The 55063-nt window shown below is 71.3% G+C and carries 57 protein-coding genes, 3 tRNA genes and 2 pseudogenes (2 of these 62 only partly in view); 28 read left to right on the forward strand and 34 right to left on the reverse strand.

What is annotated here, in order from left to right; all coding sequences use genetic code 11:
• Window positions 1-9, reverse strand: the start of a protein-coding gene (locus tag ABZV06_RS02360) for a DUF418 domain-containing protein (protein ID WP_355617892.1). It extends 1059 nt beyond the left edge of the window; 9 of the gene's 1068 nt are visible here — the first part of the coding sequence; its start codon is at window positions 7-9; its stop codon lies beyond the left edge, outside the window.
• Window positions 10-566: 557 nt separating this feature from the next.
• Here ABZV06_RS02360 and ABZV06_RS02365 point away from each other — a divergent pair.
• Window positions 567-845, forward strand: a pseudogene (locus ABZV06_RS02365) (histidine kinase); the annotation flags it as partial.
• 210 nt (window positions 846-1055) lie between these two features.
• Window positions 1056-1921 (forward strand): annotated as a pseudogene (locus ABZV06_RS02370) (response regulator); the annotation flags it as partial.
• A 46-nt stretch (window positions 1922-1967) separates the two neighbouring features.
• Here ABZV06_RS02370 and ABZV06_RS02375 read toward each other — a convergent pair.
• The 3 genes from ABZV06_RS02375 to ABZV06_RS02385 all read right to left on the reverse strand — a co-directional run bounded on the left by ABZV06_RS02375 (window position 1968) and on the right by ABZV06_RS02385 (window position 5389).
• Complete coding sequence (locus ABZV06_RS02375) at window positions 1968-3530, reverse strand: AMP-binding protein (RefSeq protein WP_355617997.1); 1563 nt, start codon at window positions 3528-3530, stop codon at window positions 1968-1970.
• Window positions 3531-3720: 190 nt separating this feature from the next.
• A complete protein-coding gene (locus tag ABZV06_RS02380; protein WP_355245548.1) occupies window positions 3721-4935 on the reverse strand; it encodes an acyl-CoA dehydrogenase family protein in 1215 nt (404 codons plus the stop codon).
• A gap of 1 nt (window position 4936) precedes the next feature.
• On the reverse strand, window positions 4937-5389 hold the full coding sequence (locus tag ABZV06_RS02385; RefSeq protein WP_355245551.1) for an SCP2 sterol-binding domain-containing protein: 453 nt from the start codon (window positions 5387-5389) through the stop codon (window positions 4937-4939).
• A gap of 68 nt (window positions 5390-5457) precedes the next feature.
• Between ABZV06_RS02385 and ABZV06_RS02390 the strand changes: the two genes are divergently transcribed.
• Window positions 5458-6096, forward strand: a complete 639-nt coding sequence (locus tag ABZV06_RS02390; protein WP_355048432.1) for a TetR/AcrR family transcriptional regulator — start codon at window positions 5458-5460, stop codon at window positions 6094-6096.
• Here the strand turns inward: ABZV06_RS02390 and ABZV06_RS02395 are convergent.
• Window positions 6071-6733: a DedA family protein gene (locus tag ABZV06_RS02395; protein ID WP_355245554.1), complete on the reverse strand. Its 663-nt coding sequence runs from the start codon at window positions 6731-6733 to the stop codon at window positions 6071-6073. The genes ABZV06_RS02390 and ABZV06_RS02395 overlap by 26 nt on opposite strands.
• Window positions 6734-6903: 170 nt before the next feature.
• Here ABZV06_RS02395 and ABZV06_RS02400 point away from each other — a divergent pair, with 170 nt between their 5' ends.
• On the forward strand, window positions 6904-8055 hold the full coding sequence (locus ABZV06_RS02400) for a histidine kinase (RefSeq protein WP_355617895.1): 1152 nt from the start codon (window positions 6904-6906) through the stop codon (window positions 8053-8055).
• A complete protein-coding gene (locus ABZV06_RS02405; protein WP_355617897.1) occupies window positions 8052-8693 on the forward strand; it encodes a response regulator transcription factor in 642 nt (213 codons plus the stop codon). Before ABZV06_RS02400 ends, ABZV06_RS02405 begins: the two co-directional genes overlap by 4 nt.
• A 22-nt stretch (window positions 8694-8715) precedes the next feature.
• Here ABZV06_RS02405 and ABZV06_RS02410 read toward each other — a convergent pair whose 3' ends face one another.
• The 7 genes from ABZV06_RS02410 to ABZV06_RS02440 form a co-directional block, all read right to left on the reverse strand.
• The gene (locus ABZV06_RS02410; protein ID WP_355245563.1) at window positions 8716-9336 is read right to left on the reverse strand and encodes a DedA family protein; all 621 of its coding nucleotides are present in this window, start codon (window positions 9334-9336) and stop codon (window positions 8716-8718) included.
• A gap of 55 nt (window positions 9337-9391) precedes the next feature.
• Window positions 9392-10654: an adenylosuccinate synthetase gene (locus ABZV06_RS02415; RefSeq protein WP_355617900.1), complete on the reverse strand. Its 1263-nt coding sequence runs from the start codon at window positions 10652-10654 to the stop codon at window positions 9392-9394.
• Window positions 10651-11610, reverse strand: a complete 960-nt coding sequence (locus ABZV06_RS02420) for a hypothetical protein (protein WP_355617903.1) — start codon at window positions 11608-11610, stop codon at window positions 10651-10653. The genes ABZV06_RS02415 and ABZV06_RS02420 overlap by 4 nt, the downstream gene beginning before the upstream one ends.
• A gap of 10 nt (window positions 11611-11620) precedes the next feature.
• Complete coding sequence (locus ABZV06_RS02425) at window positions 11621-12586, reverse strand: serine/threonine protein kinase (protein WP_355617906.1); 966 nt, start codon at window positions 12584-12586, stop codon at window positions 11621-11623.
• Window positions 12583-13335 (reverse strand): NUDIX domain-containing protein, encoded by a 753-nt coding sequence (locus ABZV06_RS02430; RefSeq protein WP_355617909.1) that lies wholly within the window; start codon window positions 13333-13335, stop codon window positions 12583-12585. Before ABZV06_RS02430 ends, ABZV06_RS02425 begins: the two co-directional genes overlap by 4 nt.
• Window positions 13336-13427: 92 nt before the next feature.
• Window positions 13428-14489, reverse strand: coding sequence for a MaoC/PaaZ C-terminal domain-containing protein (locus tag ABZV06_RS02435; protein WP_355617912.1), 1062 nt, complete (start codon window positions 14487-14489; stop codon window positions 13428-13430).
• Window positions 14489-15841, reverse strand: coding sequence for a 3-oxoacyl-ACP reductase (locus ABZV06_RS02440; RefSeq protein ID WP_355617915.1), 1353 nt, complete (start codon window positions 15839-15841; stop codon window positions 14489-14491). The genes ABZV06_RS02435 and ABZV06_RS02440 overlap by 1 nt, the downstream gene beginning before the upstream one ends.
• 55 nt (window positions 15842-15896) lie before the next feature.
• On the opposite strand from ABZV06_RS02440, the gene ABZV06_RS02445 reads away from it, so the two are divergent.
• Window positions 15897-17189, forward strand: coding sequence for an acetyl-CoA C-acetyltransferase (locus tag ABZV06_RS02445; protein ID WP_355617918.1), 1293 nt, complete (start codon window positions 15897-15899; stop codon window positions 17187-17189).
• Between the two features lie 73 nt (window positions 17190-17262).
• Here ABZV06_RS02445 and ABZV06_RS02450 read toward each other — a convergent pair whose 3' ends face one another.
• Entirely contained in the window at window positions 17263-17721 is a 459-nt protein-coding gene (locus ABZV06_RS02450) for a hypothetical protein (protein WP_355617920.1), read from the reverse strand.
• A gap of 288 nt (window positions 17722-18009) precedes the next feature.
• Between ABZV06_RS02450 and ABZV06_RS02455 the strand changes: the two genes are divergently transcribed.
• The 3 genes from ABZV06_RS02455 to purB all read left to right on the forward strand — a co-directional run bounded on the left by ABZV06_RS02455 (window position 18010) and on the right by purB (window position 20888).
• Window positions 18010-18552, forward strand: a complete 543-nt coding sequence (locus ABZV06_RS02455) for a UTRA domain-containing protein (protein WP_355617923.1) — start codon at window positions 18010-18012, stop codon at window positions 18550-18552.
• Between the two features lie 10 nt (window positions 18553-18562).
• Window positions 18563-19288, forward strand: a complete 726-nt coding sequence (locus ABZV06_RS02460) for a GntR family transcriptional regulator (RefSeq protein WP_355617926.1) — start codon at window positions 18563-18565, stop codon at window positions 19286-19288.
• Between the two features lie 175 nt (window positions 19289-19463).
• On the forward strand, window positions 19464-20888 hold the full coding sequence (purB, locus tag ABZV06_RS02465) for an adenylosuccinate lyase (RefSeq protein ID WP_355617929.1): 1425 nt from the start codon (window positions 19464-19466) through the stop codon (window positions 20886-20888).
• 117 nt (window positions 20889-21005) lie between these two features.
• Here the strand turns inward: purB and ABZV06_RS02470 are convergent, their stop codons facing one another.
• Together ABZV06_RS02470 and ABZV06_RS02475 are read right to left on the reverse strand one after the other, a co-directional pair.
• The gene (locus ABZV06_RS02470; protein ID WP_355245607.1) at window positions 21006-21569 is read right to left on the reverse strand and encodes a YbjQ family protein; all 564 of its coding nucleotides are present in this window, start codon (window positions 21567-21569) and stop codon (window positions 21006-21008) included.
• Window positions 21570-21592: 23 nt separating this feature from the next.
• Entirely contained in the window at window positions 21593-22276 is a 684-nt protein-coding gene (locus tag ABZV06_RS02475) for a trypsin-like serine protease (protein ID WP_355617932.1), read from the reverse strand.
• Between the two features lie 356 nt (window positions 22277-22632).
• On the opposite strand from ABZV06_RS02475, the gene purS reads away from it, so the two are divergent.
• The 4 genes from purS to ABZV06_RS02495 are packed head-to-tail and all read left to right on the forward strand — an operon-like array spanning window position 22633 to window position 27106.
• The gene (gene purS, locus ABZV06_RS02480; protein WP_007454310.1) at window positions 22633-22896 is read left to right on the forward strand and encodes a phosphoribosylformylglycinamidine synthase subunit PurS; all 264 of its coding nucleotides are present in this window, start codon (window positions 22633-22635) and stop codon (window positions 22894-22896) included.
• Window positions 22893-23576, forward strand: a complete 684-nt coding sequence (gene purQ, locus ABZV06_RS02485; protein WP_355245598.1) for a phosphoribosylformylglycinamidine synthase subunit PurQ — start codon at window positions 22893-22895, stop codon at window positions 23574-23576. The genes purS and purQ overlap by 4 nt, the downstream gene beginning before the upstream one ends.
• Before the next feature lie 46 nt (window positions 23577-23622).
• Window positions 23623-26346 (forward strand): phosphoribosylformylglycinamidine synthase subunit PurL, encoded by a 2724-nt coding sequence (gene purL, locus ABZV06_RS02490; protein ID WP_355617935.1) that lies wholly within the window; start codon window positions 23623-23625, stop codon window positions 26344-26346.
• 4 nt (window positions 26347-26350) lie between these two features.
• Complete coding sequence (locus tag ABZV06_RS02495; RefSeq protein ID WP_355618000.1) at window positions 26351-27106, forward strand: 2-phosphosulfolactate phosphatase; 756 nt, start codon at window positions 26351-26353, stop codon at window positions 27104-27106.
• Between the two features lie 225 nt (window positions 27107-27331).
• Here ABZV06_RS02495 and ABZV06_RS02500 read toward each other — a convergent pair whose 3' ends face one another.
• Window positions 27332-29161, reverse strand: a complete 1830-nt coding sequence (locus tag ABZV06_RS02500; RefSeq protein WP_355617938.1) for a carboxypeptidase regulatory-like domain-containing protein — start codon at window positions 29159-29161, stop codon at window positions 27332-27334.
• A 428-nt stretch (window positions 29162-29589) separates the two neighbouring features.
• On the opposite strand from ABZV06_RS02500, the gene ABZV06_RS02505 reads away from it, so the two are divergent.
• The 5 genes from ABZV06_RS02505 to amcA all read left to right on the forward strand — a co-directional run bounded on the left by ABZV06_RS02505 (window position 29590) and on the right by amcA (window position 34302).
• A complete protein-coding gene (locus tag ABZV06_RS02505) occupies window positions 29590-29943 on the forward strand; it encodes a sterol carrier family protein (RefSeq protein ID WP_355246573.1) in 354 nt (117 codons plus the stop codon).
• Between the two features lie 168 nt (window positions 29944-30111).
• The gene (gene purF, locus ABZV06_RS02510) at window positions 30112-31650 is read left to right on the forward strand and encodes an amidophosphoribosyltransferase (RefSeq protein ID WP_355246570.1); all 1539 of its coding nucleotides are present in this window, start codon (window positions 30112-30114) and stop codon (window positions 31648-31650) included.
• A gap of 62 nt (window positions 31651-31712) precedes the next feature.
• A complete protein-coding gene (gene purM, locus ABZV06_RS02515; protein WP_355246567.1) occupies window positions 31713-32867 on the forward strand; it encodes a phosphoribosylformylglycinamidine cyclo-ligase in 1155 nt (384 codons plus the stop codon).
• A 126-nt stretch (window positions 32868-32993) separates the two neighbouring features.
• Window positions 32994-34097, forward strand: coding sequence for a cyclophane-forming radical SAM peptide maturase AmcB (amcB, locus tag ABZV06_RS02520; protein ID WP_355618003.1), 1104 nt, complete (start codon window positions 32994-32996; stop codon window positions 34095-34097).
• Entirely contained in the window at window positions 34066-34302 is a 237-nt protein-coding gene (amcA, locus tag ABZV06_RS02525; RefSeq protein ID WP_355617941.1) for a multiple cyclophane-containing RiPP AmcA, read from the forward strand. Before amcB ends, amcA begins: the two co-directional genes overlap by 32 nt.
• Before the next feature lie 141 nt (window positions 34303-34443).
• Here the strand turns inward: amcA and ABZV06_RS02530 are convergent, their stop codons facing one another.
• Together ABZV06_RS02530 and ABZV06_RS02535 are read right to left on the reverse strand one after the other, a co-directional pair.
• Window positions 34444-34659, reverse strand: a complete 216-nt coding sequence (locus tag ABZV06_RS02530; protein WP_007454329.1) for a DUF3073 domain-containing protein — start codon at window positions 34657-34659, stop codon at window positions 34444-34446.
• Window positions 34660-34961: 302 nt separating this feature from the next.
• On the reverse strand, window positions 34962-36044 hold the full coding sequence (locus ABZV06_RS02535; protein ID WP_355246560.1) for a Glu/Leu/Phe/Val dehydrogenase: 1083 nt from the start codon (window positions 36042-36044) through the stop codon (window positions 34962-34964).
• Between the two features lie 193 nt (window positions 36045-36237).
• On the opposite strand from ABZV06_RS02535, the gene ABZV06_RS02540 reads away from it, so the two are divergent.
• Together ABZV06_RS02540 and ABZV06_RS02545 are read left to right on the forward strand one after the other, a co-directional pair.
• Window positions 36238-37077 (forward strand): hypothetical protein, encoded by an 840-nt coding sequence (locus ABZV06_RS02540; protein ID WP_355617944.1) that lies wholly within the window; start codon window positions 36238-36240, stop codon window positions 37075-37077.
• Between the two features lie 251 nt (window positions 37078-37328).
• The gene (locus tag ABZV06_RS02545) at window positions 37329-37538 is read left to right on the forward strand and encodes a BldC family transcriptional regulator (protein ID WP_007073996.1); all 210 of its coding nucleotides are present in this window, start codon (window positions 37329-37331) and stop codon (window positions 37536-37538) included.
• Window positions 37539-37644: 106 nt separating this feature from the next.
• Here the strand turns inward: ABZV06_RS02545 and ABZV06_RS02550 are convergent, their stop codons facing one another.
• Complete coding sequence (locus ABZV06_RS02550) at window positions 37645-38040, reverse strand: PPOX class F420-dependent oxidoreductase (RefSeq protein WP_355246554.1); 396 nt, start codon at window positions 38038-38040, stop codon at window positions 37645-37647.
• Window positions 38041-38093: 53 nt separating this feature from the next.
• Here ABZV06_RS02550 and ABZV06_RS02555 point away from each other — a divergent pair, with 53 nt between their 5' ends.
• Window positions 38094-38873 carry a class I SAM-dependent methyltransferase gene (locus tag ABZV06_RS02555; RefSeq protein WP_355246551.1) on the forward strand — a complete coding sequence of 260 codons (780 nt, stop codon included), beginning with the start codon at window positions 38094-38096 and terminating at the stop codon, window positions 38871-38873.
• A 45-nt stretch (window positions 38874-38918) separates the two neighbouring features.
• Here ABZV06_RS02555 and ABZV06_RS02560 read toward each other — a convergent pair whose 3' ends face one another.
• Window positions 38919-39209: a hypothetical protein gene (locus ABZV06_RS02560; protein WP_355246548.1), complete on the reverse strand. Its 291-nt coding sequence runs from the start codon at window positions 39207-39209 to the stop codon at window positions 38919-38921.
• Between the two features lie 181 nt (window positions 39210-39390).
• Between ABZV06_RS02560 and ABZV06_RS02565 the strand changes: the two genes are divergently transcribed.
• Together ABZV06_RS02565 and ABZV06_RS02570 are read left to right on the forward strand one after the other, a co-directional pair.
• Window positions 39391-40248 (forward strand): 3-hydroxyacyl-CoA dehydrogenase family protein, encoded by an 858-nt coding sequence (locus tag ABZV06_RS02565; protein WP_355617947.1) that lies wholly within the window; start codon window positions 39391-39393, stop codon window positions 40246-40248.
• Entirely contained in the window at window positions 40245-40988 is a 744-nt protein-coding gene (locus ABZV06_RS02570; protein WP_355246542.1) for an enoyl-CoA hydratase/isomerase family protein, read from the forward strand. The genes ABZV06_RS02565 and ABZV06_RS02570 overlap by 4 nt, the downstream gene beginning before the upstream one ends.
• Before the next feature lie 97 nt (window positions 40989-41085).
• Here ABZV06_RS02570 and ABZV06_RS02575 read toward each other — a convergent pair whose 3' ends face one another.
• Window positions 41086-42429, reverse strand: coding sequence for an ABC transporter substrate-binding protein (locus ABZV06_RS02575; RefSeq protein WP_355246539.1), 1344 nt, complete (start codon window positions 42427-42429; stop codon window positions 41086-41088).
• Window positions 42430-42583: 154 nt separating this feature from the next.
• Here ABZV06_RS02575 and ABZV06_RS02580 point away from each other — a divergent pair, with 154 nt between their 5' ends.
• Both ABZV06_RS02580 and ABZV06_RS02585 read left to right on the forward strand, forming a co-directional pair.
• The gene (locus tag ABZV06_RS02580; RefSeq protein WP_355617950.1) at window positions 42584-42973 is read left to right on the forward strand and encodes a hypothetical protein; all 390 of its coding nucleotides are present in this window, start codon (window positions 42584-42586) and stop codon (window positions 42971-42973) included.
• Window positions 42974-43060: 87 nt separating this feature from the next.
• Window positions 43061-43765, forward strand: a complete 705-nt coding sequence (locus ABZV06_RS02585; protein ID WP_355617953.1) for a DUF2786 domain-containing protein — start codon at window positions 43061-43063, stop codon at window positions 43763-43765.
• Window positions 43766-43782: 17 nt separating this feature from the next.
• On the opposite strand, the gene ABZV06_RS02590 is transcribed toward ABZV06_RS02585, so the two are convergent.
• Complete coding sequence (locus ABZV06_RS02590; protein ID WP_355246530.1) at window positions 43783-44304, reverse strand: SRPBCC family protein; 522 nt, start codon at window positions 44302-44304, stop codon at window positions 43783-43785.
• A 166-nt stretch (window positions 44305-44470) separates the two neighbouring features.
• On the opposite strand from ABZV06_RS02590, the gene ABZV06_RS02595 reads away from it, so the two are divergent.
• Window positions 44471-45502: a hypothetical protein gene (locus ABZV06_RS02595; RefSeq protein WP_355617956.1), complete on the forward strand. Its 1032-nt coding sequence runs from the start codon at window positions 44471-44473 to the stop codon at window positions 45500-45502.
• Between the two features lie 76 nt (window positions 45503-45578).
• Here the strand turns inward: ABZV06_RS02595 and ABZV06_RS02600 are convergent, their stop codons facing one another.
• Entirely contained in the window at window positions 45579-45890 is a 312-nt protein-coding gene (locus tag ABZV06_RS02600) for a hypothetical protein (protein WP_355617959.1), read from the reverse strand.
• Complete coding sequence (locus ABZV06_RS02605) at window positions 45890-46084, reverse strand: hypothetical protein (RefSeq protein ID WP_355617962.1); 195 nt, start codon at window positions 46082-46084, stop codon at window positions 45890-45892. Before ABZV06_RS02605 ends, ABZV06_RS02600 begins: the two co-directional genes overlap by 1 nt.
• A gap of 241 nt (window positions 46085-46325) precedes the next feature.
• Here ABZV06_RS02605 and ABZV06_RS02610 point away from each other — a divergent pair, with 241 nt between their 5' ends.
• Window positions 46326-47099: a GntR family transcriptional regulator gene (locus tag ABZV06_RS02610; RefSeq protein WP_355617965.1), complete on the forward strand. Its 774-nt coding sequence runs from the start codon at window positions 46326-46328 to the stop codon at window positions 47097-47099.
• Window positions 47100-47133: 34 nt separating this feature from the next.
• Entirely contained in the window at window positions 47134-47991 is an 858-nt protein-coding gene (locus ABZV06_RS02615; protein ID WP_355617967.1) for a DMT family transporter, read from the forward strand.
• A 310-nt stretch (window positions 47992-48301) separates the two neighbouring features.
• On the opposite strand, the gene ABZV06_RS02620 is transcribed toward ABZV06_RS02615, so the two are convergent.
• The 10 genes from ABZV06_RS02620 to ABZV06_RS02665 all read right to left on the reverse strand — a co-directional run.
• Complete coding sequence (locus ABZV06_RS02620) at window positions 48302-49000, reverse strand: cation transporter (RefSeq protein WP_355617970.1); 699 nt, start codon at window positions 48998-49000, stop codon at window positions 48302-48304.
• Complete coding sequence (locus tag ABZV06_RS02625) at window positions 48997-49356, reverse strand: metalloregulator ArsR/SmtB family transcription factor (RefSeq protein WP_355617972.1); 360 nt, start codon at window positions 49354-49356, stop codon at window positions 48997-48999. The genes ABZV06_RS02620 and ABZV06_RS02625 overlap by 4 nt, the downstream gene beginning before the upstream one ends.
• A gap of 197 nt (window positions 49357-49553) precedes the next feature.
• Window positions 49554-49627, reverse strand: a tRNA-Phe gene (locus tag ABZV06_RS02630).
• A gap of 99 nt (window positions 49628-49726) precedes the next feature.
• Window positions 49727-49800: transfer RNA gene (locus tag ABZV06_RS02635), tRNA-Asp, on the reverse strand.
• A gap of 31 nt (window positions 49801-49831) precedes the next feature.
• Window positions 49832-49904, reverse strand: a tRNA-Glu gene (locus ABZV06_RS02640).
• A 154-nt stretch (window positions 49905-50058) separates the two neighbouring features.
• Window positions 50059-50853: a polysaccharide deacetylase family protein gene (locus ABZV06_RS02645; protein WP_355246524.1), complete on the reverse strand. Its 795-nt coding sequence runs from the start codon at window positions 50851-50853 to the stop codon at window positions 50059-50061.
• 75 nt (window positions 50854-50928) lie between these two features.
• Window positions 50929-51873 (reverse strand): MerR family transcriptional regulator, encoded by a 945-nt coding sequence (locus ABZV06_RS02650; RefSeq protein ID WP_355246521.1) that lies wholly within the window; start codon window positions 51871-51873, stop codon window positions 50929-50931.
• Entirely contained in the window at window positions 51863-52483 is a 621-nt protein-coding gene (gene idi, locus ABZV06_RS02655) for an isopentenyl-diphosphate Delta-isomerase (RefSeq protein ID WP_355246518.1), read from the reverse strand. The genes ABZV06_RS02650 and idi overlap by 11 nt, the downstream gene beginning before the upstream one ends.
• The gene (crtI, locus tag ABZV06_RS02660) at window positions 52480-53961 is read right to left on the reverse strand and encodes a phytoene desaturase family protein (protein ID WP_355246516.1); all 1482 of its coding nucleotides are present in this window, start codon (window positions 53959-53961) and stop codon (window positions 52480-52482) included. Before crtI ends, idi begins: the two co-directional genes overlap by 4 nt.
• 28 nt (window positions 53962-53989) lie before the next feature.
• Window positions 53990-55063: the 3' portion of a polyprenyl synthetase family protein gene (locus tag ABZV06_RS02665; protein ID WP_355246514.1), read on the reverse strand. Its footprint extends 69 nt past the window's final position; 1074 of the gene's 1143 nt are visible here — the last part of the coding sequence; its start codon lies beyond the right edge, outside the window — the gene reads right to left on this strand; its stop codon occupies window positions 53990-53992.

The raw sequence follows: 55063 nt of genomic DNA on the forward strand, positions 1-55063 counted from the left end.
TTCGGTCATGGGTCGATCCCACCGTGGGGTCGCCGAGTGTCGTCAGCGGAGAAAGTCGTGACCGCCACCTCCTTTCGTCGTATGCCGGTCGTGGTTTCGTCGGCTTCCCGCACGCGTGGCAGGCTGTTTTCCGGGCACCCGGTTACCCTGCTGCCATGGGCCGAGGCCGGGTGTTCCGGGTCACCGTGGACGTGCTGCTCGCGCTCGTGGCGACGGCGGCCGGCGGTGGGCTGGAACTGGCGGATCCGGACGTCGACACCAAGCTGGTCCCCGCACCTACCTGGGCCTACGTGGCCGCGCAGGTGGCCGCCGCGGTGATGCTGCTGGTTCGTCGGCAACGCCCGTACACCGCAGCGCTGACCATCGCCGGGATCAGTCTCTTCGCGCCGGCCTGGGCCGCCGTCCTCGTTCCGTATGCGGTGACGGCGTACGGACGGGGTCGGCGGTGGCGACAGTGGACGGTGATCGGGCTGCTGACGGTGGCGTTCCTGGTGGGGGCGAGCGCCTGGTCGATCGCCGATCCGTTCACAGCGCCGACTGTCATCCTCGCCACGGCGGTCCTGGGGATGTACGTCCGGGCCCGGCGGAGCCTGCTGGCGGAGTTGACCGACCGGGCGGAGCGGGCCGAGCGGGAGCGCTTGCTCCTGGCCGATCAGGCGCGCGTCGAGGAACGCGTGCGGCTCGCCGCCGAGATGCACGACGTGGTCACCCACCGGATCAACCTCATGGTGTTGCAGGCGGGCGCGCTTCGGGTCACCACCACCGATCCGACGGCCCGGGCGGCGGCCGAGGAACTGCGGGCGAACGGCTGCCAGGCGTTGACGGAGCTGCGCGACCTGGTGGGGGTGCTGCGGGGCGAGGACGGACACCCACGGGTTGATCCGGTCCCGGACGACACACCCGAGCTGGTCCGGTTGGTCGATGATTCCCGTGCGGTCGGTCTACCGGTGCGGCTCTCCGAAGTGGGCGACCCGCAGGGGCTCGCTTCGACGGTGCGGAGGACGCTGTTCCGGCTGATCCAGGAGTCGCTGACGAACGTGCACAAGCACGCGCCGGGTGCCGCCGCCACCGTGTCGATCGAGTACGGCACGCAGAAGGTGCTCGTCACGGTGTCGAACACCCCGGCGGGTCGCTCACCCGACGCTGCCCTGGCTGCCGCCGGTGGTGGCACCGGCCTGGCCGGGTTGCGGCACCGCGTCGAGGTGCTTGGCGGGACGTTCGCGGCCGGACCGACGACGCCGGGTGGCTTCGCCGTCCACGCGATGCTGCCGGTGCGGTCGTGATCCGGGTGCTCGTCGTGGACGACGAGCGGATGGTCTGTGCCCACCTGCGCACGATCCTCGGGTCCGCGCCGGACCTGACGGTCGTCGGCGAGGCGTACGACGGGGCGGACGCTGTGGAGGCTGCGGTGCGACTACGGCCCGACGTGGTGCTGATGGACCTGCGGATGCCGGGCGTCGACGGGATCAGGGCCACCGAGCGGATCATGACCCTGCCGTCGCCGCCACGGGTCCTGGCTCTCACCACGTTCGACCTGGACGACTACGTGACCGGCGCGCTCCGGGCCGGGGCGGCCGGTTTCCTGCTCAAGTCGACGTCGCCCGACGACCTGCTCGCCCTGGTGCGGGTGGCGGCCGCAGGGCACACGGTGCTTTCCGCGGTGGCGGCTGATCGTCTCGTCGCGCAGGCGGTGCCGAGCCAGCGTGCCCGTGACCTGCTTCTGTCGCTCACCGAGCGGGAGGTGGAGGTGCTGGAGAGCCTCGGGGCCGGCCGGTCGAACCAGCAGATCGCCCGCCGCCTGCACCTGTCCGAGGCCACCGTCAAGGGCTACGTCTCCCGGCTTCTGGTCAAGCTCGGTTGCGCCAACCGGACCCAGGCGGCGTTGCTGGCGCAGGAGGCGGGTCTGGGCCCCCGTCGGTGAGGCCGGTCGCCGGGCCGCCCGGGTCGGGTCACGACTCCTGGCCGACTCAGCCGTAGTAGCGGCGCAATTCGCGCGCGAGCACCTTGCCGGTGGCGTTGCGGGGCAGGTACTTCACGAAGACCACGTCCCGGGGTACGGAGAAGCGGGCCAGGTAGTGCCGGACGTACTCGCGGACCGCCTCGGGGTCGAGCGTCTCGCCGGGGTGCAGGGCGAGGAACGCGGCCAGGCGCTGGCCGTACTCGGGGTCGGGTACGCCGATCACGGCGGCCTCGCGTACCTGCGGTAGCTGGGCGAGCAGGTCCTCCACCTCGGATGGGAACACGTTCTCGCCACCGGAGACGATCATGTCGTCGGCGCGGCCGTCGACGAAGAGCAGCCCGTCGGAGTTGAGCCGGCCGAGGTCGCCGGTGTCGAGCAGCCCGTCACGGGTCTCCCGGGTGGCGCCGGAGGTGTAGCCCTCGAAGAGCATCTCGTTGCCGACGAAGATGCGCCCGACCTGCCCTTGCGACACCGGCTGGCCGGCCGTGTCGAGCAGTTCCAGTCGGGTGCCGTGCGGTGGGCGACCGGCGGTGGTGGGCGCCTGGCGCAGGTCTACCGGGCCGGCGATGGACGCCCAGGAGACCTCGGTGGACCCGTACAGGTTGTAGAGGACGTCCCCGTACACGTCCATGAACTTCGGGGCGAGCCCGCCGGGCAGGGCCGATCCGCTGACCGCGACGACCTTGAGTGTCGGACGTGGGTCCGGCGGGGGCACTTCCAGCAGGCGCTGGAGCATCACGGGTACGGCGAAGAGGGCGTCGCAGCGTTGTGCCACCAGGGCGGTGAGCGTGGCGGCCGGGTCGAAGCGGCGGTGCAGCACGATGGTGGCCCGCAGCGCGAAGCACACCTGCAGGGCCGCGAATCCCCAGGTGTGGAAGATCGGGGCGGCGATGAGCACCCGGTCCTTCGCGTGCAGGGGGATGCGGTCGATGATGGACACGAGTGGCCCGAAACCGCTGGGTGTGGGGCGGCGGGCGCCCTTGGGAGCGCCGGTGGTGCCCGAGGTGAGCACGATGATGCGCCCGTCGTGCTCCGGCGGGTGCAGCTCGCCCGGCAGGGCCCCGGCGACCAACTCCTCGCGGGCGCGCTCGTCGAGGCGGGGAAGCTCGGCGGGGAGACCGACGACCCGTTCGGCGAACTCGTCGTCGTGCACCAGCAGCCGTAGCCGTTGTTCCTCGGCGACGGTCGCCAACTGTGCGGCGGAGAGACCCGTGTTGACCAGGACCGCGTCGACGCCGAGCAGGGTCGCCGCGACGATCGTCTCGATCAGTCCGTGGTGGTTGCGGCAGAGCACGCCGATCCTGTCGCCGGGCTGTACGCCGAGGCCGGACCGCATCGACCGGGCCATCCGCTCGGCCCGGTCGAGGAGAGCCTGGTAGGTCAGCTCGACGCCGTCCTCGTCGATGACCGCCGCTCGACCGGGGTCGCGGGCGGCAGCCTGGCGCAGTTCGCCGGCGAGGCTCCATCCCCAGGTACGCAGCGCGTTGAACTGCGAGGCCATCCGGACCGGACGGCCCGGGGTGAGCAGACCGCGACGGGTCAGCGTGGTGACGACGAACGGCAGGTCCATGCCGCAGACCTCCTCGGGGTGGCACGCGGACAGCCCCATCCGTCGGGGCGTCTTCCTTGATCATGCACCCGGCGCTTTGGAGGGCCCAGCCGACGTCGGCGTGGGGTGACGTAGGCGGCACGGATAGGCAGAAGCGGTGGTCCGGGCCGGGTCGGGGACACCCGGGCCCGGACGACCGTCGGCCGGAGGGTCAGCGGATCTGCACGCCGGAGATCGCTCGTGAGATCACCAGGCGCTGGATCTCGGACGTACCCTCGAAAATGGTGTAGATCTTGGCGTCGCGGTACCAGCGTTCCACCGGGTGGTCGCGCAGGAAGCCTGCCCCGCCGAGCAGTTGCACGGCCTTCTCGGTGACGGACACCGCGACCTCGCCGGCCTTGAGCTTGGACATCGAGCCCTCGCCGGCGGTGAACGGCCGGTTGTTGCGGCCCATCCACGAAGCCCGCCAGACCAGCAGCCGGGCCGCGTCGATCTCCATTCGCATGTCGGCAAGCGCGAACGCGACCGCCTGGTTCTCGATGATCGGCCGGCCGAACTGCACCCGGTCCTTGGCGTAGTCCAGGGCGTACTCGTAGGCGGCCCGGGCCACGCCGAGCGCCTGTGCGCCGACGGTGGGTCGGGACAGCTCGAAGGTACGCATGGCGGCCTGTCCGGTGGCCCGTTGCCCGGAGCGGGCGCGGGCCAGCCGCTCGTCGAGGGCGTCCTTGCCGCCGAGCAGGCAGCGGCCGGGCACACGTACCTCGTCGAGGAAGACGTCGGCGGTGTGCGACGCGCGCAGGCCGAGCTTGCGGAGCTTGCGGGTCGCGGCCAGACCGGGGGTGCCCGGCGGTACGACGAACGCCGCCTGGCCGCGCGAGCCGAGCGTGGGGTCGACGGAGGCGGTGACCACGTGCACTCCGGCGATACCGCCGTTGGTCGCGTACGCCTTCTGGCCGGTGAGCACCCACTCGTCGCCGGCCTCGTCGTAGACGGCGCGGGTGCGCATCGCGCTGACGTCGGAACCGGCCTCGGGTTCGCTGCTGCAGAACGCGGCGACGGCGGGCGAGTCGACGTCGCCGAAGCACTGCGGCACCCACTCGACCATCTGGTCCGGGGTGCCGGTGCCGTAGATGCTGGCGACGGCGAGCGAGGTGCCGAAGATGCTCATGCCGATGCCGGCGTCACCCCAGAAGAGCTCCTCGCTGGCGATGGGCAGGGACAGCCCGGTCGGATCGGCCCAGCAGGTGGCGAGGAACTCGAAGCCGTAGAGGCCGACCTTGGCGGCCTCCTGGATCACCGGCCACGGGGTGTCCTCGCGCTCGTCCCACTCGGCGGCGGCCGGGCGCACGACCTCGGCGGCGAAGCCGTGCACCCAGTCGCGTAGATCCCGCTGTTCCTCGTTCAGGTCGAGCGAGAACTCGGCCATGTCAGGCCTTGGGGATGTCGAACAGGTTGGCGATGTTGGCGGCGAGGCCCAGGTCGCCCTTGGCCTTCAGCTTGCCGGTCATGAACATCATGACCGGGTTGGCGCCACCGGAGACGATCTTCAGGAACTCGACCGGACCCATGGTGAGGCTCAGCTTCGGGTCGTGCTGCGGGGTCTCGTTCACCTCGCACTTGCCGTCGGCGACGACCACCTCGTAGGTGTCGCTGCCGCCGTCCGGACGGCCGGTGATGATCCAGTGGATGACCGCGTTGGTGGAGCCGGCCCGGTCCGCGCGGAACAGCGACGGCATCCGGCCGAACACCTCACCGAGGACCTTGCCGCGCAGGTCACCCGACATCACCTGGGCGATCTTGTCGTCCGGGGTGGACTTGACCAGCTGGGCGAACTCCTTGGGCCCGACGTTGGCGAAGTTGGCCGGGTCGAAGTCAGTCATGAGACGCGCCTTCCGGAAGATTTGGCTACTCGTGCGTAACCCTACGCACGAGTAGGTATGCTCGCAAGGTGTCCACGCCTCCCGCGTTCAAGCGCCTGCCGCGCGCCGTACGCGAGCAGCAGATGCTCGACGCGGCCGTGAAGGTCTTCTCCCGGCGCGGCTTCCACGCCGCCAGCATGGACGAGATCGCGGAGGACGCCGGCATCTCCAAACCGATGGTGTACGCGTACCTCGGCACCAAGGAGGAGCTGTTCGTCGCGTGCCTGCACCGGGAGGGCACCCGGATGATGCAGGCCATCGCCGGCGCAGCCGCCCCCGATCTGCCGGCCGACGAGCGGCTGTGGCGTGGGCTGAAAGCGTTCTTCGGCTTCGTCGGCGCGCACCGCGACGGCTGGGCGGTGCTCTACCGGCAGGCCCGTGGCGAGCAGCCGTTCGCGGGTGAACTGGCCACCATGCGCGCCCGGCTGGTCGAGGTGGTCGCCGGGATGCTCGACCACGCGCTGCGTGAAGAGGGCCGCGAGATCGCGCCCACCGACCTGGAGGTCGTCGCGTACGCCCTGGTCGGCGCGACGGAGTCGCTGGCCGACTGGCTCGCGGACCACCCGGAGGCCGACCCCGAGAAGACGGCCACCCGGATGATGAACGTGGCCTGGCTCGGCGCCGCCCAGCTCCTGCACGGCGTCACCTGGCGTCCGCCGGTCGACTGACGGGCTCGGCGGGGACGGCGTCGGTGCCCGGCCCGCCGGCCCCCGCCGCGCGGCGCCCGCGAAGCCAGCGAACCACCTCGACGACCACCGTCACCGACAGGGCGAGGCCCAGCCCGAGCAGGAGGCCGCGCAGGGGATCCTGCTCGAACGCCAGCCCGCCGACGTAGCCGACCAGCCCCGAGTAGAGGCCCCAGGAGCCGGCGGCGATCGCGTCGAAGGCCAGGAACCGTCGCCGGGGGAAATGCACCGCACCCATCGTGAGGGTGACCGCGGTCCGGCCGCCCGGCACGTACCGGGCCACGGTGAGAATCAGGCCACCGCGCGTCGCGATCCCTCGACGGGCCCAGTCGACGGCGGTTCGGCGTCGGCCGTCGGGTGGCAGCCGGTCGAGCAGCCGCGCACCGCCGCCTCGGCCGATGGCGTACGAGACGTGGTCACCGACGAGTGCCCCGGCGGCTGCCACGAGGATGACCGCAGGCAGGTACGGCGCTCCCGAGGCGGCGAACACCCCGGCCGTGATCACCGCCGTTTCGCTCGGCACCACGGGAAAGAAGCCGTCGAGCGCCGCGATCGCGAAGAGCGCCAGGTACACCCAGGGCGAGGACATCGTGTCGTGCAGCAGCTCCAGCAGATCCATGGTCCCGATGCTGGTGCGCGTGGCGGCTCCCGCCATCGGCCAGTGGTCAACCGGGCGGCACTACTTAGGTAGTGACCGGCCCGGAGGGTGGATGGGGGTCTTCCCCCACCGCACCCCGGTCTGACCGTGCGAGGCGACCACCGTCGCGCGTGGAGCCCTACGCTCGCTGCGTGGCCTCCAGCACCGTCGCCCCACGGCGGGTCGTCCAGCGGTACGGGGTGCTGCTGCTCGCCGTCGTGGTCGCTGTCGCCGTCTGGGCCAGCGCGAGCGGTGACATCGGTGTCCGCTCGCCACTGCCGGGCCCGGTCGTGCTGGTGGTAGCGGTCTCGTCAGGTTGGGCCGCCAGCACGATCCGGACCCGCCGCTGGCCCGTTTTCCTGGCTGCGGCGCTGGGCTGGCTGGTGCTCGCCGCCGCGGCGGCCGGGGTGGTCGCCTCGTACCAGGCGGGTCTGCGGCTGCGGGGCGGACGACTCGCCGGCTACCTCGCCGGTGCCGCCGTGGTGCTCGCCGGTGGGGTCCTGGTCGGGGTGCAGGTCGGCGGCGTACGCCGGATCACCACCGCCACCACCGGCAACGTGCTGCTGCTCGCCGCCTGTCTGGTCGGACTCCCGTTGGTCCTCGGCCTCTGGGTGCGGGCACGCCGGGACACGCTCGCCGCTCTGCGGGACCGGGCCGAACGGCTGGAACGCGAGCGGGAGGCGCACGCCGACCGGGTACGTGCCGAGGAGCGGACCAGGATCGCCCGGGAGATGCACGACGTGGTGGCGCATCGGGTCTCGTTGATGGTGGTGCACGCCGGTGCCCTGGAGGTGACCGCCGCGAACCCGGCGACCGCCGAGGCCGCCGCGTTGATCCGCACGACCGGCCGGCAGGCGCTCACCGACCTGCGTGAGGTGCTGGGTGTGCTCCGTCAGGCCGAGGCGGCCGTGGTGCCGGAGCGGGGGCTCGACGCGCTGGACGAGTTGATCGGGGAATCGCGTACCGCAGGTCTGCGCGTGTCCCGGCAGGACGAGGGCGTGCCGACCGCGCTACCGGCGACGTTGGGGCGCACCGCGTACCGGGTGGTCCGCGAGGCGTTGACGAACGTACGCAAGCACGCGGCCGACGCGGAGACGGTCGTCCGCCTGCGCTACCTCCCCGACGGGCTGGAGGTGGTGGTGCGCAACGGTCCGTCGACGGGTGGGTCGGCGTTGCCCGGCGCGGGGCAGGGGCTGCTCGGGCTCCGCGAGCGGGTGGAGCTGCTCGGCGGCCGGCTGGAGGCGACGCCCGTGGACGGTGGTTACCTCGTCCGGGCCCTGATCCCGCTGGCGGGTGTGGCGTGATACGGGTGCTGGTGGTCGACGACGAGCAGCTCATCCGTGCCGGGCTGCGGCTGATCCTGGAGGCGGCCGAGGACATCACAGTGGTCGGCGAGGCCGCGGACGGCACCGGCGCGCTGGAGCAGGCCCACCGGTTACGCCCGGACGTGGTGCTGCTCGACGTACGGATGCCGGGCGTCGACGGGCTGACGGTCGCGCCGGGCCTGGTTGCCGCCGGCCCGAAGGTGATCATGTTGACCACCTTCGACCTGGACGAGTACGTGCACCGCGCGCTGCGGGCCGGTGCTGTCGGCTTCCTGCTCAAGGACACCCCGCCCCGCGAGCTGGCCGCGGCCGTCCGGACGGTGGCAGCCGGGCACGCGATGCTCGCCCCGACGGTGACCCGGCGGCTGATCAGCTCGTTCGCCGATCGTGGTCCGGCCCGACGGGACGCGGCTCGCCAGCGGCTCGAACCGCTCACCGGACGGGAGTTGGAGATCGTGCGGGAGGTGGCGCGCGGGCACGGCAACGCGGAGATCGCCCGGCGGCTGACGATGAGCGAGGCCACCGTGAAGGCACATGTCAGCCGGGCGTTCGCGAAACTGCACGTGGGCAACCGGGTGCAGTTGGCGATCCTGGTGCACGACGCCGACCTGCTGTGACGTGACCCGGGCCGTACGGCGATCAGCGGCCGGAGGCGGCCCGTCGGTGCGCGTGGCGGCGCAGCCAGCGGAGCCCTTCCAGGCCGAAGGTGATGACCAGTGAGACGCCCACACCGACCAGCACGCCCTTCACGGGGTCCCGCTCGAAGGCCAGGCCGCCGAAGTAGCCGAGCAGCCCGCAGTACACCGCCCAGGTGAACGCCCCGATGCTGTCGTACAGCAGGAACGCGCGGCGGGGATAGCCCACCGCGCCCATGGTGAGGGTGACGGCGGTCCGGCCTCCCGGCACGTACCGGCTGGTGGTCAGGATCATCCCGCCCCGGCGGTCCACCGCGCGCCGGGCCCACTCGGAGCTGGCCCGCCGACGGCTGCCGTCGGGGAGCCGGGCCAGCCGGCTCGCGCCGCCGCCGCGCCCGATGGCGTACGAGATGTGGTCACCGACCAGCGCGCCGACGCCGGCGCTGGCGATCACGAGGGTCAGGCTGGGGTGACCGCCACTGGCGGACAGCACCCCGGCGGTGATCACGGCTGCCTCGCCGGGCACCGCCGGGAAGAACGCGTCGACTGCGGTGAGCCCGAAGATCAACAGGTACACCCACGGTGAGGTGACCGTCCCACGGAGGAGGTCGAGCAGGGCGTCCATCCCCCCATGCTCGCCGGGTACGACCGGCCCGGTGGCCGAGTCGCCGGAAGACGCCTCAGCCCGCGCTGAACAGTGCCGCTGGGTGGAGCAGCGGACCGTGCGCCCTCTTGTCGTCGGCGGTGGGCCCGTGCGAGGTCAGCACCACAGGCGTGTCCAGCTCCGCGCCGACCGCCTCGGCCCAGTCGGCCGGCGGGTCGTCGTACACCGGACGGGACCGTAGGAGGCGGGCGGTGAGCGCGGCCTGCCGGTCCAGGTCGCCGGGTGGGCCGGGGGTGAGCCGGTCACCGGTGTCGTAGCGGCGGCAGATCCGCAGGTCGGGGCCGGCGAGGTCGAGGTGGGTCAGCGCCAGGCCGTCGACACCGCCGGCCGCCGCGAGGGCGTACCGGTGGGCGACCGCGTCGAAGTGGCCGAACCGGAACCGGCCCTGCCACGGGTTCGTCGGGTTGTGCCTGTCGGCGAAGGGCAGAGCCGGGTCCTCGGTCACCAGTGGGCCGGGCCCGTGCCGGGTGGTGACCACGCGCAGCACACCGATCCGGGTCACCTCGCCGGTCAGGCCCGCCTCGGCGAGCAGGCTGTCGACGTTGGCGAACGTGGTGGTGCTCCAGGTGGTGTACGGGTGGAAGCCGTGCCACTCGTCCAGCAACACCCCCTGTGCGCCCTCGAAGACGCAGGTCCCGGTGCGCAGCGCCGCTGCGAGCCAGCTTCGGTCGACGATGGCGACCCGGTCGGCGAACCCGGTGAACGCGGGTAGGCAGTCCTCGACGGGCGGCGCGTCCAGCGGGCCGAGTTCGGCGGTCAGTCGGTCCCGCAGGACGCTCAACCGGCGGCGCAGCAGGGCTGGATGTCGGCAGTCGGCGACCCGGGGCGCGTCGTCGGGGTGGGCGAGCCCGTACGCGACGGTCTCGCCCACCCCCAACCCGCAGGAGCCGTGCCGGTCGGCGCCCCGGGCGATCTCCCGGGCCCGGTTGGCGGCCCGGTGGTACGGGGTGGCGAGCAGCGCCTCGGAGTCGACGGTCAGTCGGTCCAGCGCGTCGGGCACCCCGATCGTGGCGAGATGGTCGGCCTCGGCGGCCAGGGCGAGCGGGTCCACCACCACGTGCCGGGACAGGTACGTCCCGACACCGGGATGGAACGTGCCCGCGCCGAACTGTGCGAACGTGTGGTGCCGCCCGTCGCGCAGCACGACGTTGTGTGCCGCCTGCGCGCCCCCGTTGAAGCGGACCACCGTGTGCACGGGCCGGGTGGCGCAGAGCCAGTCCACGACGGTGCCCTTGCCCGCGTCGCCGTAGCCGAGGTCGACCACCGCCACGTGGTTCACAGCCGGGTCACCCCGCTGGCCGTGTCGGTGAACGCCGGCAGCGTCGACACCTCGGCCCGCCGTCCCCGGCCGAGCCGGGCCAGCGCCTTCGACACGGTCCCGGTGGCGCCGGAGCCGGCGTGGTCCAGGTGGCGCAGGCCCTCGTCCAGGTCGATCGCCTGCTCACCGAGGCCGATGGTGAGCGCGATGGTCTCGCAGACCGCGTCCAGGTCGTCGAGCACGACGGCGTTCTGCCCGAGCAGGTCGCGCCAGAAGTCCAACACCTTCGCGTTGCCGGCGTAGTGGCTGCCGGCGGGGAGCAGGTAGTACGTGTCCCACCGCCGGGTCACCTCGTCGACGACCTGCCGCAGGGGTACGTCCTCACCCAGGTCGTCGCCGATCAGGCCGGCCACCTCCCGGGCATTGACCCGTGGGTACGCCAGTTCGTCGCCGATGATGAACAGGTAGCCGCGTCGGCCGCGCTTGTCCCAGTTGTCGGTGGCGGTGTGCCGGGCCATGAAGTACATGGCCAGCTCGTACGACTCGGTCATCTGCCCGCCGCCGCCGCCTTCGAGGACGATCCGGCCGAGGTCGTCGTCCATCCGGTTGTCCGACTCGAACTGGCCCACCTGCAACGGCACCCGGTCGCAGGTGGCGTCGCCGATCGCGCCGAACATGATCTGCGGGTCGCTGGCGTAGCCCTGCCGTTGCAGCAGCCCGAGGAGCTGCGGCAGCTTGGTCTGCAGGACACGCGGCACCGTACGCATCGAGCCGGTCACGTCGAAGAGCACCGCGATGGGCGTCGACTGCGGGTGCTCGGCGGAGTCGCGGCTCTCCCGGGTCGCGCCGCGCGGGTCGAGCGAAGCGTGCACGGTGCGCGCACCGCTGTCGCTGTAGGAGAACGCGCTGCGGCCGGTCCTGCGTCGGTAACGGTCGGCGGCGTCGTACACGTCGGTGGACCAGGTTCCACTGCCCATGACAGCTCCTCTAGAGGGTGAAGGGTCGGAAGGTGCGTGGGCCGTAGAGCCGGTCCAGCACCTGGTCGAGTTCGCGCAGCAGACGCCAGGCGTCGTCGGGTCGGGCGTGCAGGGATCGCTGCTGGCAGCCCTGCGCGAAGGTGTCCAGCTCGCGGGGTGCGCGTGGGCCCATCAGCCAGCTCATGCACCGGCTGGCCATCGCGATGTCGGTGCCCGGACCGCAGGGCCGCCTGCGCGGCACCTCCTCCGGATACCAGTCCTCGTTGCCCGGCACGAGCGCCGGGATCGTGCGGCCCGTCGGGGTCGAGAAGCACCAGTCGACGAGCACCACGCCGTGGGCGTCCGGCTCGATCAGCACGTGCCGCGGCAGGACCGCGCCGTGCACGATGCCGGCCCGGTGGGCCAGGCCGAGTGCCACCAGCAGCCGCCGCCACATCCAGGCCGCGTCCCGGGCGTCCAACCCGTCGGGGTACGCGCGCCGAACCTCGTCGAGGTCGTGCAGGCCGGGCGCGGTGGCCAGCACGGTGATCCGCCGTTCCGCACCGGTCGCGGCGTCGCGGTGCCGGAACTCGTCGACGAGTCGGGGCACGTACGGCAGGTAGCGCGGGTCGCCGCGCTCGGCGATGGTGTGCAGGGCGTGCGCCTCGCGGGCCATCAGGTCGTTGTCGGTGGGTTGCCGGGGGAGCTTGAGCAGCCGATCGTCACCCACGTCGTAGAGATCGGCCAGGTCGCCCGAGTGAGCCGGCGCACCGAGCCGGTAGTCGCCGAAAACTGTCGTCCGCCGGGCCTGCCACCGGGTCGTGACGTGGACGAACGCGTCGAGGGCTTCGGCGCGTACCCCCGGGTCTGTCGGCAGCCGGTCGGGGTGCAGGGCCGCGACCAGCTCGCGGTAGCGGCGGCCCGGCTGGTCGGTGCCGAACAGGTCGGCGTCGGTGCGGGCGGCCGTGACCAGGTCGATTGCCTCGGCGGTCCTCACCGCACCGTCTCCTCGCGGGCGGGTCGCAGCAGCGCCGGGTGCAGCAGTCGGGCGTCGCCGGCCCGGTAGAGCCGTGCGCGGGGTCCACCCCGGGTGCCGCCGCGCTCGGTGCTCGCGCCGGTGCTCTCCACGAAGCCCGGCACGGAGAGCACCTTGCGGTGGAAGTTGCCGGCGTGCAGCGGGTGACCCCAGACCGTCTCGTAGACGGCCCGCAGCTCGCTGATCGTGAACTCGGCGGCGAGGAAGCGCGTGGCGAGCGGCGTGTACTCCAGCTTGGAGCGGGCACGCTCCAGCGCGTCGTCGATGACCCGGCCGTGGTCGAAGGCGAGCTGCCGGCTGCTCAGCGCGGTCACCGGCAGCCAGATCGCCTCGTCGGCGTCCGTGCCGGCCGCCGGTTCCGGCAGGTCGGGGGCGAACGCGAGGTGAGCGATCGAGACGACGCGCATCCGCGGGTCACGGTCGGGAGCGCCGTAGCTGCCCAACTGCTCCAGGTGTACGCGCCGAAGCCCCTCGCCGCCGAGCCCGGTCTCCTCGGCCAGCTCCCGTCGGGCACCGGTAATCAGGTCCTCGTCGGGGCGGACGAAGCCGCCGGGCAGCGCCCAGTGCCCCGCGAAGGGTGCCTCACCGCGTCGGATCAGCAGCAGGTGCAGCGCGTCGTCGCGGATGGTCAGCGCCACCACGTCGACGGTCACGGCGACCGACGGGTAGGCCCGCGGGTCGTACGCGGCCAGGAAATCCTGCTCGTTCATCGCGTCTCTCTCACCTTGAGAACATCTCGCTGTGAGAACAACTTAACGCAGAAGTGCGCCCCTGCCAACCCCCTCGGATCGGCAGGGGCGCGTCAGCGCACGAGACCCACCAGGTGCGGCCGGCCCTGCGAGTCGTGCAGGGCGAACCCGTCGTCCGGCAGGACGGCGAAGTTCACCGTGCTCGGCAGCGGTACGGGCAGCTTGAAGGCCACCTCGACGGTGTGGGCGTCCGGCAGTCGCGTCTGCATCGCCGCGAGGCAGCGCGCCTTGCTCCACATACCGTGCGCGATCGGCCGGCGGAAGCCGAACAGTCGCGCACCGAGCCGGGAGGTGTGGATCGGATTGTGGTCCCCGGAGACCCGCGCGTACTCGGTGCCCACGCGGGGTTCGACACGCCACCGGGCCGTGGCCGTGGGCGCGCCCGGACGCTCGCCCCGCTCGCGCCCGCCCGGTGTGCGTTCCCGACCCAGGTACGTCGAGACGCCGCGCCAGACTTCCTCCCCGTCGACCGACCCGACCAGCACCACGTCGACCTGCCGCCCCCGGTCGTGCGGACGCAGGTCCTGCGCGTACGTCGTGAAGTCGAGGACCTCGTCGGCGGTGATCGGGCGGTGCGTGGTGATCCGGTTGCCGACGTGCACCACACCGGTCAGCGCGATGGGGAAGCCGGGTGCGGTCATCAGCCGCAGAGCCAGCGGAAAGCCCAGCACGTGCGGGTACGTCGCGGGCAGCCGGTCGGTGAGCCGGAACCCGCAGACCCGGTCGTAGTCGGCCAGGTGTGCCCGGTCGGTCCGCACCCCGGCCACGGCGTACTCGACCGCCGGGAGGTCGTTCCCGCGCCGCCCGCCACCAAGCCCGGGCAGCGCGCCGAGCGCGGCCCGCCGGTACAGCGCGCCGGACGCGGGCATCCGGGGCAGCTCGACGCGGGTCCGGCTGCCCGTGCCGGCCCGACCGTCCCCGCCGAGGTCGGTTGTCACCTCGGCCGCCGACGCGGTCAGGTCGTGGGTCTGCTCGACGCGCAGGTCGGCGCCGGCGGCTCCCGGCCGGCGGATCGCGTCCAGCGTCTCCCGCGACAGGATCTCGGTGGGGCCCTCGATCAGCTCGTGGACCGACAGGTCCTCCGGTTCCCTCGCGGGCTCTCTCCTCCTGGCCATCACGCCCCCAGCAGGCTCTGGCCGCAGACTCGGACGACGTTGCCGCTGACCGCGCCGCTGGCCGGCCAGGCCAGCCAGCCGATCGTCTCGGCCACGTCCTCCGGCAGCCCGCCCTGGGCCAGGCTGTTCATCCGCCGGCCCGCCTCGCGCACCACAAGCGGGATGCGCGCGGTCAGCCGGGTCTCGATGAAGCCGGGGGCGACCGCGTTGACGCTGATCCCCCGCCCACGCAGGGCCGGGGCGAGCGAGTCGACCAGCCCGATCACGCCGGCCTTGCTGGTGGCGTAGTTGGTCTGCCCCCGGTTGCCGGCGATTCCGGCGATCGAGGAGACCGCGACGATGCGCCCGCCGGTCGGGATGAGCCCCCGCCCCAGCAGCATGTCGTTGATCCGTTCCTGACTGGAGAGGTTGACGTCAATGACCTGGTCCCAGTGGTCGGCGTCCATCCGGCCGAGTGTCTTGTCCCGGGTGATGCCGGCGTTGTGCACCACCACGTCGACCCGGCCGTGTCGGCTGGCCAGGTGGTCCGCGAGCCGGGTCGGTGCGTCCGGTGCGGTCAGGTCGAGCTGCACGGCCGTACCGCCGATGTCGTTCGCCACCGCGGCCAGCGCGTCGCCGGCGGCCGGGATGTCCAGCGCCACCACCTGTGCGCCGTCGCGGGCGAGCACCCGGGCCAGCGCCGCGCCGATACCCCGGGCGGCGCCGGTGACCAGCGCGACCTGCCCGTCCAGGGGGCGTTCCCAGTCGGCCGGGACGGTCGCCTCGCCTGAGCCGATCCGGATCACCTGGCCCGAGACGTACGCGGACCGCCCGGACAGGAGGAATCGGAGCGTCGACTCAAGGCTGGTGAGGACGCCGCCCTCGACACGGGTCGCGTAGACGAGTTGGGCCGTGGTGCCCCGGCCGAACTCCTTGCCGATGCTGCGCACCAGCCCCTCCAGGGCACGCTGAGCGGTCGCCTCGCGGGGCATCGGGCACTCCTCAGGTGGAGTGCCCAGCACGATCACCCGACCGCCGGGCAGCACGGCCCGGGCCTGCGGGTGGAAGAAGTCGTAGAGCTGGCGCAGATCGGTGGAGTCGATGATCCCGGTGGCGTCGTACACCAGGGCTCCGAAGCGGTCCGGTGCTCCGGCGGTGGTGGTGTCGCGCACCTCGACCCCGGCGGCGGTGAGGATCCTGGCGACCGGCTCGGCGAGCAGGCCGCCGGTGGCCACACCGAGCAGAGCCGGCCCGGGCAGCAGCGGGTCGCCGGGGTGGTGCCGGCGCAGTCGGGGCGGGTCGGGCAGCCCGAGGCGCTTGACCAGCGTGCGGCCGGCGGCCGATTGGACGAAGCTCGCGTACCTGTCGGTCATGGGCGTAGCCTACTGGCGAGTAGGGTTCGAGCAACACTTGTCGAGGAGGCGGATCGTGCAGAGCATCCGGAGGGTCGCGGTCATCGGGGGCAACCGCATCCCCTTCGCCCGTTCCAACTCCCGCTACGTGGACGCGTCAAACGCGGACCTGCTCGGCGCGGCGCTGGACGGTCTGATCGCCCGCTACGGGCTGGCCGGGCAGCGGGTCGGCGAGGTGGTCGCCGGTGCCGTACTCAAGCACTCCCGCGACTTCAACCTCACCCGCGAGGTGGTGCTCGGGTCCCGGCTCGACCCGCACACCCCGGCGTACGACATCCAGCAGGCCTGCGGCACCGGCCTGGAGGCCGCGATCCTCGTCGCCAACAAGATCGCCCTCGGCCAGCTCGACGTGGGCATCGCCGGCGGTGCCGACACCACCTCCGACGCGCCCCTCGCCGTCAACGAGGAGATGCGGCGCACGCTGCTCAAACTCAACTCGGCCCGCACGGTCGGCCAGCGGCTGAAGATCGCCGCGAAACTGCGCCCGCTCCAGCCGTTCAAGCCGGACATCCCCCGCAACGCCGAACCGCGTACCGGCCTGTCCATGGGGGACCACGCCGCCCGCACCGCCCTGCACTGGCAGATCGACAGGCGCTCCCAGGACGAGTTGGCGCTGCGCTCGCACCAGCGGCTCGCCGCCGCGTACGACAGGGGTTTCTTCGACGACCTGATGACGCCGTACCTGGGGCTCACCCGCGATGCGAACCTCCGGCCCGACACGAGCGTGGAGAAGCTCGGCGCGCTCAAGCCGGTCTTCGGCACCCGCGGCCCGGACGCCGAGCAGGCCACCATGACCGCCGGCAACTCCTCGCCGCTCACCGACGGTGCGTCGACCGTGCTGCTGGCCAGCGAGGAGTGGGCGAACGCGCACAATCTGCCGGTGCTGGCCTGGTTCAGCTGGTCCGAGACGGCTGCCGTCGACTTCGTGCACGGTGACGAGGGCCTGCTGATGGCACCCGCGTACGCGGTGCCCCGGATGCTGGCCCGCGCCGGGCTGACGTTGCAGGACTTCGACTACTACGAGATCCACGAGGCGTTCGCCTCGCAGGTGCTGGCCACCCTCGCCGCGTGGGAGTCGCCGGAGTTCTGCAAGGACCGGCTGGGCCTGGACGCCCCGCTGGGCGCGATCGACACCGACCGGCTCAACGTGAACGGCTCGTCGCTGGCTGCCGGGCACCCCTTCGCCGCGACCGGTGGGCGGATCGTCGCCACGCTGGCCAAGCTGCTCGCCGCCAAGGGCAGCGGACGCGGGCTGATCTCCATCTGCGCGGCCGGCGGCCAGGGCGTGACGGCCATTTTGGAGCGTTGACCGAGGGTCCGCCGCGATGTCCCAATGTCTCTTATTAGTAGACACTGGGACATCCCGCCCCGTTCGTGCTCGGTCACGATCGGCGGGGCCGTGTCCAACCGAGAAACCGGGCGTGCAGCCTCTTGGCGGAGAGGTCCGGCAGGTCGACTGCCGCCTCCGCCAGGTGTAGACCGAGGTAGAACGTCATCGACAACCGGTCGTGCGCGTACTCGATGAGCAGTCGGCGTCGGCGGTTCGGGCACGGCCATTCCTGTCCGCAGCCGGCGCAGTTCCAGGTCGGCCGGATGGGGACGTGCGGCTTAGGAATCCCTGGCTCCGCCGGCCGCCCGGCGTGTCGTACATGTAGGGCAGCCAGGCGCACCAGCACCCGGCGTTGACGCGGACCGCCAGGCGTGCCCAACTCGATGCCGCGCAGGTGGAGCCAGATGCCGTCACTGTGCCGTTCGCGTCGGCCCACCTCGATCACCCGCAGGACCAGCCGACCCAGCCCGTAGCAGTAGTGCTGCTCGGCGACGGTGATGACATCACCCACCCGGACGACGGGCGGCCGACAGGGGGTCACGACGCGATCCGGTACGCCAGCGGAGCGGCAAACGGCGCATCGAGCAGGCGATACCAGTCGAACGTCATCTCACGCTCCTGTCGGCACGAGTGGAACGCAGCAGGTCCCTACGACCGCAGGGAAGTGCGGTCGGCGGATTGGTCGGCTGTGACGTAACCTTACTGCCGTATGCGAAAGGCATCAAGGACTGAAGGTGGGATCGTTGGCATCTACTGTGGGTGCGAGAGAGATGGCTCGGATGCGGCGAAGGAGCGGAGCTTGAGTGACCTCGAATGGATCAGTGTCTCCACTCCCTACGTGACGCCACGGAGGCCCGGCGAGGCCGAAGCCTGGGGAGCGGAGGCCGCGCAGAACGGCGGAGTGGGTACGCAGCGCCTGCTCGACGTCAGCGAGATCGTTCCGGCAGCCGAGTTGGCCTATGCGCTGCACCTGGACGCCGATGCGCCGGTGATCCAACGCCGTCGAATGATGTTGCTGGACGGGCAGCCGGTGGAGTTGGCGACATCCCTCTACCCGGCGACCATCGCTCGCGACACTGGCCTTGCAGAATTGCGCAAGATTCGCGGCGGGGCAGTCACTCTGCTCGCCGAGTTGGGATACCGGCCACGACGGGTGAGCGAGGACGTCTACACGCGGAGGGCGACCGAGGTGGAACGGTCGTTACTGCAACTACGTGAGGACGACTGGGTCCTCGGGCTGACTCGCGTGCTCAGTACCGATGACGGCTTGCCAGTCGAGCTGAGCGTCATGACCATGACCCCCGGAGGTCGTCGCCTTCGGTACGAATCGTCGATGGCATAGGGAGGCCGTTGTGGCTCGCAGGAGCGACGATCGGCCGCGGCATGAGCAAATCGCTGCCGACATCCGAGCGCGAATCATGTCCGGCGAGCTGCCGTCCGGGTCGCAGTTGCCGTCGACAGCTCAGTTGATCGACCAGTATTCGGTGGCGAACGCGACCGTGCAGCGGGCACTGACCTCCCTCAAGGCAGAGGGTTATCTCCACAGCCGGGTAGGCAAGGGGGTCTACGTCCGGGACCGCCAACCGCTGGTCATAGCGGTCGACGCATACGTCCCGCCCGCACGTGGTGGGTACACCTACCACCTGCTCGACGTGGCCGAGGTACGACCGCCCACCGATGTGGCGCTCGCTCTCGGTATCGCGGACGACGAGCCCGCCATCCTCCGTCATCGCCTGCTCTCGCACGACGGCGAGCCGGTGGAGGTGTCGTGGTCGTACTACCCGGTCGCGATCGGCCGAGGCACCGCAATCTCGTCGCGCAAGAAGCTCGTTGGCGGAATCCCTCGGGCACTCGCCGACCTGGGGCACACACAGCGAGACCTCGTCGACCGGCTGTCCGTCCGTATGCCGACCACCCAAGAGGTGGAGATCCTGGCGTTGCCGCCGCAGGTTCCGGTGATCCGGCAGTTCCGGGTGATCCGCTCGCACGGGGATCCGGTCGAGGTGTCAGTCCTGATCAAGGGCGGTCACCTGCACGAGCTGGAATACCACCAGGAGATCCAGCCGGACAGCGCATAGCCCGCGCAGCGCGACCGCCATTTCGGAGCGCTGGACGCTGATCGGTTCAGCACGCTCGCGGCGGCGGACCTGGACCGGTGATCATCTACGAGCTGCCCTGACCTGGGGCGCGCGGACTCCCGCCCGAGCCGGCCCGGTCCCGGCAGGCTCGGGCGGGTGACGGACAATGAGGTACGTGACGACGATCCCGAACGTGCTCGCCAACCGGTACGCCTCGCCCGAGTTGGTCGCCCTCTGGTCGCCCGAGGAGAAGGTCCGGATGGAGCGGCGGCTGTGGCTCGCCGTGCTCCGTGCGCAGCGTGACCTGGGCTTGGCCGTCCCGGACGGTGTGGTCGAGGCGTACGAGCGCGTGCTCGACCACGTCGACCTCGCGTCGATCGCCGAGCGGGAGCGGGTCACCCGGCACGACGTGAAGGCCCGCATCGAGGAGTTCAGCGCGCTGGCCGGGCACGAGCACGTGCACAAGGGGATGACGTCGCGGGATCTCACCGAGAACGTCGAGCAGCTTCAGGTGCGCGCCTCGTTGGAGCTGATCCGGGACCGGGTGGTGGCCACCCTGGCGCGGCTGGCGTGGCTCGCGTACGAGCACTCCGAGCTGGTCATGACCGGCCGCTCGCATAACGTGGCGGCGCAGGCGACCACCCTGGGCAAGCGCTTCGCGTCGGCGGCGGAGGAGCTGCTCATCGCGTACGAGCGGCTGGAGGAGCTGATCGCCCGCTACCCGCTGCGCGGCATCAAGGGGCCGGTCGGCACGGCAGCCGACCAGCTCGACCTCTTCGACGGTGACGCCGACAAGGTGGCCGAGCTGGAGCGACGCGTCGCCGAGCACCTGGGCTTCGCGCGGGTGCTGGACAGCGTCGGGCAGGTCTACCCGCGCTCGCTGGACTTCGACGTGCTGGCCGCGTTGGCGCAGACCGCCGCCGCGCCGTCGTCGCTGGCCACCACGATCCGGCTGATGGTCGGCCAGGAGCTGGTCACCGAGGGCTTCAAGCCGGGTCAGGTCGGCTCCAGCGCGATGCCGCACAAGATGAACACCCGCTCGTCGGAGCGGGTGAACGGCTTCGCGGTGATCATCCGGGGTTACCTGTCGATGGTCGGCGAGTTGGCCGGCGACCAGTGGAACGAGGGGGACGTGTCCTGCTCGGTGGTCCGTCGGGTGGCCCTGCCGGACGCGTTCTTCGCCGCCGACGGGCTGTTCCAGACCTTCCTGACGGTGCTCGACGAGTTCGGCGCGTACCCGGCGGTCATCAACCGGGAGCTGGAGCGCTTCCTGCCCTTCCTGGCGACCACCAAGATCCTGGTGGCGGCGGTCCGGCGCGGCGTCGGCCGGGAGGTCGCCCACGAGGTGATCAAGGAGCACGCGGTGGCGGTGGCGCTGGCCATGCGCGAGAAGGGTGCTCCGGAGAACGACCTGTTCGACCGCCTGGCCGACGACGGCCGCCTCGGCCTGTCCCGCGCCGACATCGACACCCTGGTAGCCGACCGCACGGCCTTCGTAGGAGCGGCACGATCCCAGGTGGAGCAGATAACCCGCCGAATCACCAAGGTGGTGGAAACCCACCCCGAAGCAGCCACCTACACCCCACCCCCCATCCTCTAACCCCCGCTCCCTCTCCCCCCTCTCCCGGCTTTCGCCCGTTGATCATGAAGTTATTGCCACGACACGCCGAGGTGTAGGGCAATAACTTCATGATCAACCGGGTCTGGTCGGGTGGGCCTAGTCGCCGGTGGGGGTTTCGGCGGCTGTTCGCAGGGTGGGGGCGCTCGCTGGCTCGGCGATGCCGCCCAGGGACTCCGCGAACGCCGGGTCGGTGGCGGTCTCGGCCGCGACCGCCGGCTGGTCGGCCGGCATGACCTCGGGCATCGTGGGTACGGCGACAACCGCCGTGCCGTACGCGCAGATCTCCATCCACATCTCGCCGCAGTCCCGGCTGTCGAAGCGCATGCCGATCACGGCGTTCGCGCCGAGCCGCAGGGCCTCCTCGCCGAGGCGGGTCACCGAGTCGGTACGCCACCGGGTCAGGTTGTCCGGCGCCATCGGGTCGTACGCGCCACCGCGCAGGTTCTTGACCCCCTCGCGGTACGGGTTGCGCGTCCTGGCCATCGATGACACCACCTCACCGAGAATCTGGCGGATCTCGTAGCCGGGCAGTTGCTCTGTCGTCACGACCAGCACGTTTCCGATGCTGTCAGGAGTGGCGCGACCCGATCGTGTGCAGTGTTCACCTGATCGGATGCTGCAAAACGACGCGGCGCGGACGGCCGGCGCGCCGCCGACCATCCGCACCGCGGGGGCGTTAACCGTCAGACACCGGCCACCGAGGTGATCCAGGCCCGGTTGTACGCGACGCTGCCGTAGTTCTGGATGTTGTAGCCGTCGGCCGTGGAGGCCACGCCGACCTGCTGGCCGTTGTAGAACTGCGGGCCGCCCGAGTCGCCCCGCCAGGCGTTGCCGTTGATCCGGGTGCTGCGGATGGCCTGCCCGCCGTACGCGTCGGTGACGTTGGTGCTGGTCACCTGGACGGTGGCGGTCTTGAGCTGGCTGGATGCGGAGCAGCCGCTGTAGCAGGTCATGCCCCAACCGTAGATCGAGTTGGTCGAGCCGACGGGCGGGTTGCTGCTCGCCAGGGACACCGTCGAGGTGCTGACCGTGCTGGAGAGGCGCATGAGGGCCAGGTCGTTACGGGTGTAGGTGGCGCTGACGGTTCGGGTGACCCCACCCGAGGCGCGGTAGACGCTGCCGACCCGGACGGACATCGTGCCGCTGATGCAGTGGCGGGCGGTGAGCACCCACTGTGCGGCGATCACGCTGCCCGAACAGGTGAACGATCCGTTGCTCAGCACGGCGGCGGCCCAGGGGGCGGACGACACGGTGCCGCCGCCGATGATGGGTTGGGGGCCAGCCGGGGCGGCGGACGCGCCGGACGCGGCGGCGAGGGCGCCGACCAGCGAGGTGCTGATCAGGGCGAGCAGGGGACGAACGCGCATCGGTGGACTCCTTGGAGGGGTGGGGGCCCGGGGTCGCCGGGTGCCCGGTGGCGACGGCGGGAGGTCCCCGTCATCGCTGGCATCGAGCCACGTCGATGTACTCTAGGGCCGACGAGCACCGTTTTCAAGAAGCCGATCGAGATCGTCCAATGTAACGATTCAGCTACCCTCCGCGCTGTGTATCCCCTGGTGAAACGGCCTGTCCCGCGTTGCCGGGCCCTTCTGCCGCCCGTTATGTGGATCACTGCCGGAACTGCGCCCGGCCGGTGCGTCCGCGGCGGAATCTGCCAGGTAGGCTGGCTGCGCTCGCCCGTTGTGGGTCGGCACCCAACTGCGTACACAGTCAGGAGTGCCCAGTGCCTCGCGTCGTCGTCGACGTCATGCTCAAGCCCGAGATCCTCGATCCGCAGGGCCAGGCCGTCGCAAACGCGCTGCCCCGGCTCGGCGTCAGCGACGTCGCCTCAGTTCGGATCGGCAGGCGGATCGAGATCGACTTCACCGGTGAACCGGACCTGGACCGGGCCCGGGAGATCGCCGACAAGTTGCTCGCCAACCCGGTCATCGAGGACTTCACCGTCCGCCTGGTCGAGACCGACGAGACCGCGGACGCCCGCTCGTGACCGCCCGGGTCGGTGTGGTCACCTTCCCCGGCTCGCTCGACGACGGGGACGCGGCCCGCGCCGTCCGGATCGCCGGCGCCGAGCCGGTCCGGCTCTGGCACGGCGACGAGGATCTGCACGGTGTGGACGCTGTCGTCCTGCCCGGCGGGTTCTCCTACGGTGACTACCTGCGCTGCGGCGCCATCGCCCGATTCGCCCCGGTGATGGAGACGATCGTGGACGCCGCCAAGGGCGGACTGCCGGTGCTCGGCATCTGCAACGGCTTCCAGATCCTCTGCGAGGCGCACCTGCTGCCGGGCGCGCTCACCCGCAACCAGCACCTGCACTTCCGCAACCGGGACCAGGTCCTGCGCATCGAGTCGGCCGGCACCGCGTGGACCAACGCGTTCCAGGCTGGCCAGGAGGTGCTCATCCCGGTCAAGAACGGTGAGGGCTGCTACGTCGCGGACACCGCGACGCTGGACCAGCTCGAGGCCGAGGGCCGGGTCGTCGCCCGCTACGTCGGCGGCAACCCGAACGGGTCGCAGCGCGACATCGCCGCGATCACCAACCCCGCCGGCAACGTGGTCGGCATCATGCCGCACCCGGAGCACGCGGTGGAGGCGCTCACCGGCCCCTCACTGGACGGCCTCGGCTTCTTCACCTCGGTCCTCAAGCACCTGGTCGGGGCGCCAGCATGACCGCGAGGAGCGAGTCTGGCGGGCACGAGCGCATCGAGGAGAGGTCATGACCACCCACCCGGACCCGGTACGGGACACTCCGGAGGCGTACTCCGCCCCGGTGCAGCCGACCGAGCCGCCGGCGCAGCCCACCGCTCCGGCGGCCGCTCCCGCGCAGCCGGCGACCGCCGACTGGACCGACGGCGTGGACACCGTGCCGCGCGCCGGTGGCACCCCGGGCGAGTTGCAGCCGTACACCGAGCTGGGCCTGCGTGACGACGAGTACGACCGGATCCGACAGATCCTCGGCCGTCGCCCCACCCAGTCCGAGCTGGCGATGTACTCGATCATGTGGAGCGAGCACTGCTCCTACAAGTCGAGCAAGGTGCACCTGCGCCAGTTCGGCGAGAAGGCCCCGCACAGCGACCGGCTGCTCGCCGGCATCGGTGAGAACGCCGGTGTCGTGCAGGTCTCCGACAAGCTGGCGGTGACCTTCAAGGTCGAGTCGCACAACCACCCGAGCTTCGTCGAGCCGTACCAGGGCGCGGCGACCGGCGTCGGCGGCATCGTCCGGGACATCCTCGCCATGGGCGCCCGCCCGATCGCGGTCATGGACCCGCTGCGCTTCGGCGCGGCGGACCACCCGGACACCGCCCGGGTGCTCACCGGCGTGGTCGCCGGCGTCGGCGGCTACGGCAACTGCCTGGGCCTGCCCAACATCGGTGGCGAGCTGGTCTTCGACCCGTCCTACCAGGGCAACCCGCTGCTCAACGCGCTCTGCCTGGGCGTCCTGCCGGTCGACCGGCTGCAGAACAAGGCCGCCGCCGGCCCCGGCAACGTCGTGGTGCTGATGGGCGCCAAGACCGGCCGGGACGGCATCGGCGGCGTGTCGGTGCTGGCCAGCGCCACCTTCGACGAGGGCAGCGAGGCCCGTCGCCCGGCCGTGCAGGTCGGCGACCCGTTCACCGAGAAGCTGCTGATCGAGGCATGCCTGGAGCTGTACGACGGCCAGCTCGTCGTCGGCATCCAGGACCTGGGCGGCGCCGGCCTGACCTGCGCGCTCACCGAGACCGCCGCCGCGGCCGGCACCGGCATGCGGGTCTGGCTGGAGCGGGTGCCGCTGCGCGAGCCCTCGATGGACCCGCACGAGATCCTGGCCAGCGAGTCGCAGGAGCGGATGCTGCTGGTCGTCGAGCCGGACAAGCTCGACGCGGTGCTCAAGACCTGCGAGAAGTGGGGCGTCCTCGGCACCGCGATCGGTGAGGTCACCGCCCCGGAGCCGGACGGCCGCCCCGGTCGCCTGCTGATCACCTGGCGGGACCACCTCGTCGTCGACGTGCCGCCGGGTTCGCTGGTGGACGACGGGCCGGTCTACGCCCGGCCGATGCGTGAGCCGGCCGACCTCATCCTGCTCCAGGCCGACCGCGCCGAGACGCTGCCCCGCCCGGCCGACCCGGACGCGCTGCGGGAAACCGTGCTGCGCATGATCGCGTCGCCGAACCTGGCCGACAAGACCTGGGTCACCGAGCAGTACGACCGCTACGTGCTGGGCAACACCGTTCTCGCCCAGCCGGAGGACGGCGGCGTGATCCGGATCGACGAGCGGACCGGCCTCGGCGTGGCGCTGTCGGTCGACGGCAACGGCCGGTACACCCGACTGGACCCGTACAACGGCACCAAGCTGGCCCTGGCCGAGGCGTACCGGAACGTGGCGGTGACCGGCGCGAAGCCGATCGCCGTGACCAACTGCCTCAACTTCGGCTCGCCGGAGGACCCGGGCGTCATGTGGCAGTTCGCCGAGGCCGTGCGCGGCCTCGCGGACGGCTGCCTGGAGCTGGGCATCCCGGTGACCGGCGGCAACGTCAGCTTCTACAACCAGACCGGCGCGGCGGCCATCCACCCGACCCCGGTGGTCGGTGTGCTGGGTGTCCTGGACAACGTCGCCGACCGGGTGCCGATGGGCTTCGTGCCGCGCGCCGGTGGCGACCACGACCAGCTCTACCTGCTCGGCGAGACGAACGTGGAGCTGTCCGGCTCGGAGTGGGCCTGGGTGACGCACCAGCACCTCGGCGGCATCCCGCCGCAGGTCGACCTTCTCCGCGAGAAGGCGCTGGCCGAGCTGCTGGCCGAGGCCGCCCGGGTGGGCCACCTCAGCTCGGCACACGACCTCTCCGACGGTGGTCTCGCGCAGAGCCTGGTCGAGTCCTGCCTGCGGCGTGGCGTCGGCGCTCGGATCGCCGTGCCGGAGCAGTTCGCCGAGGGTTCGATGCCCTTCGTCTACCTGTTCAGTGAGTCCGCTACGCGGGCGCTGGTCTCGGTGCCGCGTGGCCACGACAAGGCGTTCGCGGCGCTCTGCGCCGAGCGGGGCGTGCCGTTCGAGCTGATCGGCGTGACCGACCCGTCCGGCGGTGCGCTCGAGGTGCACGGGCAGTTCCGGATCGGTCTGGACGAGCTGCGCGCCGCGCACACCGAGACGCTTCCGCGCCTCTTCGGCGGCACCGCCGCCGAAGAGGTTCCGGCCGCTGACGGTACGTCCCAGCCGGCCGCTGGTGCGACGCCTGAGCCCGCTGTCGCGGAGGTGCCCGCGCCGGCCGCCGGAGTGGCGGGTGCGGTCGAGGCCGTGCCGCTGCCGACTGCCCCGGCCGAGCCGGTGGACGCGTCGGAGGTGCTCTCCGAGCCGATCGCGTCGGCCGGCCCGTCTCCGCAGACCGGAGCTGTCGACCCGGTCGGGTCGGAGCAGCCGTCCGAGTCTGACTCCGGTGCCACCGAGCCGTCGCCTGACGAGCGCTGAGGCGTTGGCGGCGGCCGTCTACGGCCAGCCCGGGTCAGGTGCCAGGTTCGACTGGGGCCTGACCGGGGCGGCCGAACTCGGCCGGGTCTGCGCGGCGCTGGTGGTGGTGGACGTGCTCTCGTTCACCACCGCCGTGGAGGTGGCGGTCGCCCGGGGCATGCGGGTGCATCCCTTCCCGTGGGGCGAGCAGGCCGCCGAGTACGCACTGCGGGTCGGCGCGGTGGCGGCGGTCGGTCGTCGCCGGGTGACAGCGGACCATCCGTGGTCGCTCTCACCGGCCGCGCTGAGCGCCGCGCCGATCGTCGCGGACCTGGTGCTGCCCTCGCCGAACGGTTCGGCCATCAGCGCCGCCGCCAGCGCCACCGGGCTGCCGGTGGTCGCGGCGTGTCTGCGTAACGCCAGCGCCGTCGGGCGTTGGCTGCGCCGCCAGGGGTACGGGACGACTGATGCCCCGATCGGCGTCATCGCCTCGGGCGAGCGGTGGCCGGACGGGTCGCTGCGCCCGTCGGTCGAGGACCAACTCGGCGCGGCAAGCGTGCTGGACGCGTTGTCCGGGGTGCCGGGCGGCCTCTCCGTGGAGGCGGCCATGGCGCTCGCCGCGCTGGCCAGCACTCCGGACGTACCCGCAGCGGTGCGCGGCAGTGTGTCCGGTCGGGAGCTGACCGAAGGCGGTTTCGAAGCCGACGTCGACATCGCCGTCCGGGTGGGCGTCTCCGATGTCGTACCGGTGCTCCGCCAGGGCGTCTTCTCCGCCGCCTGACCACAAGACCCGTCGGCCGGCCCGAGTGCCCGACTCGCCCTACCTCCACCCCCGTTGATCATGAAGTTATTGCCCGCGCAGCCGGCGTGTCGGGGCAATAACTTCATGATCAACGGGGTGGGGTGGGGTGGGGTGGAGGTAGGGCGGGGGTCGGTCAGGTGACAGCGGGACGGCCGCCCGGTTTTCCGGGCGGCCGTCCCGCTGTGTGCGTTGTGGTGGTGCCGGTCAGTCGTCCAGCCAGTCGAGGCGTCGACCGCCGCGCTCAGTGGGCGGGGGAGCGTCCGGCCGGGCCCGGCCACCCTGCTGCTGACCGTAGCCGCCCTGGTCGTAACCCCGGTCGTCGTAGCTGCCGCGTTGCTGCGGGGGCTCCTGGCCGTAGTTGCCGCCCTGGTCGTATCCGCTGGCGGGCTGGCCGTATCCGCCCTGGTCGTAGCCCCGGTCGTCGTAGCTGCCGCGTTGCTGCGGGGGCTCCTGGCCGTAGTTGCCGCCCTGGTCGTATCCGCCGGCGGGCTGGCCGTAGCCGCCCTGGTCGTACGCGCCGGTCTGCTGGCCGTAGCCTCCGCTCGGCTCCGCCCCCCGACCGCCGCCGTACGGCGTGGTCGGATCAGGCTGGCCGTAGCCCGGTGCCTGCTCCGGCTGGCCGTAGCCCGGTGCCTGCTCCGGCTGGCCGTAGCCCGGTGCCTGTTCCGGCTGGCCGTAACCCGGTGCCTGTTCCGGCTGGTACACGCCGGTGGCGTACGGGTCTGCCGGAGCCGGGTACTGCGTGCTGTCGCCGGTGTACCGTCCGGTCGGCTCGTCGAAGCGCTCGCCGTAGCCTGCCGCCCCACCAGCGGGAGCCGGCGGGTAACCCCCGGCGCCGGCCGGCGCGGTGTAGTCACGGCTGCCGTAGCCGCCCCCGGAGGAGGGCGCGGCACCGTAGCCGACGCCCGGGGCCGCGGCACCGCCGTAGCCCGCTCCGGAACCGGGTGCGGCGCCGTAGCCGTCCGCCGCGCCGCCGCCGTAGCCGCCGTCGGGCGTCGCCGACGTGCCGTAGCCACCACCCGAGGCGGGGGCGTTGCCGTAGCCGCCGTAGCCGCCCTGGGCGGGCTCGTCGTCGTAGCCGGAGCCACCCCAAACCTGCTGGTCCGCCGCCCCGTAGGGCTGGGCGGGCGCGCCGTACGGGTCCGGCGGTACGTCGTCGACGACCGGGCGGTGCATCATCGTCGGCGCCTCGCTCAGTGCCGCGCCGCCGACCATGGTCGGGTCGGGCCCGCCGCCGCGGTTGACCACGCGGGTCTTGTCGTCGGCGCCGTGGAAGGCCCCACGGGCCGCCGGTACCGCGCCAGCGGGACCGGCCGCGCCAGCCACCGCCGGCTCATCGTCGTCGCCGCTCTCGCGGCGCTTCATCCACAGCAGGACGATCGTGCCGACGCCGGCCGCGACGAGCAGGCCTCCGAGCAGGATGATCAGGTACGAGCCGAAGCCGCCACCGTCGTCCTCGTTGCTGGCGTTCGCCGGGGCGCCCGGGCTGGCCTCCTCGGAGGGCTGCTCTTCGGCACCCTCCTCGGTCGCCTCCTCGGTGGGGGTGGCATCGGCGGTGGGCGACGGGGTGGCGCTGGGCGTCACCTCGACCTTGACCTCCAGAACGATCCGCTGGCCGGTGACGGTCTGCCCGGCGCTCGCGTTGAAGCTCTTGAAGGCCTTGATGTTCTCCGAGGACGCCCCCAGGTCGATCCGACCCGGGCTGATCGGGGCCTGGCTGCTACCGGTGAACCGGAAGTTGCCGCTGTTGTCAGCGACGGCGTCGTAGCGGTGGCCGCCGGTGTCCTGCAGGACGACGAACGCGTTCGGCACCGGGTCGCCGTCGGCCTTCTTGACCACCTTGCCGGAGACCGACTTCACCGTCTGGTTCTGCTGCGGCGTGGGCGGCGGTGCGGCCTTCGACGTGAGGTTGACCGTCGTCGAACCCTGTCCATTCCCCAGGCCTGCGCTGGCCCTGACGGTGACACGGGCGGACCCGTTCGAGGCGTCGTCCGCCACTTTGAACTTGGCCGTGTAGGTCTTGGCCTCGGTCACGTTTCCCTGCGAGCAACCCTCGATGCACTGAAGCTTGGGGTTGTCGGAGCTGACAGTTACATCGGCAGGAGCTACGGGTTCGTCGAAGCTGAGGGTGTAGCTCACCGTTGTCTCGCCACCCGCCTGGACGGTGCCTGGGGAGGCCGAGACATTTGTGACCTTAGGAGCGGCCATTGCCGGTGTGGCGGGGACGGCGAGCAGAGCGCCTGCAACCAGCGCTACGACCACACCGGCCCGCTGCTTCCAGGCACGTCGGTGTGTTGACACGTCCACCGCCTTCCGGGCTGACTTCCCTAGTACCGGCGGGGCGCCGGGCCGGGGATCATCACGGTACGAATACGCCGTCGGCCACTATGCCTTGTCTCACTGTGCCGGCGCGACCCAGGGCCAGCGTCGGGTGCTTCACCTGTGGGTCGTATCGTCCCGTCGTGTCCTCTCCGCACAGTAAGTCCGCTGCCGTCGACGCGGCGTTGTCGGCGCTTGACGAGGGTCGTACGCCCGAACGGTCGGTACTCCGGGAGGCGGTCCGGTCGTTGTTGGCCGTACTCGCGGAGCGCGCCCCCGGCCGATCGGTGGAGGTGCGCGTCCCACCATACGGTGCGATCCAGTGCGTCCCCGGTCCTCGACACACCAGAGGAACCCCGCCGAACGTGGTCGAGATGTCGCCGCAGACGTGGCTGGAACTCGCCACGGGCCGGCTCGCGTGGGCCGGTGCGGTGGCCGAGGGTCGTGTTCAGGTGAGCGGCGTCCGGGGGGATATCTCGGCCTATCTGCCCCTCTAGCTGCCTCGATGTCCGTGTGATCGCTACTCTCGGCAGCGAAACCGTGACTATCTGTATCGACGTCGACTCGCGTACACTGTCAGACGACGACAGTGGTCCCGGCCGAGGAATGTGGATCCGCCCCGTGATCCCCGCCAGGCCGGTCCAGACCAGCATGAGGGAGCGGTAGTGCCCCGAGGCGACGGCCGGCTGAGCCACGACCTTGATCCCCAACGACCCGGCCCCCAGGACGCCTGCGGCGTCTTCGGCGTCTGGGCCCCTGGCGAAGAGGTCGCCAATCTGACCTATTTCGGCCTCTATGCCCTCCAGCATCGCGGCCAGGAGGCGGCGGGCATCGCGGTCAGCGATGGCTCAGGCGTGGTGGTCTACAAGGACCTCGGCCTGGTGGCCCAGGTCTTCGACGAGCCCACCCTGGCCAGCCTGCGTGGCCACCTGGCGATCGGGCACGCCCGATACTCGACGACCGGTGCGTCCAACTGGGAGAACGCCCAGCCGACCATCCGGTCGACCGATTCCGGCACGACCATCGCGCTGGCCCACAACGGCAACCTGGTCAACACCGCGGAGCTGGAGAAGGAGGTCGCCGAGCGCGGCCTCGTCGCGGACGGCTCGACCAACGACACCTCGCTGGTGACGATGCTGCTGGCCAGCCGCCCCGACCTGTCGGTCGAGGCGGCCGCGCTCGAGGTGCTGCCGCAGCTGCGCGGGGCGTTCAGCTTCGTCTTCATGGACGAGTCGACGCTGTACGCGGCCCGCGACGCGCACGGCGTGCGCCCGCTGGTGCTCGGCCGGCTGGAGCGTGGCTGGGTGGTGGCGAGCGAGACCGCCGCCCTGGACATCGTGGGCGCGAGCGTGGTGCGCGAGGTCGAGCCCGGCGAGCTGATCGCGATCGACGAGGAGGGGCTGCGCTCGACCCGGTTCGCCGCGCCCGAGCCGAAGGGCTGCCTCTTCGAGTACGTCTACATCGCCCGCCCGGACGCGACCATCGCCGGGCGTAACGTGCACGCGGCGCGGGTGCAGATCGGCCGGCAGTTGGCCAAGGAGCACCCGGTCGAGGCCGACCTCGTCATCCCGGTGCCCGAGTCCGGCACCCCGGCCGCTATCGGCTACGCGGAGGCGTCCGGCATCACCTACGGCGCGGGCCTCATGAAGAACCCGTACGTGGGGCGTACCTTCATCCAGCCGTCGCAGACCCTGCGTCAGCTCGGCATCCGACTCAAGCTCAACCCCCTGCGGCAGAACGTCCGCGGCAAGCGCCTGGTCGTCGTGGACGACTCGATCGTGCGCGGCAACACGCAGCGCGCCATCGTCCGGATGCTGCGCGAGGCGGGGGCGCTCGAGGTGCACGTCCGGATCTCCTCCCCACCGGTCAGCTGGCCGTGTTTCTACGGCATCGACTTCGCCACCCGGGCGGAGCTGCTGGCCAACGGGTTGGACAACGACGGCATCCGGCGCTCCATCGGCGCCGACACGCTGGGTTATGTCTCGCTTGCCGGCCTGATCGCAGCGACCGAGCAGCCGAAGACCCGACTGTGTCGGGCGTGTTTCGATGGGGAGTACCCGATCGAGCTTCCGGCTGGCAATCTGATCGGCAAGCACGTGCTGGAAGGTATGGGCCGCCGGGTCGCGACCGCGACGTCGGAGGCCCCGGACAGCTTCGGCCCGCTCGTCGCCACTCCGGGTGGCGTGACCGCTAACCGCCCGTAGCACCAACTGGCGCGGCCCGGCCACCGCCGGTGCGGCACCGAGGACCACAAAAGGGGAGAACCGTGACGCACGTGTCCGAGCGCAGCGGCGCAGGAAGCAGCCCGAACGGCGCTGGCAGCGACCACCAGCCGTGGACGGGCGGTGCCGGCCGTCAGAGGGGCAAACGCTCGGTTTCGTACGCCGACGCCGGGGTCTCCATCGACGCGGGCGACCGCGCGGTGGAGCTGCTGAAGTCCAAGGTTCGCGAGACCCGGCGGCCCGAGGTGCTGGGTGACCTGGGCGGCTTCGCCGGCCTGTTCCGGTTGGACACGAAGAAGTACAAGAACCCCATCCTGGCCTCCTCCACGGACGGTGTCGGCACCAAACTGGTCATCGCCCAGCAGATGGACATCCACGACACGGTCGGCATCGACCTGGTCGCGATGGTCGTCGACGACCTGGTGGCCTGCGGTGCGGAGCCGCTGTTCCTGCTCGACTACATCGCGACGGGCGAGGTCGTCCCGGACAAGGTGGCCGAGATCGGTGCGGGCATCGCCGACGGCTGCCGGTACGCGGGCTGCGCGCTGCTGGGCGGCGAGACCGCCGAGCACCCGGGCGTGCTGCGCCCGGACGAGTACGACATCTCCGCGACCGGTGTCGGTGTGGTCGAGGAGGCCGACATCCTCAGCCCGGACCGCGTCGAGGTGGGTGACGTCGTCATCGCCATGCGCTCCTCCGGCCTGCACTCCAACGGCTACTCGCTGGTCCGGCACGTGCTGCTGGGCGCCGCCCGGATGCGGCTGGACATCGTGATCGACGACTTCGGCCGGCAGCGGACCCTCGGTGAGGAGCTGCTGACCCCGACCAAGATCTACGCCAAGGACTGCCTCAAGCTGATCGCCGAGGCCGAGGTTCGGGCGCTGTCGCACATCACCGGCGGCGGCATCCCGGGCAACCTCGTGCGGGTGCTCCCCGAGCACGTCGACGCGGTGGTCAACCGGTCCACCTGGAAGCCGCAGCCGATCTTCGACCTGATTCAGTCGAAGGGCCGGATCGACGACCAGGACATGGAGTCGACCTTCAACATGGGCGTCGGCATGTTCGCAATCGTCTCGGCCGAGGACGCGGATCGCGCCCTGGCCACGCTGACGGGCCGGGGCGTCGAGGCCTGGCAGGCCGGCGAGATCATCGAGGGCACCGGCAACGTGCAGATGGTGGGTCAGCACACCCGAGGGTGATCACGCTCCGGTGATCGTACGGGTACCTGATCAGGGCTTCACCCGAGTGGCCAGCGCCGCCTAGCCTGAAGGGCTCGGGCTCGGCGGAGGAGGGTGATGGCTGCTGGGGAACTGCCGTTCAGCGGGATGCGCGGTCTTGCCGCGGTCCCGTCGTACGTCGTCATGCAGCCCACCACACTGTGCAACCTCGACTGCGCGTACTGCTACCTGCCGTTCCGGGCCGTCGACCGGCGCATGTCTTTGTCGGTGGCCGAGGCGGTGGCGGCAGCGGTCAACCCGTGGGCGGCGTCGGGTCGCTTCTCGGTGGTGTGGCACGGCGGTGAGCCGCTCGCGACCGGCCGGGAGCACCTCGCGGCTCTGATGGCACCCTTCGGGCCCGAGGTCGAGCATCATGTGCAGACGAATGCCACGCTGATCGACGACGAGTGGTGCGACTTCTTCGCCCGGCACGAGATGCGGGTGAGCGTGAGCGTGGACGGCCCCCGGGAGCGCAACGGCGACCGGGTCAACCGTGGCGGCCAGCCGGCGTACGACAAGATTCTGCGGGGTGTGGCCGCCCTGCGCCGGCACGACCTGCCCTTCTCCGCGCTGGCCGTGGTGTCCCGGCCGACGCCGGGGCTCGCCGCGGAGCTGTACGACTACTTCCTCGAGCTGGGCTGCGACGTGCTGGGCATCAACATCGAGGAGACCGAAGGCGTCAACACCCGCGACAACAGCCACGACCCGGCGGCGGTGACGACGTTCTGGGCCGAGTTGGTGACGGCCTGGCGGCGGGCGCCGCGCATCCACCTTCGCGAGGTCGAGTGGTCGCTCCGGTACGCGGGCGCGGTCCTGGACGGCTCGGTGGACGGTGTGCTGCCCCGCCGGCTGGATCCCATTCCGACCATCGGGCACGACGGTTCGGTGACGGTGCTCTCCCCGGAGCTGGCCGGCTTCACCGACCCGCGCTACGGCGACTTCAGCAGTGGGAACGTGCTGACCACCCCGCTGGCCCAGATCCTGGCCGGTGCGGTGTCGACGCCGTGGGTCGGCGAGTTCCTGGCGGGGGTGGAGGCGTGTCGTGCGTCGTGCCCCTACTTCGGCTTCTGTGGCGGCGGTCATGCCGCCAACCGTTACTTCGAGCTGGGGCGTTTTGACGGTACGGAGACCGAGCACTGCCGCAACAGCAAGATCCGCCTATTGGAGGGAGTGTTGGAGCATGCCCGAGACCACCAGTCACCGGCGGCCTGAGCGCGAAGCGGACGATGCCACGGACAGAGTCACCGAACGCGTGCGGGAGGCCGCCCCCGGGCTTGTCGCGCTGCTACAGGAGGCCGCGGACGCGCGGCGGCTGCGGGCGGAGGTGCCGGGCGGAGACGGCGTCAGCGCGGTCTGCGCGTGGAACCACTTCGAGAACATCCCGACCTTCTACAACTGGAACAACCGGCCGCGCTAGGGCGGCCGTGATCAGGGGCCTGTCGGCGGTCGGAGTGATTCCCGGCCAGGGCAGGCCCCTGATGATCGGCACCGATCTCGCTCCCGAAGGGCACATGCGTGAGCACGCGGGGGTTACCGCGTGCTCAGCTACGTCGAGAGGTCAGCGGGTCGGGCGGACCCAGGGATCCGGGTCGTCGTCCGCATGATTCTCATCATCGTCGTCGACGAACTCTTTTGAGTCGTCGTCGAAGTGGTGCTCAGACTTACCAGCACCCGCCAGTTCGCGCTGCAAGGCGGTGAGGTCGGTGTTCGGGGAGTGGTACTTCAACTCCCGGGCCACCTTTGTCTGCTTGGCCTTAGCACGGCCGCGCCCCATGGCTCGACCCCCTCGCACAGAATGCGGGGCAGCCCGAAGGCGGGCCCCGATGACGTCAGGCATCTCTCGTGGCTCTTACGGTACATGGGGATGCCATCGTTCGGCACCTCGGGTTACCGCCAGCCGGCTCTGCGCGTCGCGGCGATCCGGCCGTCACCCAGTGTACTCGGTAAGGAGCGGAACGGAGAGCGCCCGTGACACCGGGCAAAACATGCCAAACGTGACCCGGACCTCAGCTTACCGAGTCGGGCCCGCGCGGGAGGCCCGGAGGCGGATCCCGGTCGATCCGCCCCCGGAACGGATCAGCGCAGGTGAATGGTGCGCAGTCGCCCGACGTCGGCCATCCGCCGCTCGGCCAACCGGTCCGCGGCGACCGCTGGCGGCACGCCCTCCGCGTCCGCGAGACGCAGGATCTCCCGGGTGGTGTCGTAGATCCGGGTGGCCCGCAGCTTTGCCCGGTCGAAGTTGAAGCCCTCGATCTCGTCGGCCACCTGGATGACCCCGCCGGCGTTGACCACGTAGTCCGGCGCGTAGAGGATGCCCCGGTCGGCCAGCAGCTTCTCGATGCCCGGGTGCGCGAGTTGGTTGTTCGCCGCACCGGTCACCACCTTGGCGCGCAGCGCCGGAACGGTGTCGTCGTTCAGCGCGCCGCCCAGCGCGCACGGGGCGTACACGTCGATGTCGGCCGCGACCAGCGCGGTCGCGTCGTCCACCAGGGTGACCTGCGGGTGGTTGGCGCGTGCCCACGCCAGCGCCTTCGGGTTGACGTCCGTGGCGACCACCTCGGCACCGTCGTCCAGCAGGTGCCCGGTCAGGTACTTGCCGACCTTGCCCAGCCCGGCCACACCGACTCGGCGGCCGCTCAGGCTCGGCGTGCCCCAGACGTGCTCGGCGGCGGCCCGCATCCCCTGGAAGACACCCCACGCGGTCAGGATCGACGAGTCGCCGGCGCCGCCGTGCTCCACGCTGCGGCCGGTCACGTACCGGGTCTCGCGGGCGATGACGTCCATGTCGGGCACGTAGGTGCCGACGTCGCAGGCGGTGTAGTAGCGGCCCGCCAGCGACTCCACGAAGCGACCGTACGCGCGCAGCAGCGCCTCGCTCTTGATCTGCTCCGGGTCACCCCAGATGACGGCCTTGCCACCGCCGAGGTCCAGGCCGGCGAGAGCGTTCTTGTAGGCCATCCCGCGGGACAGGTCGAGCACGTCGGCGAGCGCGTCGTCCTCGCTGGCGTACGGGTAGAAGCGGGTGCCGCCGAGCGCGGGCCCCAGCGCGGTGGAGTAGATCCCGATGATCGCCTTGAGGCCGCTCTGCTTGTCCTGGCAGAAGACGACCTGTTCGTGACCGGTCGATACCGGGTCGTCGGTGCTCGCGAATACGCCCATGGCTGGCTCCTACGGTGGTGTGCGTCCTTGTGGGACGCGGACCTGGTGAACCCCGGCGGGGATGCTGCCGGTGTGATCGAGCCTAGTATCGGCCGCCGTGCGGCCGCCCGACGCGCCGCCGCCGTCCCACGGTGCGGCGCGCGCGGTCCGACCGCTGGCCGCACCGGGGTGCGGTTCGTGGGAGGATCGCGCGGTGCCGTCGCTCTTCGCTTCTTACCTGCGCGTGTACGAGCCGCTGACCGCCTTCGACCGGGACCGGCAGAGTTACTGGCGTCGCTACGTCTCGGAGGGGCGGGCGGTCGCCCCGGTCGAGGGGCCTGGCCGCCAGCGGACGGCGGTGATCGAGGCGTTGGGCGCGGGCTGGACCCGCCTACCCGACCTGCCCGAGGAGGCGTACGTCCTGGAGACGGACGACAGCCTGCTGGTCTGCCCCTGGAACCTGCGGATCCGGGTCGCTGAGGCGGCGCTCAGCGCCCGGGACGGGGTGCCCTCGGTGCTCGCCGACGCGTTCGTGCCGCCGGTGCTCGCCGGGCAGGCCCGGGCGGTCGTGGACGACTGGCGCAGCGGCGCCCGGGTGCTGGAGCACGGGGTGCCCCGGGTGCACGAGCAGATCGCCACGTGGGGCGTACCCCTGCGGTGGTTCGTGCTCTTCGGCCCGACGGAGCGGGACTTCGTCACGCAGCCGGGCCGGCGGACGCTGCGCTACCGGACGGAGATCTCCAAGGCGCGTCGTCGCTCGTCGCGGGCGTTGTCGGTGCTGCGCAAGTCGGTGGGCGAGGCGCCGATCACCGAAGCGGTGGAGGAGGCGGCCCGCTGGCTGGAGGAGTTCCACCCGCGCTCGGTGGTGGAACTGGACTACGGCGGCCTGGTCGACCTGCTCTCCGACGAGACTCTCGCCGCGGACGACTCGCCGGAGCTGGTCGCCGCCGGCCTCGCCGGGCTGTCCCGGGGTGAGGCGGACGAGGCGTCGGCCGCCTACGACAAGCTGGTGGCCCGCTGGCGCGCCGTGCAGCTGCTAGAGCGGTGCAATTAACGCAAATTGCCTCTAGGAGCGCTCCCAAGGCGAGGGTGTCTCGTAGTTGACGCATCACGAACCGTGATCATGAGTCCTAATAAGGTACTTTCTGCCGTGTGAAAGTCGTAAAAATCGGGCATGGTTCATCCGTCCGTCTAGGGACCTTCATCCGTTCGGCCCATGTCGGACATCGGGGACTAGCCGGACCATGGGAGACGCGTCGGCCGGCGGGACCCCGGCCGATGTCTATACATGTGGAGGAGTGACCGATGGCATCGCGAACGCACGAACCAGAGCCGCTGCTCACACCGGCCGAGGTGGCGTCGATGTTCCGTGTCGACCCGAAGACGGTGACCCGGTGGGCGAAGGCGGGCAAGCTCAGCGCCATCCGCACTCTGGGTGGCCACCGTCGATACCGCGAGTCGGAGGTCAGGGCGCTGTTGCAGGGCCAGATCCCGCAGCAGCGGCAGGGCGACTGACCCGATAGAGGTTTCCAGGAAGGGGCGGTGGACTTCGGTCCGCCGCCCCTTTCGCTGTTGCCTCCCCGGCCCGGCCCTGGATAGCGGCGCGTCAGTCGGCAGCGGGTCAGTCGCCGTCGTCGGGCCCGGTCAACGTCACCCGGATGCCGATCGTGCCGCCCTCGCCGCGACGCAGGCGGCTGCCCAGCAGACTCAGTCGACCGATGAGGCGGTACTTGTGTTTGAGCAGGTCGCGGACCCGACCTGTGTCACGACCGCCGTAGAGGGTCGCGTGGGCCGGCACCTGGGCGCCATGCGGTCGACCCCGTACGTCGCAGGGCGCCACGGTCACCTCACCGTTGTGGCGGATCCGCTTGACCTTCCCCGAGTCGGCCCGGGTCCACACGGCCAGCGCGTCTCCGTCGCGGACCGACCAGACCGGGGTCGGCACCGCTCGGCCGTCCTTCCGGAAGGTCGTGAGCAGAATGTACTTCTCGGCCGACAGCCGGTCCAGCATGGTCACGCCGCCAGGATAGGCCGCTGCGGGCCACTGAGCGGCCAGATAGCGTGAACGGCGTGACGGGGGAACCGCTAATCGGTGACGTGGTCGGTGAACTGCTGCGGGACGCGCTCGCCGTGGCGACCGGGGTCGGCCCCCGGCCCATGGTCGGCGGCCGACTGCCCAGGCCGGTCATCGAGATCATCGAACGGGACGACGGTCTGATCAACGGCGCTCCGGCGGCGCACTACCTCGACGGGCCGGCCGACTGGCAGCCGTACGACCACCGGGCCGTCGACCGGGCCCGTGGCGAGACGCTCGACGTCGGCACGGGGGCGGGCCGGATCGCGCTGCTGCTCCAGGAGCGCGGCGTACCCGTCACCGGGCTGGACACGTCGGCGGGTGCGCTCGACGTGAGTCGACGTCGTGGCGTACGACGGCTGGTGCACGGGACGGTGGACACGCACGTCGCCGACGGCCGGAGCTACGACACGTTCCTGCTGCTCGGCAACAACCTCGGGCTGTTCGAGGGGCGCGAGCGGGCACCGGGGTTCCTGGCCGCGCTCGCCGCGTTGGCACGGCCGGGAGCGGAGATCATCGCGCACGGCACCAACCCGTACGGCACCCGCGACCCCGTACACACCGGCTACCACGAGCGCAACCGGCGTCGGGGTCGGCTCGGTGGCCAGCTACGGCTCCGGTTGCGCTATCGGGAGCTGGGCACCGAATGGTTCGACTACCTGGTCTGCTCGCCCGACGAGTTCGCCGAGCTGGTGCACGGCAGTCGCTGGCGGCTGACCGATGTGGACGAGCGCGACGCTCCCTACTACCTGGCCACCCTGCGTTTCGCCGGCTGAGCGACGGCTCCTGCCTCGCATCGAGCGCAGGAGCCGTCGTACGGCTCAGACCTGGACGGTCGGGGGCAGCGGCTCGGGCGGAAGGCCGCCGTCGCCGTCGACCACCTCGTCGGGGGTACCGTCCTCGTCGAGGTCGACCATGGTGATGTCCACCTTGCCGTCACCATCGGTGTCGAACTGGAACAGGTCGGCCTTGCCGTCGCCGTCGGTGTCCACCACCCACACGTCGGTCTTGCCGTCGTTGTTGGTGTCGGCGCGCAGCAGCTCGACCCGCTCGTCGCCCCGGGTCTCCACGGTCTCGGAGTCGGAGGTGACGCTCTCCGGTGCCTGGCTCATCTCGATGCGGTCCTTCCCTTGGGTTGACGGGCCGTACGTACCCGATCCCGCGCTCCCCCACGCATGGGTGGGGTCGGCGTGCTGTCTAGGGTCGCACCATGAGCGAGCGCAACGGGCCGAGCACCCGGGCCGGCGCGGCGGGAACCCCGCGCGCTGCCGGGCCGGCGGACAGGGAGGCGTGGTGAACGATCGTTTCGTGGTCGTCGGTGCGGGCACGATGGGGCTCGGCATCGCGTACGTGGCGGCCGGCACCGGCCACGCCGTCGAGCTGGTCGAGGTGGACGCCGACCGGGGGGCGACCGCGCTGACCCGGCTCGCCGACCTGTGGGAGCGGGCGGTGCAGCGCGGCAAGCTGACCGCCGACGACGCCGCCGCCAACCGGCAGCGGGTGACCCTGCGCCCGAGCCTCGCCGAAGTCGCCCCCGCTCCGGAGGTGATCGTGGAGGCGGTGCCGGAGCGCCTGGACCTGAAGCGGGCGGTGCTGCGCCACGCCGCCGCCCTGGACCCGGCCCTGCTCGGCAGCAACACGTCCAGCATCGCCATCGGTGAGCTGGCCGCAGGCCTGGACGCACCCGAGCGCTTCCTCGGCCTGCACTTCTTCAACCCGGTCTGGGCGATGACGCTGCTGGAGATCGTGGTCGGCCCGGCCACCGCCCAGGAGACCACCACCGCGGCCGTCGCGCTCGCCGGGCGGCTGGGCAAGGACCCCGTCGTCGTACGCGACATGCCCGGCTTCGCCACCTCCCGACTCGGGGTGACCCTCGGGTTGGAGGCGATCCGGATGGTCGCCGACCAGGTGGCCAGCCCGGCCGACATCGACAAGGCGATGGTGCTCGGCTACCGGCACCCGATCGGGCCGCTGGAACTCACCGACCTGGTCGGCCTGGACGTGCGCCTCGACATCGCCCGCACCCTCCAGGCCGCGTACGGGGACCGCTTCGCGCCGCCGGAACTGCTGGTGGAGATGGTGGCCGCCGGGCGGCTGGGCAAGAAGTCCGGGCACGGCTTCTACCGCTGGGAAGCGGGTGTCAAGCAATGAGCGGTCTGCGCATCGAGGAACGGCCGGATCGGCTGGTGGTGACGCTCGCCCGGCCGGAGAAGCGCAACGCCATCGACGCCGACCTGATCGCCGAGCTGCACCAGGTCTGCGCCGAGTTGGAGGCACGGCCCCGGCTGCTGCTCCTGACCGGCGGCGCGGAGGGCATCTTCGCCGGTGGCGCCGACATCGGTCAGCTCCGCGAGCGGGGCCGCACGGACGCGTTGGCCGCGATCAACTCGGCGGCCTTCGCCCGGATCAGGGCACTGCCCATGCCGAGCGTGGCCGCCGTCGACGGGCCGGCGCTGGGCGGTGGCGCGGAGCTGGCGTACGCCTGCGATCTTCGGGTGTGCACGGCCCGTGCGGTCTTCGGTCAGCCGGAGGTGCGCCTGGGCATTCTGGCCGGCGCTGGCGCGACCCACCGACTGCCCGCCCTCGTCGGCGAGGGCAGGGCCAAGGAACTGCTGTTCACCGGCCGCCGGGTGGACGCGGCGGAGGCGCTGCGGATCGGGTTGGTGAACCGGGTGGTGGACGAGCCCGGTGAGCTGCTGACGACGGCGCACGGCCTGTTGGACGACATGGCGCAGGCATCGCCGCTGGCGCTGCGGCTCACCAAGTTGGCCGTCGACGCGCCCGCCGCCGCGCACCCGCAGCTCGACCTGGTGAGTCAGGCGGTGCTCTTCGAGGACGAGGAGAAGCACCGCCGCATGACCGAGTTCCTCGAACGCCGCCGGACCCGCTGACGCGGCGACGAGAACGGCCGCACCGGCAGTGGGGCCGGTGCGGCCGTCGTGGTGCGTGGTGGTTCGCGGGTGGTGCGTCGTGGTTCGCGGGTGGTGCTCAGTGCCGGATCTGCACCCCGGATTCGGCGAGCGCCCGGATCACCTGAGCCGACTCACCGAACCCGATGACGACGACGGCGTCCGCCCCGAATGCCTTGATCTCCTTCGCGCCGCTGCTGAAGTCGATCGGCGGTGCCGTCGCGTCGGCTGGCGGCTCGTACGTGATCAACTTGAGCCGGTCGTCGGCGATACCGGCCTTGGTCAGCTCGTCGCGGACGCTGCCCTGCAGGCCCTCACCGTAGGAGTCCTTGCGGGCCACGATGGCAATCTTCTGCGACCCGTCACGGAGGATCACGTCGGCCAGCGCCCGGCCCTGGAGGCTGTCCGGCGGGGCGGTGCGGAAGAAGCGGCCCTGATCGTCTATGTCGGTCAGGCTGCTGGCGGTGTTGCACGGGGAAAAGAGGATCTTCCCGGCCTTTATCACGTCCGGCAGCACGGCCCGGGAGATGCCCGAGCTACCCGAGCCGATGATCACGCTGACGCCGTCCGTCACGTGCTTGGCCACCGTGCTCTTGGCCACCGCCGGGTTGGTGCCGTCGTCGCCGTCGAGCCAGGTCACTGGCTTGCCCAGCGCGCCGCCGGCGGCGTTGATCTCCCTTATCGCCAGGGCAGCGCCAGCGGCGATCGGCGGGTAGGCGAAAGCGAGGTCACCGGTCTTTGGCAGCAGGCCGCCCAGGATCAGTGGCTTTTTGTCGGTGTCGCCGCTCGGGCGCTGTTTCTTCGGCTTCGGCGGCGTCTCGGTGCTCGCCGCGGACTCATTGCCGGCACCGACGAACTCGGTCTTCCCGTCGTTGATCTGCTCCCCGTCGAAAGTCAGCGTGGCGTAGCTCGCGGTGGCCGGCTCACCCTTGTCGGTGAAGCCGGCGCGGTTCAGCGAGACACCGCGGTACTCGATGTCCTGCCCGTTACGGGCTAGTGCGAGGCAACTCGCCGGGTCTTCGCAGCGCTGACCGTTGTTGGTCACTGCGATGATCTGCTTGGTGATGGCCGCCGGGTCGGTGCTTCCAGCCAGCTGCGCGGCGAGCACGGCGATCACGATCGCGTCGTACGTCTCGGCGGAGTAGATGTAGTCCTTCAGCGCCGGATCGATGGCTCGTAGCCGGTTCTTGAAGTCGTCGGGCAGCGGAACGAGTGGCGTGGTGCCCTTCATTCCGTCAACGAGACTGGCCCGTTCCTTCAACTCCGCAGGAAAGGCGTTGAACATGTTGCCGTCCGTGCCGTAGAGGCGCACCTGTTGGGCGCTGCCCTCGTCGGCCTTGTCATCCCCGCAAGCGCTCGTGGCGAGCAGGATCGTCGCGCAGGCAGCCAGTGTGGCCACCCGCGAGCGGCGTGATACGAGCATGGTCGTCCTTCCTCCGGCGAAGGTCCGCTGCGCACATTAGCGTGCCGAGGCCGAGCGCGGGACCATCGAGGTGGCGTAATGCGTAGGTCGCTCGCGTTGAACACGCAGAGTGACGGAAGATGGGGGCTTGACCCCCCGTCCTACTGTGCGCTGGGTGACGGACCTACCACAGCAGACGTTCGACGACGCGACCGCCGTGCTCCGCTCGGCGCTGGCGGGCGATGGGGACGCGGTGACAGGTGCGTTCGACGCGGTCGTCGACCGGGCCGGCCTGTCCGGGGCGTACGGGGTCGCCTGGTGCCTGGCCGCGACGATGGTCGGTGACGCCGCGCCGAGCACCGGATGTGCGCTGGACTTCCCGGGCATCGAGCAGGCGGACTACGACACTCGCTGGGTGGCCCGCTTCGTGAGCGCCTACGCCAACCGGGACGTACCCACCGGCGAGGCCCTGTTCGGGGCGGCCGCGGCGGACGGGCAGCTCTCCGACTGCCTGCTCACGCTCGCCGGTTCGACCATCGCCACCCTGCGCAGCCGAGCCGCGTGAACTCGGCACCCGCTGTGGGCACCGCGTCCGCGCGGGGCGGTCCTGGCGCGGTCCCAGATCGTCGGACGGGTGTGGTAGCTCTGTGGCATGTCCGAGGCCATGCTCAGCAAGGTGCGCAAGCTGCTCGCCCAGGCCGAGGACCCGGCCTGCACGCCCGCCGAGTCAGCGGCGTTCACCGCCAAGGCGACCGAGTTGATCGCCCGTTACGGCGTCGACAGGGCGCTGCTCGCGGTCCGGGACCCGACCACCGATCCGGTCGGTGACCGCGTCCTCGACATCGTCGCCCCGTACGCCCGGGACAAGGTCGGTCTGCTCGCGGCGGTCGCCGAGCCGCTGCGCTGCCGCTGCGTCCGGCGTAAGCAGGGCAACGGGTTCGTCGCGCACCTGTTCGGCTTCGCCAGCGACCTCGAACGCGTGGACCTGCTCTTCACCTCGCTGCTCGTGCAGGCCGCACACGGCCTGGCCGCCACGGCGGTGCCGGTGGACGACCATCCGGCCGCCTTCCGCCGGTCCTGGCTCGCCGGCTTCGCGGAGGTGATCGGGGGCCGACTCTGGGCGGCCGAGTCGGCGGCGGCCAGCGAGTCAGGTGCCCCGTCGATGGCGTTGGTGCTGGCCGACCGCTCCGACCGGGTGCGGCGGAGGCTGACCGAGGAGTACCCACGACTGCGTACCGCTCCGGCCCGCCGGCTCGGCGGCACCGGCTTCGGCTCGGGTGCCGAGGCGGGCAGCCGCGCCCACCTGGGCGGCCGGAATCTCGACACCGCCCGGGCGGGCCGACAACTCGACCGGTGAGCCTGCGCCGGCAAGGCTCAGGCGGTGTGCTGACCGCGTGACACCGTGGCGAGATAGCGGGTGAGCAACTCGTGCCAGCCTGCCGTGAGCGCCTTGCGGTAGCCCTCGGCCGCCTCGCCGTGCCGGTCGAAATGCCGGTGCTCCAGCTCGACCCGGGTCCGTTCGGGCCCGTCGGCCAGGAACAGCACCTCGACCTCGCTCGCCTTCGCCGGGTCCGGCACCGGCACCCGGTCCGGACCGAGTTGCCAGGCGAAGACCAACCGTCGAGGCGGATCCCACGTGAGCACCCGTCCCCAGTCGGCGCGGAAGCCGTACGGGCCGATCTCGTAGAGCATGCCGCCGGCCCGCGGCTCCATCCCCAGCTCGGCGAGAGCCTCCGGACCCGACCAGGTGTACTCGGTGACCCACCACTCGGTCAGCTCGTCGGTGAAAACCGCGAACGCCCGCTCGGCGGGACCGGGGACGAGGAGACTGCACCGTAAGGAGAACCGCTCCAGGTCCTGCCGAATGTCGGCCGGATCAGCCATCCCCTGTCCCATAGGCCCGGACCATACCGGCTGATGCCTCGGTGTGCAGCTTCGTAGGCACCCTGTTCCAGACAGTGGGTTGCCGAGTCGTCACGGACGGGATGCCCCTCCGGAAAGCGGGTAACCGCGCCCGGACGGCCCGGACGACCGGGTCGGCGTACGGGTGGAGCGGGAGAGCATGAGCGAGAACGCGCAGCAGCGGAGGCCGGACCGGCACGTCGATACCGGAGAACCCGACGTCCTCCTCGACATCCCGAACGTCTCGGTCGACTCGATCCGCCTCGTCGTGGACGGGCTGGACGCCGACATCTCGCTGCGCGCCCGGCTGGCCAACCTCCTCCAACTCGACGCCGGCGTACGGGTCCACCTGCACGGCGTCGAGCTGGACATCGACGGGGTGCACGCCGAGGCGCAGCTACGGGTCCGACTGGAGCAGCTGGTGACACTCCTGGGCCGCGCGCTCGACACCATCGACAACAACCCGCAGGTCATCGAATCCCTCGGTCGGGCGGGCGGCGGCGCGCTCGACGACGTCAACCGCAGCAGCGAGCAGTTGGCGGCCGGCGCCGCCGAGATCACCGCTCGCGCAGAGCGCGACGAACTGCCCGGGCGGAAGGGGGTACCCGTCGGCGACCAGTCGCCGGCACGACCCGCCCGCCCGTCGAGTCCGGCCGGTCCGCCCGCTCCCACCTCCGCTCCTGCCCCGTCCGGGCCTCCCGCGAGCGATAGAGGTGACAGGGGTCCGACCGGCGGCGGCCCGGGCGCTGGCAGCCCGGCTGGTGGTGGCCAGACTGGCGGTGGGCCGACCAGCGGCGGTCGGACTGGTGATGGCCAGACCGGCGGTGGCCCGGCTGGTGGCGGCCCGGGCGCAGGGCGTCCGGCTGGTGGCCCGACCGGGACGCCGGGCAGTGGCGGCCCGACGAGTCGAGGCGGGGAGGGTCGGCCTGAGGGCGGCCCGAGCGGCGAGCAGCGGAGCGGAGGTCAGCAGGGCCAGCAGCCAGGTGGCGGGCAGCAGCGAGCTGGTGGTCAGCAGCGAGCTGGCGAGCAGGATGGCGTCGGTGTCACGGGTGGGGCGCAGGCGGCAGCTCAGAGCGCGGCGCAGCTCGCCGAGCAGGCCAGTGAGAGCCTCCGGCAGGCGGGCCGCAGCGTGTGGGAGGCGATCCAGGGTGGGATCGCCCAGCACCGCCAACAGGGCCGCGGCGACCAGTGACCGGGCTGCCGTGCGCCGACCCGTCCGACGGGGCGTCGGGCGAAAGTTGATCGACTCGACTGCGGCGATGTGGCGCTCATCGCGTCCAGGCGACGAACCTCTCGTGCAACTCGTTCGCCGGGGTGTCCGGCATCTCTTCGAGCGCGGCGTGCAGCAGCGAACCCATGTACATCGACAGGCCGATCCGGTTGTCGTGCTCCTCGTACGTCTCGGCGAGGCGCACCCGCGCCGGGTCGCACGGCCAGGGCGTAGAAGGGTCACACGTCAGGCAGTCCCAGTCCGGCCGCCGCGGCAGGTGCTCACCTTGCAGGTGGTTCGCGAGCGCCCGGACCGAACGCTGGCCGACCTCGATCCGTGCCGCGCGTGCGGTGGTCGGCTCCTCGCCCATCACCAGATGCCGCCGGCACGGTGACGCTGTCCGGGGGTGAACAGCGGGGACACGGTCGTCATGAGAGTGGGGCCGGCCCACGCGGGCGGAGCGGGGTAAGCGCCGAAGCCGTGCGGGTAGCAGGTGGCTGGGCCGGTCTGGTCGAGCTGGGTGAGCCGGCGTCCGTGCCGGCGGAACGGATTGCGGATCCTCATCGCGGATTGCCCTCTCGCCTCATCAGGACTGAGGTGGCCGGCCGGTCTCTCTCGGCGCGGCCGCCCCCGCCCTTCCTTGGTCGCGCCGGCTTCCCGGCGCTGGCGGGCGACTTACCCGCCGGCCGACTGGCTTGAGCCAGCAGTGGCTTAAGCCAGCTTGGGTGAAGGGGCGGGCACCTGTCAATAGCTGGCTTGAGCCAGTAGCGGTAGCCTGGGATCACCTTGAGGAACGGGTGATCCGATGAGTAATCAGGAAGAACGGCAGCCCCCGAGTCGCCGTATCGCCGAGGAGCTGCGAGCCGCGATCATGCGCGGCGATCTCGTGGACGGCGACCAGCTTCCTTCCGAGCGCGAACTGGCGTCCAGGTACGCCACTGCCCGCAACACCGCGCGCGAGGCGTTGGGCATCCTGCAAGCCGAGGGGCTTGTACAGGCTCAGCATGGCCGGGGCGTCTTCGTACGCCAGCGCCGGCCGCTGGTGAGGATGGGCCGGGACCGGTACTCCCGACGGGCACGGAACGAGACTGGCCTTTCGCCGTTCCGAATCGAGGTCGAGCGACAAGGGCGGGTTCCGCACACGGAGTGCAGGTCAGTCACGACCGTGCAACCACCGCCTGAGGTTGCCGAGCGACTGGGACTGGACGCCGCCCAAGAAGTCGTCCGGCGCGAGAACTGGTACTTCGCTGATGGCGAACCGGTGCAAGTCGGGGTTACCTACATCCCCACGGCGGTGGTGGAGGGGTCGCCGCTGGCGAGTGAGAAGAAGCTCGGTCGAGGGAGCATCTACCAGCGGTTCGAGGATCTCGGCTACCCGATCGTGCGTATCCGCGAGGAGGTGAGTTCCCGCATGCCGACGCCCGAAGAAGTGAAGGGCCTGGCGATGCCGCCGGGCGTCCCCGTGATCGAGGTGCTGCACACCGGCGCCGACGGCGAGGGACGAGCATTCGAGGTGACGCGGTTCGTCATGCGAGCCGACGTGAACGGTTTGGACTACGAGATGCCCGTTGAAGACTGACCACCAAGGCGTCACCCGAACGGGTATCACTCGGGTGGGTGCTCTGGCGTTGCTGTGGGGTTCCAGCTTCCTATGGATCAAGCTCGCGCTGCGGGGCTTCAACCCGGTGCAGATCGTGTTCGCCCGGCTCTTGCTCGGCTTCGTGGTTCTGACGCCCATCGCTCTGTCCCGGGGGTTGCGCTTCCCGAGAGAGCGACCTGTCTGGGGGCATCTGCTCGTCGCGGCCCTGGTCTCCAACGCCGTGCCGTACGTGCTGTTCGGTATCGGGGAGGAGACGGTCGGATCGAACGTGGCAGGCGTACTGAACGCGACCACGCCGCTGTGGACCCTGCTTATAGCCTTCCTCGTCGGCATCGACCGGGCCGTCACCGTGAAGAAGGCCGCCGGGTTCGCCCTCGGGTTCCTCGGCGTCGTGGTCATCTTCTCGCCGTGGGAGTCCGCGAGTGAGATCGCCAGTTGGGGCGGCCTTGCCTGCCTCGCCGCCGCCGCCAGCTACGGACTCGGCTACGTCTACATGGGCAGGTTCCTGACGGGCCGTGGAATTCCTCCGCTCATGCTGTCGGCGGCCCAGCTGGGCGCAGCTACAGTCCTGCTCGGCCTAACCCTCCCGTGGGCAGGACTGGAAGCACCGACATGGCGACTCGAGGCCGTCGCAAGCCTGCTCGTCCTCGGCGTACTCGGCACCGGAGCCGCCTACGTCCTGAACTACCGCATCATCGATGACGAAGGCCCGACCGCCGCATCGGTGGTCACCTACCTCTTGCCCATTGTCGCCGTGATCCTCGGCGGGATCTTCCTGCACGAAGCCGTCACCGTCGCGATCGTGGCCGGCATCGCCCTCGTCCTCGCTGGGGTCACCCTCACCCGGAAGCGGTCAACCGAGAAGCGATAGCAGTTGGTTTTCCACATTTCGCGCTATCGGATTAAGGCGGCCCGCAAGCGTGCCGCGCCGGTCGCGCTGGGCCTGGCGGCGCAAGCGCCGGCATCGGCAGGCGTGCCGGTCAGTCAAGGGCATGCCTCGGGCGAGGGCCAGACGACTCCGCGATGGAGTTGCCGAACGGTTCCCAATTCGTGGGCGGTGGGATACCAACCTCCCAGGCACCGACCCAAGCAGAGCCGAGCAGACGCGGTGTGTGGGTAGGCGGCAGACAGCAGCAGTAGGAGAGCTGGCGTGCTGGTTGCTTCACGTCAAGTGGGAGGAGTCACGCCTTCCGGTCGACGCAGCAACTGCCGGCGCAGCCCGCGACTTGACCGCTGGCAACCTTGGGGGCCGGCAGGGGTGCGCAGTCGTCACAGTGCTCGCCGCGCCAGGCTTCCAGGCCCTCCTTGACCGCTACTCCGGCGATAACGAGCGCGGCGATCGGATCCGCCCACGACCAGCCCCACACGGCGTTGAGGACCAGGCCGACGAGCAGCACCACGGACAGGTACGTGCACAGCATCGTCTGCGTCGAGTCGGCCATGACGGTAGCCGAGCCGAGTTCCCGGCCGGTGCGTCGCTTGGCTCGCACGAGCATTGGCATCACGATCAGCGACGCCACGGCCAGGCCGATGCCAACAGGGCTGGCGTCGACGTCGCCGCCGGCCAGCAGCGAGCGGACGGCGTCGAAGGTCACCCAGGCGGCCAGGGCGAAGAAGGACACGCCGATGAGCCGCAGCGCGAGCCGTTCCCGTTCCTCGGGCACCCGGGAGCGAAACTGCCAGATCAGGACAGCGGCGCTGGATACCTCGACGAACGAGTCCAAGCCGAAGCCGATCAGGGCCGTGGAGGAGGCTGCCGCGCCAGCGGCGATGGCGACCAGGCCCTCCAGCAGGTTGTAGCCGGCGGTGGCGTAGGCCAGCCGCAGGCTGCGTCGCGACAGCACTGCCCGACGCTCTGGGGTCAGCAGGGACGCGCTCATGCGTGAACCTTCACGGAAGAGCCGGCAGGGGTGCCGTAGACCGGGCAGAGGGCAACCGCTTCCCCCGTGGCGGCGAGGAGCTGTTCTGCCGAGCGCAGCAGATCCAGCAGCTCTGGCCGCGTCAGCGCGTAAAACGACTGGCGACCCGCAATCCGGAAGTCGATCAGGCCGCAGCCGCGAAGACACGCCAGGTGCTTCGACACCGTCGACTGCGCCAGGCCCAACTCGCCGGTCAAGTCCACCACCCGAGCCTCGCCGGACGCCAGCTGTCGCAGGATAGTCAGCCGCGTCGGATCAGCAAGAGACCGGAATAACGCCACGGCCGGAGCCACCCCAGGAGTGCAACCAATCGCCATATCGCGATGATAGCCAAATCAAGCGATGAGAGGACAAGCCGAACGGCGTGCAGCCAACGTGCAACACGCGGCGGTGATCAAGGGCCAAAAGCGGGCAGCCACGGGCGAGCGGCGATCTACTCGGCAGGAGCGCAAAAGCAAGATCCCCACCTGCGTAATCGCTGGTGGGGACCTCTGTAGCCCGGCGAAAGGCTATGTGGCCAGGGGCGGGGTCGAACCGCCGACCTTCCGATTTTCAGTCGGACGCTCGTACCAACTGAGCTACCTGGCCGTATTGCTCGGCTCATGCTACCCGTCAGCAGATCGAACTGCTTCCAGGATCACACGCTCCGATACGCAGAACGCCGCGCTATGCGCGGCGTCAGCGCTGCGGTCCTGACGGGACTTGAACCCGCGACCTCCGCCTTGACAGGGCGGCGAGCACTCCAACTGCTCCACAGGACCTAGCTTGTGTTGCTCCGACTTGCGCCGGTCGTGCCCCCAACGGGATTCGAACCCGTGCTACCGCCTTGAAAGGGCGGCGTCCTGGGCCGCTAGACGATGAGGGCGGCCCCGCCATCATTGCACATTCGCAACTTCAAGCGGACTTGCTCCCATCCGGCCCCGCCGGAGGCTTGGAAAGCATACGTGATGCCTGGTCGGTCGACAAAACCGGTATGGCCGGGGTCGTCGTGGACCGGATAACCGCAGGTCAGGGTGCATCTACTTGAGGCGGGTGATGCCGTAGCGGTGCTTCAGGTCGGCGATCAGGTGGGGGCAGGCGGCGAGCGTCGCGGCCCGGTTACCGCCCCCGTCGTGCAGCAGCACGATGGAGCCGGGACGTGCCGCGTTGTGGACCCGCTTGGCGATCGTGGTGGCGGTGGGCTTGTCCCAGTCCTGCGGGTCGACGGCCCAGTGCAGCGGGCGCATGCCGAGCTCCTTGGCGACGTTGAGGACCTCCTGCGTCCACCGACCGCCGGGCTGGCGGTAGAAGGACACCGGGGTGCCCGGCGCGGCCGTCTGGATGGCCTTGTTGGTGCGGGCCAGATCGGCCTTGATGTCGGCGACCGGCCGGCGGGCGAGGTCGAGGTCGTGACGCCAACTGTGGTTGCACAGTTGGTGGCCCTCCCGGACGATCCGCCGGATCAGCTCGGGGTGTCGTTGGGCTTCGAGGCCCACCACGCAGAAGGTGGCCGTGACGTGGGCCGCCTTCAGTTGGTCGAGCACCTTCGGCGTCCACGCCGGGCTGGGCCCGTCGTCGAAGGTCAGCGCCACGGGTCGTACGCCGGTGTTGCGCCGCAGCCCGGCTGGCAGCTTCGTCGGCAGGGGCCGCAGCGGTGGCTTTGTGGGCTTGGCATGGGTGGCACTGGGTGACGGGGTGGGCTTCGGAGTGGGTCCGCTGGTCGACTGAACGGGCTGCGGTCGGCCGGCGGCGTGGATGGCGCTGTCTGGCTGAGCGCAACCGGACAAGACCAGCACCACGGCGAGGACGGACGCCAGGGCGGCGCGGGCTTGCATCTGTTCGCTCCCGGAGGGTCGGGGTGGGCGGACCTCTCGACGGTAGTGGACGCCCCCGGGGAGCCGACAGGTCGGTCAGGCCTCCCGCGACTGGTCCAGCGAATCACGGACCGCCACCGCCAGCGAGACCGCCTCGGCCAGGTCGACCGGCCGGACCACCCCGGCGGGCAGGCCCTCGGCTCGCCAGCCTGGGCCGGCGGCGAGGATCAGCAGCGGGCGGCGGGGCGCGGCGAGGAGGGCGCTGAGCTGGGCCGGGTCGGCGGTGGCCCTGGAGTGTGACCAGAGCACCACCGCGGCGGGCCCGGTCCGGTTGACCGCCTCGACGAGGGCTGCCACCGGCATACGGGCACCCAGCATCCGGTAGCTCACCCCGGCCTCGGCGAGCGCGGCGGCAAGTGCTTCCAGGGGGAGGGTGTGCTGCTCCTCGTCCGCGCAGGAGAGCAGTATCCGGGCGGGTCCGGCGGGCGCGGTGGCCCGGCCGGCCGCGGCGAACGCCTCCGACACGCACCGGGAGACCAGGTGTTCCACCTCGATGAGGCCGGAGGTGGCGACATGTCGGTCACCGATGCCGGCCAGCACGGGCCGCAGCAGGGTCTCCCAGGTGGCGACGACTCCGCTGGTGGCGATGGTGTGCGCGATCGTGTCGTTGATCGCCGCCGCGTCCAGCCGCATGGCGGCGCGGGCCAGGCCCCGGGCCGCCGGGCCGGCGCGTCCCACCGGGATCGCGCCGCCGCCGTCGCGGCTCGACGGTCGGGTCCGACCCCGGGCGACGGAGTCCACGGACGTCCGGTCCGGTGCCTGCCGGGCCCACCGGGCCGCCTCGGCGGGGCTGACGCCCTCGGCAGTCAACCGCCGCATCGTTTCGAGGCGAGCCAGGTCGGCCGGCGTGTACCGGCGGTGATGGCCGGGCACGTGCTCGCTGGGCCCGAGCCCGTAGCGCTGGTGCCAGGTACGCAGCGTGGTGACCGCGACCCCCAGCCGGCGCGCGACGGCGCCCGCGCTCAGCGCCTCATCGGCCACCCGACCGCTCCGCCGCGTCGTCCGCCGGCGATCCGGGCGGGGCCATGGTGGAGCCGGGCACGTCCGACGGAGAACCCGAGGGCCGCAGCAGACGGTTCACCACCCCGCCCAGCCAGGGTGCGTACGACCGGGGGTCTCGGTCGAGTTCGGTTTCCAGGGTGGCCGGATCGGCCCAGCGCAGTTCGGCCACCTCGTCCGGGTCGGGCTCGAGCGGCGCGCCGGGCAGGAACTCGCCGCGCAGCACGTGGTCGTACTCGAACTCGACGCGACCGGTGGCCGGGTCCTCGGCGTAGTAGACGTAGACGCCCACCTCGGTCAGCTCGGCCGGACCGGTGCCCAACTCCTCGCGCAGCCGCCGGTTGGCCGCCTCGGTGAGTGACTCACCCGGCCGGGGGTGGCCGCAGCAGGAGTTCGCCCACCGCAGCGGAAAGCGGGTCTTGACCGCAGCCCGTCGTTGCAGCAGCACCTGGCCGTCCGGGTCGACGAGCACCACCGAGAAGGCCCGGTGCAGTTGCCCCGGCGGCTGGTGGGCTTCGGCGACGGTGGTGTCACCGTGGGCCTGCCCGGCGTCGTCGACCAGCTCGACGAGATGGTCCTCGCGGGTGCTCATCGTCCCTCTCCCGTGATCCGGCCGGCGGCCAGCTTGCCGGAGATCAACACCATCGGTACGCCCACTCCGGGTTGGGTTCCCGAGCCGACGAAAACGACGTTCGACAGACGGCGGTGCAGGTTCGACGGGCGGAACGGCCCGGTCTGGAAGAGCGTGTGCGCGGCGGCGAACGGCGTCCCGGCGGCCATGCCCTGCTCGGCCCACTCGGCGGGGGTGATCGCCTGCAACACCTCCACGCCGGCGCCGAAGCCGACGTACCCGCGCTCCTCCAGGGTGCCGATGAGCTGGTCGCCGTAGCGCTGGGTCAGGTCGCCGCGCCACTCGAAGGGCGCTCGAGCGAGGTTCGGCACGGGCGCGAGCACGTAGTAGGTGTGCCGGTCCGGTGGCGCCACCGACGGGTCGGTGCGGCTGGGATTGGTGACCAGCAGCGACGGATCGGTCATCAACTCGCCCCTGCGGATGACCTCATCGAAGGTGCCCTTCCACGCGCGTCCGAAGTGGATGTTGTGGTGGGCGATCTTCGCATAGCCCTGCCGCGAGCCGACGTGCAGGACGACGCAGGACGGCGAGTAGGTGAGGCGTCGTGCGGGCGCGGCGGGGAGCAGGTCCCGGTAGGCGACCGGCAGGTCCGGGTTGAGCACCACCACGTCCGCGGGCACCAGTTCGCCGTCGGCGGTGAGCACGCCGGTGGCCCGGCCGTTGGCGGTCTCCACCCGGGTCACCGTGGTGTCGTACCGGATCTGCACGCCGTGCTTCTCGGCCGCGCCGGCCATCGCCCGGGAGACCGCGTGGATGCCGCCCCGGGGGAAGTAGACCCCGGCCACCGAGTCGAGGTACGCGATGACCGCGTAGATGGCCAGCGCGTCGTGCGGCGCGAGGCCGGCGTACATCGCCTGGAAGGAGAAGATCCGCTGGGTACGAGGGTCCCGGAAGAACTGGTTGATCTTGGTCTGGAGGCGGCGGAAGGCCCCGCCGGTGAGCAGCTTGAGCAGGTTGCCGGTGAGCAGGTCGGTCGGCGCGTCCAGGTTGCGCTCGATGAAGTCGGCCCGCTCCATCCTCCACAGCTCCCGCGCGTAGTCGACGAAGCGCAGGTAACCGTCGGCCTCGCGGGGACCGCAGACCCGGGAGATCTCGGCCGCCATCCGGGTGGTGTCGGTGAGTACGTCGAGGGTCGATCCGTCCGGGTAGTACGCCCGGTAGGCCGGGTCCAGCGGAGTGAGGTCGAGCCAGTCGTGCAGCTCCTCGCCGACCGCTCCGAGCGCCTCGGCGATGAGGTCGGGCATGGTGAGCACGGTCGGGCCGGTGTCGAACTCGTAGCCGCCGACCGCGAGCCGTCCGGCGCGCCCGCCGGGGACCGGCTCGCGTTCCAGTACCGTCACCTGTCGGCCGCTGCCGGCGAGGTGCAGCGCGCAGGCGAGCCCGCCCAGCCCGGCGCCCACGACAACGACCCGGTCCGTCCGTCCGGTCACCGTGCGCACGTGACCACCTCCTCGAGATTTTCGGTCATCAGGCCCGCCGGCTCGTGGCAGCGGTGGCCAGTCCGGTCAGCGCGGTACGCGCTGTGTGGTCCACGGGCGCGCTGTCGAGCGCGGCCAGGGCGTCGCCCACCCGCTCGGCGATCATCCGCTCCACCCGGGCCACCGCACCGGTCTCGGCGACCAGGTCGGCGAGCCGTTCGGCCGGCTCGCCGTCCGTCTGCTCCAGAGCGCGGAGCTGGCCGGGCGTGGCCAGCTGCCGGGCGAGCATGAGCAGCGTGGTCGGCTTGCCGGTGCGGAGATCGTCGCCGGCCGGCTTGCCGGTCGCCGCGGGGTCGCCGTAGACGCCGAGCAGGTCGTCGCGGAGCTGGAACGCCTCGCCGACGGCCAGGCCGTAGCGGGTGTACGCGGTGACCAGCGCGACGTCGGCCGTGACCCCGGCCAGGCAGGCGCCGAAGAGCAGCGGGCGCTGCACGGTGTAGCTGGCGGTCTTGTAGCGGGCCACGCGCAGTGCCCGGTCGACCGACCAACTGTCGGGGTCGTTCTCGCCGAGTACGTCGAGGTACTGACCGGCGACCGTTTCGACCCGCATCTGGTCGTAGCAGCGACGGACCTCGAACAGTCGGGCCGGGGTGATGGTGGCGCGGGCGAGCAGCTTGTCGGCCCAGACCATGCAGAGGTCGCCGATCAGGACGGCGGCTGCCTCGCCGAACCGGTCGGGGTCGCCCCGGTGGCCGGCGGCGACGTGCTGGGCGGCGAGCGCGACGTGTGCGGTGGGCCGGCCGCGACGGGTGGTGGAGGCGTCCATCACGTCGTCGTGGACCAGCGCGAAGGTGTGCAGCAGTTCGAGGGCGGCCAGCGCGGGCAGTACCGGTGCGAGCGGCTCGTTGCCGTCGACCGCGCCGCGCCAGCCCCAGTAGGCGAACGTGGACCGGATCCGCTTGCCGCCGGAGAGCGCTGCCGCGCGTGCGGCGGACGCGAATCCGCCCATGGCTGCGTCGATCTCGCTGAGCGCGTCGACCTCGGCGGTGAGGAATGTGGAGAGCGTCTCGTCGACTGCCGTGACCAGGTCCTGGGTGTACGCGGCCAGGACGGCGCGGACCGG

This window comes from Micromonospora sp. NPDC005172, from assembly GCF_040608555.1.
Lineage (GTDB): Bacteria > Actinomycetota > Actinomycetes > Mycobacteriales > Micromonosporaceae > Micromonospora.

Bases quoted from the DNA above. Each gene is read 5' to 3' on its own strand.
- ABZV06_RS02375 (WP_355617997.1), bottom strand. From the start codon at position 3,530: ATGGACCTGCCGTTCGTCGTCACCACGCTGACCCGTCGCGGTCTGCTC.
- ABZV06_RS02585 (WP_355617953.1), top strand. From the start codon at position 43,061: ATGTCCGAGGCCATGCTCAGCAAGGTGCGCAAGCTGCTCGCCCAGGCC.
- amcA (WP_355617941.1), top strand. From the start codon at position 34,066: ATGCCCGAGACCACCAGTCACCGGCGGCCTGAGCGCGAAGCGGACGAT.
- ABZV06_RS02610 (WP_355617965.1), top strand. From the start codon at position 46,326: ATGAGTAATCAGGAAGAACGGCAGCCCCCGAGTCGCCGTATCGCCGAG.
- ABZV06_RS02435 (WP_355617912.1), bottom strand. From the start codon at position 14,489: ATGGCCAGGAGGAGAGAGCCCGCGAGGGAACCGGAGGACCTGTCGGTC.
- ABZV06_RS02395 (WP_355245554.1), bottom strand. From the start codon at position 6,733: ATGGATCTGCTGGAGCTGCTGCACGACACGATGTCCTCGCCCTGGGTG.
- ABZV06_RS02530 (WP_007454329.1), bottom strand. From the start codon at position 34,659: ATGGGGCGCGGCCGTGCTAAGGCCAAGCAGACAAAGGTGGCCCGGGAG.
- ABZV06_RS02380 (WP_355245548.1), bottom strand. From the start codon at position 4,935: ATGGCCGAGTTCTCGCTCGACCTGAACGAGGAACAGCGGGATCTACGC.
- idi (WP_355246518.1), bottom strand. From the start codon at position 52,483: ATGAGCACCCGCGAGGACCATCTCGTCGAGCTGGTCGACGACGCCGGG.
- ABZV06_RS02430 (WP_355617909.1), bottom strand. From the start codon at position 13,335: ATGAACGAGCAGGATTTCCTGGCCGCGTACGACCCGCGGGCCTACCCG.
- purL (WP_355617935.1), top strand. From the start codon at position 23,623: ATGACCACCCACCCGGACCCGGTACGGGACACTCCGGAGGCGTACTCC.
- ABZV06_RS02470 (WP_355245607.1), bottom strand. From the start codon at position 21,569: ATGGTCGGCGGCGCGCCGGCCGTCCGCGCCGCGTCGTTTTGCAGCATC.
- ABZV06_RS02475 (WP_355617932.1), bottom strand. From the start codon at position 22,276: ATGCGCGTTCGTCCCCTGCTCGCCCTGATCAGCACCTCGCTGGTCGGC.
- ABZV06_RS02535 (WP_355246560.1), bottom strand. From the start codon at position 36,044: ATGGGCGTATTCGCGAGCACCGACGACCCGGTATCGACCGGTCACGAA.
- ABZV06_RS02440 (WP_355617915.1), bottom strand. From the start codon at position 15,841: ATGACCGACAGGTACGCGAGCTTCGTCCAATCGGCCGCCGGCCGCACG.
- ABZV06_RS02590 (WP_355246530.1), bottom strand. From the start codon at position 44,304: ATGGGACAGGGGATGGCTGATCCGGCCGACATTCGGCAGGACCTGGAG.
- ABZV06_RS02420 (WP_355617903.1), bottom strand. From the start codon at position 11,610: ATGGGCAGTGGAACCTGGTCCACCGACGTGTACGACGCCGCCGACCGT.
- ABZV06_RS02410 (WP_355245563.1), bottom strand. From the start codon at position 9,336: ATGGACGCCCTGCTCGACCTCCTCCGTGGGACGGTCACCTCACCGTGG.
- ABZV06_RS02605 (WP_355617962.1), bottom strand. From the start codon at position 46,084: ATGAGGATCCGCAATCCGTTCCGCCGGCACGGACGCCGGCTCACCCAG.
- ABZV06_RS02620 (WP_355617970.1), bottom strand. From the start codon at position 49,000: ATGAGCGCGTCCCTGCTGACCCCAGAGCGTCGGGCAGTGCTGTCGCGA.
- amcB (WP_355618003.1), top strand. From the start codon at position 32,994: ATGCGCGGTCTTGCCGCGGTCCCGTCGTACGTCGTCATGCAGCCCACC.
- ABZV06_RS02625 (WP_355617972.1), bottom strand. From the start codon at position 49,356: ATGGCGATTGGTTGCACTCCTGGGGTGGCTCCGGCCGTGGCGTTATTC.
- ABZV06_RS02570 (WP_355246542.1), top strand. From the start codon at position 40,245: ATGAGCGGTCTGCGCATCGAGGAACGGCCGGATCGGCTGGTGGTGACG.
- ABZV06_RS02595 (WP_355617956.1), top strand. From the start codon at position 44,471: ATGAGCGAGAACGCGCAGCAGCGGAGGCCGGACCGGCACGTCGATACC.
- ABZV06_RS02600 (WP_355617959.1), bottom strand. From the start codon at position 45,890: ATGGGCGAGGAGCCGACCACCGCACGCGCGGCACGGATCGAGGTCGGC.
- ABZV06_RS02560 (WP_355246548.1), bottom strand. From the start codon at position 39,209: ATGAGCCAGGCACCGGAGAGCGTCACCTCCGACTCCGAGACCGTGGAG.
- ABZV06_RS02545 (WP_007073996.1), top strand. From the start codon at position 37,329: ATGGCATCGCGAACGCACGAACCAGAGCCGCTGCTCACACCGGCCGAG.
- ABZV06_RS02385 (WP_355245551.1), bottom strand. From the start codon at position 5,389: ATGACTGACTTCGACCCGGCCAACTTCGCCAACGTCGGGCCCAAGGAG.
- ABZV06_RS02575 (WP_355246539.1), bottom strand. From the start codon at position 42,429: ATGCTCGTATCACGCCGCTCGCGGGTGGCCACACTGGCTGCCTGCGCG.
- ABZV06_RS02645 (WP_355246524.1), bottom strand. From the start codon at position 50,853: ATGCAAGCCCGCGCCGCCCTGGCGTCCGTCCTCGCCGTGGTGCTGGTC.